The 54,161-nt window shown below is 61.7% G+C and carries 58 protein-coding genes, 2 tRNA genes and 1 pseudogene (1 of these 61 only partly in view); 20 read left to right on the top strand and 41 right to left on the bottom strand.

Annotation, left to right across the window (positions count from 1 at the left end; all coding sequences use genetic code 11):
• On the top strand, positions 1-166 hold the 3' portion of the coding sequence (locus tag ABZN20_RS12590; RefSeq protein ID WP_367025485.1) for a GlsB/YeaQ/YmgE family stress response membrane protein. 80 nt of this gene lie to the left of the window's left edge; the window shows 166 of its 246 coding nt (coding positions 81-246); its start codon lies off the left edge, out of view; its stop codon occupies positions 164-166.
• Positions 167-629: 463 nt separating this feature from the next.
• Here the strand turns inward: ABZN20_RS12590 and ABZN20_RS12585 are convergent, their stop codons facing one another.
• The 6 genes from ABZN20_RS12585 to ABZN20_RS12560 form a co-directional block, all read right to left on the bottom strand.
• Complete coding sequence (locus tag ABZN20_RS12585; RefSeq protein WP_218808408.1) at positions 630-1,046, bottom strand: phosphate-starvation-inducible PsiE family protein; 417 nt, start codon at positions 1,044-1,046, stop codon at positions 630-632.
• Between the two features lie 105 nt (positions 1,047-1,151).
• Complete coding sequence (locus ABZN20_RS12580; RefSeq protein ID WP_367025484.1) at positions 1,152-1,973, bottom strand: transglutaminase-like domain-containing protein; 822 nt, start codon at positions 1,971-1,973, stop codon at positions 1,152-1,154.
• 179 nt (positions 1,974-2,152) lie between these two features.
• Positions 2,153-3,346, bottom strand: a complete 1,194-nt coding sequence (locus ABZN20_RS12575; RefSeq protein ID WP_367025483.1) for an ISAzo13 family transposase — start codon at positions 3,344-3,346, stop codon at positions 2,153-2,155.
• 23 nt (positions 3,347-3,369) lie between these two features.
• The gene (locus ABZN20_RS12570) at positions 3,370-3,657 is read right to left on the bottom strand and encodes a HigA family addiction module antitoxin (RefSeq protein WP_367025482.1); all 288 of its coding nucleotides are present in this window, start codon (positions 3,655-3,657) and stop codon (positions 3,370-3,372) included.
• Between the two features lie 528 nt (positions 3,658-4,185).
• Positions 4,186-4,398 (bottom strand): hypothetical protein, encoded by a 213-nt coding sequence (locus ABZN20_RS12565; protein WP_367025481.1) that lies wholly within the window; start codon positions 4,396-4,398, stop codon positions 4,186-4,188.
• Positions 4,395-4,829, bottom strand: coding sequence for a terminase small subunit (locus tag ABZN20_RS12560; protein WP_367025480.1), 435 nt, complete (start codon positions 4,827-4,829; stop codon positions 4,395-4,397). Before ABZN20_RS12560 ends, ABZN20_RS12565 begins: the two co-directional genes overlap by 4 nt.
• 72 nt (positions 4,830-4,901) lie before the next feature.
• Between ABZN20_RS12560 and ABZN20_RS12555 the strand changes: the two genes are divergently transcribed.
• Positions 4,902-5,576, top strand: coding sequence for a hypothetical protein (locus ABZN20_RS12555; RefSeq protein ID WP_367025479.1), 675 nt, complete (start codon positions 4,902-4,904; stop codon positions 5,574-5,576).
• An 80-nt stretch (positions 5,577-5,656) separates the two neighbouring features.
• Here ABZN20_RS12555 and ABZN20_RS12550 read toward each other — a convergent pair whose 3' ends face one another.
• The 18 genes and pseudogenes from ABZN20_RS12550 to rpsU form a co-directional block, all read right to left on the bottom strand.
• Positions 5,657-5,968 carry a hypothetical protein gene (locus ABZN20_RS12550; RefSeq protein WP_367025478.1) on the bottom strand — a complete coding sequence of 104 codons (312 nt, stop codon included), beginning with the start codon at positions 5,966-5,968 and terminating at the stop codon, positions 5,657-5,659.
• Between the two features lie 33 nt (positions 5,969-6,001).
• Positions 6,002-6,400 (bottom strand): hypothetical protein, encoded by a 399-nt coding sequence (locus tag ABZN20_RS12545; RefSeq protein ID WP_367025477.1) that lies wholly within the window; start codon positions 6,398-6,400, stop codon positions 6,002-6,004.
• Between the two features lie 476 nt (positions 6,401-6,876).
• Positions 6,877-8,367 carry a DUF3987 domain-containing protein gene (locus tag ABZN20_RS12540; protein ID WP_367025476.1) on the bottom strand — a complete coding sequence of 497 codons (1,491 nt, stop codon included), beginning with the start codon at positions 8,365-8,367 and terminating at the stop codon, positions 6,877-6,879.
• Complete coding sequence (locus tag ABZN20_RS12535; protein ID WP_367025475.1) at positions 8,348-8,797, bottom strand: DNA primase; 450 nt, start codon at positions 8,795-8,797, stop codon at positions 8,348-8,350. The genes ABZN20_RS12540 and ABZN20_RS12535 overlap by 20 nt, the downstream gene beginning before the upstream one ends.
• On the bottom strand, positions 8,781-9,011 hold the full coding sequence (locus ABZN20_RS12530) for a hypothetical protein (RefSeq protein ID WP_367025474.1): 231 nt from the start codon (positions 9,009-9,011) through the stop codon (positions 8,781-8,783). The genes ABZN20_RS12535 and ABZN20_RS12530 overlap by 17 nt, the downstream gene beginning before the upstream one ends.
• On the bottom strand, positions 9,004-9,132 hold the full coding sequence (locus tag ABZN20_RS12525) for a hypothetical protein (protein ID WP_367025473.1): 129 nt from the start codon (positions 9,130-9,132) through the stop codon (positions 9,004-9,006). The genes ABZN20_RS12530 and ABZN20_RS12525 overlap by 8 nt, the downstream gene beginning before the upstream one ends.
• Before the next feature lie 98 nt (positions 9,133-9,230).
• Positions 9,231-9,986 carry an IS21-like element helper ATPase IstB gene (gene istB, locus ABZN20_RS12520; RefSeq protein WP_367025276.1) on the bottom strand — a complete coding sequence of 252 codons (756 nt, stop codon included), beginning with the start codon at positions 9,984-9,986 and terminating at the stop codon, positions 9,231-9,233.
• A 26-nt stretch (positions 9,987-10,012) separates the two neighbouring features.
• Positions 10,013-11,551: an IS21 family transposase gene (gene istA, locus ABZN20_RS12515; RefSeq protein WP_367025277.1), complete on the bottom strand. Its 1,539-nt coding sequence runs from the start codon at positions 11,549-11,551 to the stop codon at positions 10,013-10,015.
• 327 nt (positions 11,552-11,878) lie between these two features.
• Positions 11,879-12,091 carry a hypothetical protein gene (locus tag ABZN20_RS12510; RefSeq protein ID WP_198323060.1) on the bottom strand — a complete coding sequence of 71 codons (213 nt, stop codon included), beginning with the start codon at positions 12,089-12,091 and terminating at the stop codon, positions 11,879-11,881.
• On the bottom strand, positions 12,091-12,363 hold the full coding sequence (locus ABZN20_RS12505; protein WP_198323059.1) for a hypothetical protein: 273 nt from the start codon (positions 12,361-12,363) through the stop codon (positions 12,091-12,093). Before ABZN20_RS12505 ends, ABZN20_RS12510 begins: the two co-directional genes overlap by 1 nt.
• A gap of 455 nt (positions 12,364-12,818) precedes the next feature.
• On the bottom strand, positions 12,819-13,076 hold the full coding sequence (locus ABZN20_RS12500; RefSeq protein ID WP_367025472.1) for a helix-turn-helix transcriptional regulator: 258 nt from the start codon (positions 13,074-13,076) through the stop codon (positions 12,819-12,821).
• Positions 13,077-13,181: 105 nt separating this feature from the next.
• On the bottom strand, positions 13,182-13,634 hold the full coding sequence (locus ABZN20_RS12495; RefSeq protein ID WP_367025471.1) for a hypothetical protein: 453 nt from the start codon (positions 13,632-13,634) through the stop codon (positions 13,182-13,184).
• Between the two features lie 102 nt (positions 13,635-13,736).
• A complete protein-coding gene (locus ABZN20_RS12490; protein ID WP_367025470.1) occupies positions 13,737-14,942 on the bottom strand; it encodes a tyrosine-type recombinase/integrase in 1,206 nt (401 codons plus the stop codon).
• 180 nt (positions 14,943-15,122) lie between these two features.
• A tRNA-Ile gene (locus tag ABZN20_RS12485) sits at positions 15,123-15,199 on the bottom strand.
• A gap of 14 nt (positions 15,200-15,213) precedes the next feature.
• Positions 15,214-17,016: an RNA polymerase sigma factor RpoD gene (rpoD, locus tag ABZN20_RS12480; RefSeq protein WP_367025469.1), complete on the bottom strand. Its 1,803-nt coding sequence runs from the start codon at positions 17,014-17,016 to the stop codon at positions 15,214-15,216.
• A 67-nt stretch (positions 17,017-17,083) separates the two neighbouring features.
• Positions 17,084-18,838 (bottom strand): DNA primase, encoded by a 1,755-nt coding sequence (gene dnaG, locus ABZN20_RS12475; protein WP_367025468.1) that lies wholly within the window; start codon positions 18,836-18,838, stop codon positions 17,084-17,086.
• 36 nt (positions 18,839-18,874) lie between these two features.
• Positions 18,875-19,332: pseudogene (locus ABZN20_RS12470) on the bottom strand (GatB/YqeY domain-containing protein).
• A 22-nt stretch (positions 19,333-19,354) separates the two neighbouring features.
• Positions 19,355-19,588: a 30S ribosomal protein S21 gene (rpsU, locus tag ABZN20_RS12465; protein WP_010962181.1), complete on the bottom strand. Its 234-nt coding sequence runs from the start codon at positions 19,586-19,588 to the stop codon at positions 19,355-19,357.
• Between the two features lie 109 nt (positions 19,589-19,697).
• Here rpsU and tsaD point away from each other — a divergent pair, with 109 nt between their 5' ends.
• Positions 19,698-20,711, top strand: a complete 1,014-nt coding sequence (tsaD, locus tag ABZN20_RS12460; RefSeq protein ID WP_218808413.1) for a tRNA (adenosine(37)-N6)-threonylcarbamoyltransferase complex transferase subunit TsaD — start codon at positions 19,698-19,700, stop codon at positions 20,709-20,711.
• Here tsaD and plsY read toward each other — a convergent pair.
• Positions 20,698-21,294, bottom strand: a complete 597-nt coding sequence (plsY, locus tag ABZN20_RS12455) for a glycerol-3-phosphate 1-O-acyltransferase PlsY (protein WP_367025467.1) — start codon at positions 21,292-21,294, stop codon at positions 20,698-20,700. The genes tsaD and plsY overlap by 14 nt on opposite strands.
• Before the next feature lie 78 nt (positions 21,295-21,372).
• Between plsY and folB the strand changes: the two genes are divergently transcribed.
• The gene (folB, locus tag ABZN20_RS12450; protein ID WP_367025466.1) at positions 21,373-21,738 is read left to right on the top strand and encodes a dihydroneopterin aldolase; all 366 of its coding nucleotides are present in this window, start codon (positions 21,373-21,375) and stop codon (positions 21,736-21,738) included.
• Positions 21,731-22,225, top strand: coding sequence for a 2-amino-4-hydroxy-6-hydroxymethyldihydropteridine diphosphokinase (folK, locus tag ABZN20_RS12445; RefSeq protein ID WP_367025465.1), 495 nt, complete (start codon positions 21,731-21,733; stop codon positions 22,223-22,225). Before folB ends, folK begins: the two co-directional genes overlap by 8 nt.
• Here the strand turns inward: folK and ABZN20_RS12440 are convergent.
• Positions 22,222-22,977 (bottom strand): pteridine reductase, encoded by a 756-nt coding sequence (locus ABZN20_RS12440; protein ID WP_367027561.1) that lies wholly within the window; start codon positions 22,975-22,977, stop codon positions 22,222-22,224. The genes folK and ABZN20_RS12440 overlap by 4 nt on opposite strands.
• An 81-nt stretch (positions 22,978-23,058) precedes the next feature.
• On the opposite strand from ABZN20_RS12440, the gene ABZN20_RS12435 reads away from it, so the two are divergent.
• Together ABZN20_RS12435 and ABZN20_RS12430 are read left to right on the top strand one after the other, a co-directional pair.
• Positions 23,059-23,586 carry a phosphatase PAP2 family protein gene (locus ABZN20_RS12435; protein WP_218808417.1) on the top strand — a complete coding sequence of 176 codons (528 nt, stop codon included), beginning with the start codon at positions 23,059-23,061 and terminating at the stop codon, positions 23,584-23,586.
• Positions 23,583-24,647, top strand: a complete 1,065-nt coding sequence (locus ABZN20_RS12430) for an MJ1255/VC2487 family glycosyltransferase (protein ID WP_367025464.1) — start codon at positions 23,583-23,585, stop codon at positions 24,645-24,647. The genes ABZN20_RS12435 and ABZN20_RS12430 overlap by 4 nt, the downstream gene beginning before the upstream one ends.
• Here ABZN20_RS12430 and cysQ read toward each other — a convergent pair.
• Positions 24,644-25,462, bottom strand: coding sequence for a 3'(2'),5'-bisphosphate nucleotidase CysQ (gene cysQ, locus ABZN20_RS12425; RefSeq protein ID WP_218808419.1), 819 nt, complete (start codon positions 25,460-25,462; stop codon positions 24,644-24,646). The genes ABZN20_RS12430 and cysQ overlap by 4 nt on opposite strands.
• 65 nt (positions 25,463-25,527) lie before the next feature.
• Between cysQ and yrfG the strand changes: the two genes are divergently transcribed.
• Positions 25,528-26,205 carry a GMP/IMP nucleotidase gene (gene yrfG, locus ABZN20_RS12420; protein ID WP_367025463.1) on the top strand — a complete coding sequence of 226 codons (678 nt, stop codon included), beginning with the start codon at positions 25,528-25,530 and terminating at the stop codon, positions 26,203-26,205.
• 321 nt (positions 26,206-26,526) lie between these two features.
• Here the strand turns inward: yrfG and ABZN20_RS12415 are convergent, their stop codons facing one another.
• Both ABZN20_RS12415 and hslO read right to left on the bottom strand, forming a co-directional pair.
• Positions 26,527-27,381 carry a hypothetical protein gene (locus ABZN20_RS12415; protein WP_367025462.1) on the bottom strand — a complete coding sequence of 285 codons (855 nt, stop codon included), beginning with the start codon at positions 27,379-27,381 and terminating at the stop codon, positions 26,527-26,529.
• A 75-nt stretch (positions 27,382-27,456) separates the two neighbouring features.
• A complete protein-coding gene (gene hslO, locus ABZN20_RS12410; RefSeq protein ID WP_367025461.1) occupies positions 27,457-28,326 on the bottom strand; it encodes an Hsp33 family molecular chaperone HslO in 870 nt (289 codons plus the stop codon).
• A gap of 77 nt (positions 28,327-28,403) precedes the next feature.
• On the opposite strand from hslO, the gene msrA reads away from it, so the two are divergent.
• The 4 genes from msrA to ABZN20_RS12390 all read left to right on the top strand — a co-directional run bounded on the left by msrA (position 28,404) and on the right by ABZN20_RS12390 (position 32,157).
• On the top strand, positions 28,404-29,072 hold the full coding sequence (gene msrA / locus ABZN20_RS12405) for a peptide-methionine (S)-S-oxide reductase MsrA (RefSeq protein WP_367025460.1): 669 nt from the start codon (positions 28,404-28,406) through the stop codon (positions 29,070-29,072).
• A 34-nt stretch (positions 29,073-29,106) separates the two neighbouring features.
• Positions 29,107-29,901, top strand: coding sequence for a M48 family metallopeptidase (locus tag ABZN20_RS12400; protein ID WP_367025459.1), 795 nt, complete (start codon positions 29,107-29,109; stop codon positions 29,899-29,901).
• 355 nt (positions 29,902-30,256) lie between these two features.
• Complete coding sequence (locus ABZN20_RS12395) at positions 30,257-31,606, top strand: ATP-binding protein (RefSeq protein ID WP_218808424.1); 1,350 nt, start codon at positions 30,257-30,259, stop codon at positions 31,604-31,606.
• Positions 31,603-32,157 carry a response regulator transcription factor gene (locus tag ABZN20_RS12390; protein ID WP_218808425.1) on the top strand — a complete coding sequence of 185 codons (555 nt, stop codon included), beginning with the start codon at positions 31,603-31,605 and terminating at the stop codon, positions 32,155-32,157. The genes ABZN20_RS12395 and ABZN20_RS12390 overlap by 4 nt, the downstream gene beginning before the upstream one ends.
• On the opposite strand, the gene gmk is transcribed toward ABZN20_RS12390, so the two are convergent.
• Positions 32,158-32,772: a guanylate kinase gene (gene gmk / locus ABZN20_RS12385; protein ID WP_218808426.1), complete on the bottom strand. Its 615-nt coding sequence runs from the start codon at positions 32,770-32,772 to the stop codon at positions 32,158-32,160.
• Positions 32,773-33,150: 378 nt separating this feature from the next.
• Between gmk and ABZN20_RS12380 the strand changes: the two genes are divergently transcribed.
• On the top strand, positions 33,151-35,673 hold the full coding sequence (locus ABZN20_RS12380; protein ID WP_367025458.1) for a PKD domain-containing protein: 2,523 nt from the start codon (positions 33,151-33,153) through the stop codon (positions 35,671-35,673).
• A 139-nt stretch (positions 35,674-35,812) separates the two neighbouring features.
• Here ABZN20_RS12380 and ABZN20_RS12375 read toward each other — a convergent pair whose 3' ends face one another.
• Positions 35,813-36,094 (bottom strand): hypothetical protein, encoded by a 282-nt coding sequence (locus tag ABZN20_RS12375; RefSeq protein WP_218808428.1) that lies wholly within the window; start codon positions 36,092-36,094, stop codon positions 35,813-35,815.
• Between ABZN20_RS12375 and ABZN20_RS12370 the strand changes: the two genes are divergently transcribed.
• The 3 genes from ABZN20_RS12370 to pgl all read left to right on the top strand — a co-directional run bounded on the left by ABZN20_RS12370 (position 36,084) and on the right by pgl (position 39,080).
• Positions 36,084-36,608 (top strand): septal ring lytic transglycosylase RlpA family protein, encoded by a 525-nt coding sequence (locus ABZN20_RS12370; protein WP_218808429.1) that lies wholly within the window; start codon positions 36,084-36,086, stop codon positions 36,606-36,608. The two genes, ABZN20_RS12375 and ABZN20_RS12370, sit on opposite strands and share 11 nt — an antisense overlap.
• Positions 36,609-36,876: 268 nt before the next feature.
• Positions 36,877-38,361 (top strand): glucose-6-phosphate dehydrogenase, encoded by a 1,485-nt coding sequence (gene zwf, locus ABZN20_RS12365; protein ID WP_367025457.1) that lies wholly within the window; start codon positions 36,877-36,879, stop codon positions 38,359-38,361.
• Positions 38,362-38,372: 11 nt separating this feature from the next.
• The gene (gene pgl, locus ABZN20_RS12360) at positions 38,373-39,080 is read left to right on the top strand and encodes a 6-phosphogluconolactonase (RefSeq protein ID WP_367025456.1); all 708 of its coding nucleotides are present in this window, start codon (positions 38,373-38,375) and stop codon (positions 39,078-39,080) included.
• Between the two features lie 3 nt (positions 39,081-39,083).
• Here pgl and ABZN20_RS12355 read toward each other — a convergent pair whose 3' ends face one another.
• From ABZN20_RS12355 to ABZN20_RS12340, 4 genes are all read right to left on the bottom strand, one after another.
• Positions 39,084-39,686, bottom strand: a complete 603-nt coding sequence (locus ABZN20_RS12355; protein ID WP_218808432.1) for an IMPACT family protein — start codon at positions 39,684-39,686, stop codon at positions 39,084-39,086.
• A gap of 23 nt (positions 39,687-39,709) precedes the next feature.
• Positions 39,710-40,681, bottom strand: a complete 972-nt coding sequence (locus ABZN20_RS12350) for a 2-hydroxyacid dehydrogenase (RefSeq protein ID WP_367025455.1) — start codon at positions 40,679-40,681, stop codon at positions 39,710-39,712.
• Between the two features lie 12 nt (positions 40,682-40,693).
• The gene (locus tag ABZN20_RS12345; RefSeq protein WP_367025454.1) at positions 40,694-41,572 is read right to left on the bottom strand and encodes a DMT family transporter; all 879 of its coding nucleotides are present in this window, start codon (positions 41,570-41,572) and stop codon (positions 40,694-40,696) included.
• 242 nt (positions 41,573-41,814) lie between these two features.
• A complete protein-coding gene (locus ABZN20_RS12340) occupies positions 41,815-42,525 on the bottom strand; it encodes a urate hydroxylase PuuD (RefSeq protein ID WP_367025453.1) in 711 nt (236 codons plus the stop codon).
• A 719-nt stretch (positions 42,526-43,244) separates the two neighbouring features.
• Here ABZN20_RS12340 and ABZN20_RS12335 point away from each other — a divergent pair.
• Positions 43,245-44,051, top strand: coding sequence for a GlcG/HbpS family heme-binding protein (locus ABZN20_RS12335; RefSeq protein WP_255556646.1), 807 nt, complete (start codon positions 43,245-43,247; stop codon positions 44,049-44,051).
• A 117-nt stretch (positions 44,052-44,168) separates the two neighbouring features.
• Here ABZN20_RS12335 and ABZN20_RS12330 read toward each other — a convergent pair whose 3' ends face one another.
• Both ABZN20_RS12330 and ABZN20_RS12325 read right to left on the bottom strand, forming a co-directional pair.
• Complete coding sequence (locus ABZN20_RS12330) at positions 44,169-45,209, bottom strand: AraC family transcriptional regulator (protein WP_367025452.1); 1,041 nt, start codon at positions 45,207-45,209, stop codon at positions 44,169-44,171.
• Positions 45,210-45,430: 221 nt separating this feature from the next.
• On the bottom strand, positions 45,431-45,868 hold the full coding sequence (locus ABZN20_RS12325) for a winged helix-turn-helix domain-containing protein (protein ID WP_367025451.1): 438 nt from the start codon (positions 45,866-45,868) through the stop codon (positions 45,431-45,433).
• 642 nt (positions 45,869-46,510) lie between these two features.
• On the opposite strand from ABZN20_RS12325, the gene ABZN20_RS12320 reads away from it, so the two are divergent.
• Entirely contained in the window at positions 46,511-47,308 is a 798-nt protein-coding gene (locus tag ABZN20_RS12320) for a hypothetical protein (protein WP_367025450.1), read from the top strand.
• Positions 47,309-47,349: 41 nt separating this feature from the next.
• Here ABZN20_RS12320 and ABZN20_RS12315 read toward each other — a convergent pair whose 3' ends face one another.
• Entirely contained in the window at positions 47,350-48,459 is a 1,110-nt protein-coding gene (locus ABZN20_RS12315) for an IS5 family transposase (RefSeq protein WP_367025449.1), read from the bottom strand.
• Here ABZN20_RS12315 and ABZN20_RS12310 point away from each other — a divergent pair.
• Entirely contained in the window at positions 48,458-49,027 is a 570-nt protein-coding gene (locus ABZN20_RS12310; protein WP_367025448.1) for a GGDEF domain-containing protein, read from the top strand. The two genes, ABZN20_RS12315 and ABZN20_RS12310, sit on opposite strands and share 2 nt — an antisense overlap.
• Positions 49,028-50,561: 1,534 nt before the next feature.
• Positions 50,562-51,182, top strand: coding sequence for a calcium-binding protein (locus ABZN20_RS12305; protein WP_367025447.1), 621 nt, complete (start codon positions 50,562-50,564; stop codon positions 51,180-51,182).
• A gap of 329 nt (positions 51,183-51,511) precedes the next feature.
• On the opposite strand, the gene ABZN20_RS12300 is transcribed toward ABZN20_RS12305, so the two are convergent.
• From ABZN20_RS12300 to ABZN20_RS12290, 3 genes are all read right to left on the bottom strand, one after another.
• A tRNA-Pro gene (locus tag ABZN20_RS12300) sits at positions 51,512-51,588 on the bottom strand.
• A 21-nt stretch (positions 51,589-51,609) separates the two neighbouring features.
• Positions 51,610-52,632 carry a polyprenyl synthetase family protein gene (locus ABZN20_RS12295; RefSeq protein ID WP_218808462.1) on the bottom strand — a complete coding sequence of 341 codons (1,023 nt, stop codon included), beginning with the start codon at positions 52,630-52,632 and terminating at the stop codon, positions 51,610-51,612.
• Positions 52,633-52,755: 123 nt separating this feature from the next.
• Positions 52,756-53,928, bottom strand: a complete 1,173-nt coding sequence (locus ABZN20_RS12290; protein ID WP_367025446.1) for a PLP-dependent aminotransferase family protein — start codon at positions 53,926-53,928, stop codon at positions 52,756-52,758.
• Between the last annotated feature and the right edge of the window lie 233 nt (positions 53,929-54,161).

Genomic DNA, 54,161 nt, shown 5'->3' with positions numbered 1-54,161 from the left:
TGTTATCGGATACATTATTATAGGCGTGTTTGGCTCAGTGCTTGGCGGAGTTTTATTCGATGTACTAGGTCTGTCTACTGGCAGTGGCATTTTCGGCAAATTGATCGTCGCCACGGTTGGCGCCATCACATTCTTACTTCTGCTACACGTAATCAAGAAGCCTTAGCCCGCAGCGGGGTGCCGCAGGAAGAGGCGCACCGTTCAAGTTCAAGTAGCCAACACGCCTTGATGGGGCGATGTACGAAGCGCATCAATCAAGACCTGCTCCTCACGGTGATCGAATCATGCCGAACGTGCTGATAGTTAAGAAAATAATGTCACTGTTTACTTGCCCTCACCCGACCCTCTCCCAAAGGGCGAGGGCTCCTTGTATGGCATTATTTTCCTAACGCTGAGTATAAGCCGTCGGTTCTGAAGGCAATATCGCGAGCATTCCGGTTTATCGCCGGAGGATGAAGTCAACGGGTCGTGCGAACCTTGATCACGGCCTGAATAAGTGCTGGCGTAGGCCCGTTTTGCTTATTTCATCGGACACAGGGTACGATCCCCAGTGGCTCACCACGTGAGCCAGGCTTACGTTAATTGCTAATCAAGAATTATGTTGCCTCAGAGCTGTCTTTGATGGGTTTTCAATTAAATGCTGCGGGATCGCCGGATTTTCTGAGTACAAAATAAGTTATGGATAAACCGAGTAGGATTGCTGCTATGCCGAAAAGAAGTTCCGGATCCGCATGTTTCAGATCCAGAGTGATGAGCTTATTGCCAAGTGCAATAATGGCGACTTCGATAACGAACGCGGGGTTAATGGAGCCGCGCACGAGATAGCTTTTTATCGATTTCAACAATTCTAATCCGACTACGATGACGAGAAAGAGCGCGAAGGAGTCGAAGAGCGTGTTGAGTTCGATCAGCATATTAGGAGCGTTGTAGAATCCTTTTAATAGGGTCCAACTCAAATCAGCGGTGCCGAGGATGACGGATAAGAGCAGCAGGAAAACCAGGATATAGACGACATACCGTTCAATTTTCTCGATGATGTTCAACATAGGTCTGATTTCCGGATTTATGAATACGGCGATGCGCGGAAAGTTCTAAGATTTTTCCGCTCACCCGCTGGGTCGGAACGCAACAGGTCTATGGTGCGTGCCCCTTCATAGAGCCTCGACACTCACTTCTTCTGCCCAAACCCTAAAACCCTTCAAAGTATTGGGGCCGAATGTATTGCTAATCGCTACATCGGCAGCATCTCGACCACGCGCTATCAATACGCGGCCAATTCGGGGTACATTGTTCCGCGGGTCAAAGGTATACCAGCCACCGTCAAGGTACGCTTCGAACCAAGCCGCGAAATCCGGCGAGCTGTAGGGTTGGGGTGTACCGATGTCAGTCAAGTAGCCTGTACAGTACCGTGCTGGGATATTCATACAGCGACAGAGTGCAGTGGCAAGATGCGCGAAGTCACGGCATACACCGATCCGCTCGTTGAATGTCTCCCAGGCTGTCCGCGTAGGCCGGGCATGTTCGTAACCGAACACGACATGTTGATGGACAAAATCGCAAATCGCTTGGACGCGACCCCAGCCGGTAGACGATGTGCCGAAAAGGTCCCAAGCCGTTTGGGATAGTCGATCAGTTTCACAATAACGGCTTCCCAAAAGAAACACGAGGGTATCATCTGGCAAATCTTGCACTAGGTGTTGCTCGGCCCAAGGGGCGACGATATCGCTCCGGCCTGAGTCGTTCAAGAGTGCGTCGGCTGAGATACGGAGCTGGCCCTTCGGTGCGACGATTCGGCTACACCAGTTGCCGAAGAGGTCGCGATAGCCAGTGATTGGAATCGACGGGAAGGTGATAATGCGGTCAGGAACGACAATATCAAAGGCGCGTGTGAAGTGGATGTGTACCGTCAAGATCATAGGTGTCGGTTGAGGACAGTCATAGACTAATTCATAGCCGACACGGAGTTGCATCATTGGCCTATTTCACGCTGGTTCTGCGGCATTGCAAGCGACAAGGTTACTGATAGTTAAGAAAATAATTTCACTGTTTACTTGCCCTCACCCAATCCTCTCCCAAAGGGAGAGGGCTCGTTATATGACATTACTTTCTTAACGCTTAGGCATTGGAACAAAATAAATCTGCCATATGAATGCTACGGCAGGATCGTATAATTCCATTCGCCATGGAAGGCATGGCGCTGTATTTTGAGGCCGTCCATTTCCGCGTCGGTGACCTTGATCCCTTTGGGATATTCGCTATCGTCCAGTTCGCAATAGACCCGCAAGCCTTTGCGATTGGTCGTCGAGGCAATCAAATTCACCACGACCTCGTGACTGATGAGCGGACGACCGCGCCAATTCATCGTGATAAAGGAAAATAGGCGATGCTCAATCTGGTTCCATTTGCTGGTTCCCGGCGGGAAGTGACACACCGTGATGGCCAGTCCTAACTCGGTGGCTAATGCCTGAAGCTCCCGCTTCCATAAGCGCACACGCGAGCCATTGCTCCCACCGCCATCGGCCGTAATCAACAAGTGCCGTGCCTTCGGATAACACGGTGCGCCCATGGAGTGCCACCAGCGGCGAATACTTTCCACCGCGAATTGCGCGGTGTCGTGATCCGTCCCGACATTGACCCAGCCGATATTCAACGTCGGATCGTAAATGCCATACGGTGCCACCTTCCCCAGTTCGGGGTCTTGAAAATCATACACCCGAACGGCTTCCGGCTGCCCTTCGGGGCGCCATTCCAGGCCCTGTTGCTTGAAATTCCCGACCAGTTCCTTCTTCTTGGTGTCCACCGAGATGACCGGATCGCCCCGCCCTTGGAACTGCTTCACCTGGGTGTAGATATGCTCGAACTGGGCATTGCGATCCGGATGCGAACCGCCCTCCAAGGTTTTTCGATTACCTTGCAGGCTATAGCCCAGCGCGCGGAGCAGTTCGCCCACCATCCGATGGCTGGTTCGGTGCCCCATCTCAGTGAGGGCTTCGGCCAATTGCCGCGTGCTCTTACACGTCCAACGCAACGGGGATTCCGGATCCCCGCGCGTCACCGGATCAATCAATCGCTCCAAATCGGCCTTCAGGGTGGAGTCCTGGTCAACCGTCCGTTTCCGGCCTGCCCCCTTCCGGCGAATACGGCCCTGAGGCAAGGCATTCTGTTGTTCCAACTCTTGGCAGCCTTGACGAATCGCCTCTCGACATAAACCGGTTTCCCGTGACACGGCCGAGATTCCGCCTCGGCCAATCGCCAGCGCCTCCGCCCCGGCAACCAAGCGCCGCAGACGCTCGTCCAGGTACCGATCGAGTTTCTCAAAGCGCTTCTTGATTGCGGCATGTTCCATACCGCAACTTTAAAACAAACCCCTCAGTATTTGGAAGAGTTATTTTGTTCCAACGCCTTAGTAAGTGTCGTACCCCCGGGCTTTCTGTTCGGCCCGGCGAGTTCGTAAAGCTTTTGCAGGTTGAGCCAGAATTCGGCGCTGGTGCCGAAGTAGTGCCAGAGGCGAAGGGCGGTGTCTCCGGTAATGGCGCGCTGGCCGTTGAAGATCGAGGTGATCCGGTTGGTGGGCACTTGGATTTGCCGGGCGAGTTCGGCGGAGCTCATGTCCAGCGCTTCGAGTTGTTCGGCGAGGTGGATGGCGGTGCGTGCCATGATGCTCCTCGGGGAAGCCTGGGATTGCCGAGAGAAGCCGCCTGCCGCTTCCTTGAACCCGCGCATCGGCGACAATGGCGCCCCTGAAACGAAAAACCCCGAGTTCGTCACCGGCTGAAAGCCGGGAGGGGAATAGCTCAGGAACTACCTGGTCATCATAGCGGAGACGGCGCACGCCATCGCGGAGGAAATGCGTACGGCATTCAAAAAAACAAGGCTGGATCTGATTCTGTTCCGTTTGCGTTGGCTCACGTCGCTGTGCCCGGTTGATGGACCACCGGGCGGGTTGCGACACGAAGCCTGAAAATCACACTTGTTTTTCAAGGCGCTAAGAAAAAGATGGTGGGCCCTGTAGCCACTGAACAACTACCCACAGCCCTTGAAATATGGGGCAAACGCTCGCCGAATTTTCTCGCATACCATCAGAACTACCATCATTCCCACGGCGCTTAGGTGAAATTCCGCGATCCTTGATGATACAAAAAAGCCCGCTCGATGGCGGGCCTTTCTGGTGGCGGTAGACGCCGATCACTCCGCCGACTCGATCATCCGCATGACCTCCTCCGGGTCCAGCCCCAGCAGCCTTGCCCCATGCTCCCAGTCCGCCAGCCGATACCGTGCCAGGGTCTTCAAGGCTGTGGTCCTGAATCTGGCGGCCGTCTGCTCCATCTCGGCCGCCTTGACCAGCAGTTCGAGCGACGCCCTCGGCTCCAGTGCCGCCAGCCGATCCGCCCGCGTCATGACTCGGCCTCGATCACGGGCTTGCCGTCCTTCGCCGGTACGAAATTGATGATCAGGTTCGGCGGCGGTCCCAAGGGTGCGCCATTCTGGCCGCTCAGCGCCACGCGCTCCAGGAAGTCACCCTGAGCCTTGCCCAGCAGCTCGGACGCCTTTAGGCGGTCCTTGGGCTCGATGCGGGTGTCACGCATGATGCTGGTCCACATCTGCTGCCGCTCTCTCGACGTGGCAATCAGCTTGGCGTCAGCCTCCTCGGATAGCGCCCGGACCCGCGCCGAAACCTCAGCATTCCTCAACAATCGCTCGCCGATCCGATCAGCCGCCTTCACGCTGTAACCGGCCTTACGGGCCGCCGCCGCCGCATTTCCGCCTGCCGCAAACGCCTGGCAGAACAGCTCTTGCCGCCGGTTCAATTTCAGATCACTGGCCATCATTAACCTCTAGGTTTGTTATACCAAAATGGTATCATATGAATGTTTTTTATAACCTTTGCAAAGGAAAATATCATGATTGAACAGGTTTCCGCACTCAAGCGAAAGATCGAAGCCGGCCAGGCAGAAGTCGAGCGTCTCCAGGCCATCCATGCCGACTTGAGCGAACAGGCCGCAGCCAGATCGGCCGAACGCGGGGCGCTCGAATCCGAGCTGGCCCAGGTCAACGAACAGCTTCAGGCAATCGAGCTGGACCGGCTTGTCAGCCGCAAAGTGGACGAGAAAGCCGCGGGCAAGGCGTCCGCCCTGGCCGAAGAACTGAAAGGCCGTATCGCCGCCGTGGACATGGCCCCGGCTAAAAATTCGGCCGCGGTGGCGGGTTTGATCGACCAGGAGAAGGCCGCTCTGAAGGAACTCGGGAAAGAGCTGGCAGCCGCCACGAAGGCGCACTATCTCGAACTCGCCCGCGCCGAAGCCGATGTCTACGCGGGTCTGCTCCGGCAGGTCGAAGAAAGCGCTGCTCGACTGGGCGCCCTGTGCCGCCTGTCGGGCGAGGCGTTCGTTTTCCGGGACACGGACTCGATGCTTGCCCCGCGCTTGGTGCTGGACGGCAAGATGTTCCCTCAGGGCGTTCTGGCCTGCGCGGATCGGGCGCATGAGCACGGCAGCGGGGTCCATGCGTTCGTCCAGTTCCGCGACATGGAGAAAGCCGCCGAAGCGGTCTTCACGGCCCAGATCGACGCGGCGTGATGCCGGCGCTACGATAGCCGCGCGTACGGGATCGGCCCCGGCAGGCTTCGGCCTCCGGGGCTTTTTTGTGACCGGTTATATCAGCGCGGGACGCGGATCACGACAGGCTCGCCCGGCCGGGGCTCGATGCTCAACTTGGCGCGGTGCAGGGCCTTCTCGTGCTCGGTCATCGGCCGGCCGCAAAGGGCTCGAACCTCGACGGCCAGCTCGTGAACGCCGCGCAATATTTCCTGTGCCGACATGGCCGGCTGTGGGAGCGCTGGCGGGGCTTTCGGCGCCGGGCTGGGGGCAAGGCTGGTGATGCCCTGCTTCGCTGCCAGGAAGGCCGTGACGGCCGGACTCGCGCCAACAGAAACGACGCTGGATGAATGGGTCGGGTGTAGTGATTTCATGGTGTGCTCCTTGTGGTGGGCGGGGTGGAAGGATCATGCCGCCTTGGGCGGCGGATCGTCGTCATAGTCGTCCGGATCGGGCACGGCACGGATACTGCGCCGGCGGGCCGCTACGTCGCGCTCTTGGGCGATCCGGTCACGCTCCCGTCCGAGCCAGCAGCGGAACAGGTGCATCAATTCCTGGTCGGTGTAGCCCTCGATGCCGCCGCCGCCCGAGTCGTCGACCACGGCCACAAAGCCGTCGATCACAAGTGACCGGTCACGCAAACGGCTCAGCTCCAAATGGGTGAGACCGTTGCCCGTCGCCTTCAGCTCCAGCCGCCAGCATTTCGGGCACTGAACATGCCACGGGCGGGCGGGCTTGAAATAGATTTCGCAGTCCCGGCAGAGTTTACAGGCCGGGTTGTTGGGGTCTTCAAATTCTCGGGTCATGGTGTATCCTGTCGGTCCGCGAACCGGTTTGGGAGCTGGTTGGCGAGTGGGATTGAAATTGCGAAGGGCCGGTCTTCTCATGGGGACCGGCCTTTTTTATGCCTGGCGTTCGCCCGGTCACCTCCCGCTTGGTCAGTCCCGGCCAGCGCTCCAGCCCATGCCGGCGGTCTGGATCGTCCGTGCCTGGCTGGTATCCGTCGCAGCGCCGGAGCCGTTCAGGGTCTGGCCTGTACTTCCTCGACGTGTTCGGCAGCTCTCCACGCCAGGCCGCGAGGCATCGCCCGGCCCGGTAGTTGAGGCAGACAAAACAGGTCCGGCGGTCGTCGGCGAAATCGTTGATCCGATCGCCCCGGTGGGCGAAAGGGGCGAAAGGGCGAAAAGCCCCGGATTTGCTGAATTCTTGCGGGCGAATTTGGGGCGAATTTCGCCCCATTTCGGGCGAAAATTCGCCCGCAAGCAGGTCATCAAGCAGTCCGTCAAGCGTCGGCGACCACCTCCCAGGTGTTCGGCAGCGTGCGTTCTCCGCTTGCCGTGAACTCGATCGCATGCCGAACCAGGCCAGCCGATTGCAGAGATGAAAGCGCTGTGTCGCGCTTGCTGCGGCTCCGCATCGTCTTCGGCCCGATTCGCAACATGGCGGTTTCTGTCGCCCGTCCGTGCGCCTGTTTCTTCATCCAGTCCAACAGTACGCGGGCGTCGGATCGCGCCGCCACTTCCTGCCGCGCCCCGAATATTCCGCGCCAGGTCTCGAGCGAATAGGACACCAACGCCGCCGCGCCCTTTATCGTTGGCAAGTCGATCTCCGCCATGCCGCCGAAACAGGCCAGGACTCCGCCGACTCGTAATAGTTGCTCGGTGGCGCGAAGGGCGAACGGCTTCACGGTCTCCAGCTTGCCGCCCTGAATCTTGGAGGACTCCTCCATGATCTCGAAAAACTTGCGGGCGAAGGCGTGCGCCTCGGGGCTCGTTACAAGCACGCGAAGACTTCCGCAATCCTCGCCTACGGGATCGCTCAAGATCGCAGAACAGCGCGCCCAGAAAGCGCCTACGGCTGGGATTTTCTCGGGCTCGAACGGCCTCGCTTTGCGGGGAGCCGAAGGCGCTGGCCATGCGACCAGGAAGCGCGGCCAAAAGCCGATGCCCGAGAGCAATGGGTCGTTCATGGCCTCGGTCGCCGCGTCGGGCTGGATCAGCCAATGCAGCGAAAGGCGGCGGTCATAGAGCTGGATTCGCCCCGCCAGTGATCGCGACACGGACAATTCGCCTGAGTCCCACATGCCATTGAAGCATGCCGCCGTTTTGGCTCGGTTGTCGATTGACATGCCGTAGCCTGACAGCATCGTCGCGGCTTCCGAAGTGAACACGCCCTGCGACGGCCGCCCTTCCACGTAGCCACGACGAATGCCCTCGACGGTGCCATCGGCGGAGATAACGTAAGGCTCCCGCGGCCGCTCCGGCTTGGCGTCGCCCTTCTTTCGGGTCGCCATCGCAGAGTCGAAGCGGTCCAGCTCATCCCGATACCGGCGGGCCGCCTCGCGTTGGAACTCGCGTACCGGAGCCAGCGCCGCGCCCTCCGCAGTGCTCTTGCCGTCGCCCGATTCGCCCACGGTCAAAAGGTACAAAGACAGGGGCTTGATGCCGGCCAATGTTTCGACGTCCGCGCATTGCTGGCAGACCAGCGCCGCCACGGAAAGCAGGCTCTGCCCGGCCATAGCCGGGTCCAATTGCCCGCCCTCCGCGATGGATCGGCAGGCATCGGCCAGCGGTCCAAGGGCGTCGATTGGGTACTCGGGGGGCGAGAATGGGGCGATTTCGCCCAAAATTCGCCCCTTTTCGCCCCGGATTCGCCCCGCGTTTTCTGAGGAATCATGCGGGTTTTCGCCCAATTCGCCCCTTTCGCCCCTCGGCGAATTATGCACAAATTCCTCGGCCCGGTCTTCGAGGCGCCTAGCGGTGGCTCGCGACATGACGCACCTCCCGCGTTATTTCGTGGATCGTCTCGACGGCCTGGCGTGCTCGCTGGCAGTCGGCCGCGGTCGTGCCCCTGCCTTCCAGCACGTCGCCCGCCACGATGGCGCAGATGGTCGCTTCGCGGGCCGCCAACTCGATCAGATCGCGGGCGCGGGCCTCGGGTATGCCCTGGCGCGGGGCGAATCCTTCCGGAGGAGGGTCACGGGGCGGGAATAGGTCTTTGACCTCCAGCCCTACCGCCGCCAGAACATCACCAATGGCGCATCCCCCGAAATCATGGATCAGGATGCGTCCGTCATCGGCCAGCTTTATCGAGAGCGAAGGCGTCCGATCCTCGTGGGCCGGGCATCGGGCGATCCATCGCCCAGAGCCGGTGCGGCGGACGCCATCCAGACGGTGGAGCAGAGCGTCAATGGGTTCGGTCATATCGGACCTCCCTGCCGCCGTGGGGAACCTCGCGTGCGATTGCCACGACGACACCACGAATATCGGTCTGTCCACGGAACCGCTCGATGCGGCCGGGCACCAGTACGTAGTCACCCGGGCTCGGCCGCATGCCTGGGTCGATGAGCAAGTGATCGTCGTCCCGGAAGTCGTCGACGGCCGCGGCGAGAGTCACGAAGAATCTTCGGTCAGCCATGACCTACCCCCTCGCCGAATTCGGCGGCCAGCGCATCAAGTCGAAGCTCGGTGTCGGTCGCGCCGATGTCTCCGAAAAGCAGCCAACGCGGCTTTTTCTCGTTCGCCTGGACGGCACGCACGTAGATCGCCCCGGACCTTGCGCATTCCGGCGAACGTGACCGTTGATTCCGGTGATCGTGACCGCCGGGGATCTCATGCCGCGCTGGAGGTTGGTTTTTTACTTGGACCGGTCACGTTGGGTCAAGCCGGCGGTGGTTTTGCGCATCGACTCGCCGGTCAGGGGTAGCCGGTGGGCGTTGTGCAGGAGGCGGTCGAGGATGGCATCGGCGAGGGTGGGCTCGCCGAGGTAGTCGTGCCAGTGCTCGACCGGCAGCTGGCTGGCGATGAGGGTGGAGCGCAGGCCGTGGCGGTCTTCGATCAACTCCATGAGGTCGTTGCGCTGAGAGGCGGTGAGCGGCTGGATGCCCCAGTCGTCGAGGATGAGCAGGTCGGTGCGGGCGAGCTGGTTCATGAGCCGGGAATAGGAGCCGTCGCCGCGGGCGACGGCGAGCTGTTCGAGCAGCCGAGGCAGGCGCAGGTAACGGACGGCTAGTCCCTGGCGGCAGGCCTGATTGCCGAGGGCGCAGGCGAGATAGGTCTTGCCGGTGCCGGTGGGGCCGGTGAGGCAGAGATTGTGATGGGCGCGCAGCCAAGAGCCTTCGGCGAGCGCGGCCATTGGGGGACGATGCAGGCCGCGGGGGTGGCGATAGTCGATATCCTCGATGCAGGCGGCAAGGCGCAGCTTGGCGTCCTTGAGCAAACGGCTGAGGCGGCGGTTGTCGCGGTAGAGCAGCTCCCGGTCGACGAGCAGCGCGAAGCGCTCGTCGAAGGAGAGATCGTGGGTGGCGGGCTGTTCGAGCTGTTGTTCGAAGGCCTCGCGCATGCCGGTGAGGCGCAGGGTGTGGAGCTTGTCCAGGGTTTGCTGGGTGAGCATGGTTTTGTCTCCTGTTGTAACGGGTTTCAGTTGTAGTAGTCGGGACCGCGCACGTTGCCGTGGGCCGGCAGCGCCGCGGCGGTCTCGTCATGGGCCTCATGCGGCTGGCGGTCGAGCCCCTTGTCGAGGATGGAGCTGACGGAGCGATAGGACGGTGATTGGATGGCCAAGGCCCGCGCACAGGCCGCCTCCAGCCGCGCTCGGCTGTAGCGCCGAGCGAGATTGAGCAGGCCCAGGCAGGCGCGGTAGCCGTGCTCGGGATGGGGCCGGTTGTTGAGCTGGTGTTCGACCACGTGCAGCGTCGCTACGCCGATGTCTTTGGCCCAGTTCATGAAGCGCCCCGGTGACCACTGGCGGTGCTCGCGGTGGGACTTGGGCATGTGCTCGGGGAGGGTGGAGAAGCGGCCGGCGCCCTGGCGCGGGTGCGCGGCGACGCGGTGTCCCCGGTGCAGCACCTCGATGCTGGTGGCGGTGGCGCGCAGCTCCAGCACCTGGCCGACCAGCGCATGGGGCACGCTGTAGAGGCGACCGCCGAACTCGACGTGGTAGTCGATGCCGGGCTTGACCTGTTTCCACTCGGCGTACTCGTAAGGCACCAGCGGCAGGGGTTTGAGGGCCGGCCGGTCGAGGGACTCGAACAGGTCGCGGCGGCTGTCGGGCTGGCGCTGGAAGGGGCGGCCGTTGAGTGACTCCAGCAGCTCGTGTATGGCCTGGTTGAGGGCCGCCAGGGAGTGGAAGGTGCGATGGCGCAGCCGGGCCAGAATCCACCGTTCCACGACTTGCACGGCCACCTCCACCTTGGCCTTGTCCTTCGGCTGGTAAGGGCGCGCCGGCAGGATGGCGGCGCCGTAGTGGCGGGCCAGCTCGGCGTAGGTGGCGTTGGGCTCGGGGGCGTAGCGGCAGGGCTGGCTCACCGCCGCGCGCAGGTTGTCCGGCACCCACAGCGCGGGGGTGCCGCCGAAGTAGCGCAGGGCGCGCTGATGGGAGGCGATCCAGTCCGGCAGCGCCTGGGTCCAGGTGGCCTCGGCGTAGGTGTAGCTGGAGGCGCCGAGCACGGCGACGAACACCTGCGCCTGGCGCAGCTCGCCGGTGGCGGGGTCGATCACCGGAACGGTGGGGCCGCAGTAGTCGAGAAAGAGCTTCTCGCCGGCGTGGTGAACCTGGCGCATGCTGCGCCGCTGCTGGCCCTGCCAGAGCCGGTAACGGTGGCAGAACTGGCTGTAACGGTAAGCGGCCTCGCCGTGGGTCGCCACGTACTCGGCCCACAGCAGCTGCAGGGTCACCCCCTTGCGCTTGAGCTCGTGGTGAAGGCGCGGCAGGTCCGGCTCCACGAAGCGCGCCGGGGCCGTGGGGGCGGGGAACAGCAACCGCTCCAGGGCCGCCTCGTCCATCGCCCCGGGCAGCGGCCAAGCAACGCCCTTCGCCTGGGCGAGGCTCACGTACTTGCTGACCACGCCCTTGGAGACGCCCAGCGCCCGGGCGATCTTCTCGTGGCTGAGCTTCGCCTCGTGCTTGAGGCGCAGAATCTCGGTGATGTGTCGCATGGAACTCCTCTTTGCCGGCATGTCGCCCCCTTCGAAAGTAAAAGGGCGGCTCTATGCCTGTTGGGGTTGAGAAATTCCAGCGCGGCTGAGGTGATTCCGGGAACGTGACCGCGATTTCCGGCATCGTGACCACCGATTCCGGCCGGAAGGCCAAAATCGGTCACGATCAAACGGAATCGCCGGTCACGTTCACCCGGCATGGGCGGTCACGATCAAACGGAATCGGCGGTCACGTTGGGCCGGAATACGCAGACCTGCCAATGCGGAAGTTCCCATCGCCGAACCGGGCCCTCAGCAGGGCTCGGATTGCTTGTGTCGAGTGCGCGGTACCGTTGAAGAATTCGCGGCTCATGCTGCACCCCCTTCGACGACCAGGTTGCGCAGCTCTGCGGAAACGTCCGCCAGCGTATCGGCGATGACGCGAAGGCGCTCGGGATCGCGGGCGCCGGGCTGCTCGGGGTGGCGGTCGGCGATCTCGAGAAGCTCGACGGCCGCGAGGGTCCAGGCCGTGACCCGATTGATTACCTGGTTGGTGGTTTCGTGAAAGGTATCGGCGCTCATTACCGGCCCTCCGTGGCGGCGGTTTCCGTGCTCAGATTCCAAAGCCCTCGGGTCGGAGATTTCGCTTTCTCCAGCGCCGCATGGGCGGATTTGACGTTGCGCTCGACGGCCTTCAAGTCGCGGACGCTCGGGTAATACTCGGTCAGTTGCCGGCAGAGAATGGCGAGGTTTTCCAGACGGTCGGCGAGTTGGAAAACCTCGCTGTCGAGCTGGTCGGCATCGCAGCGGGCGAGGGTTTTCGGGCGGATTTCGCCAAGGGTGGGGTGGTTCATGATGTGCTTCCTTCGGTTCGGATTACGAACCGCCCGCCAGCCGCCAAGCTGGTGGACGGTACCGGACAGGTTGGCGGACCGGGGAAGCACCGGCAGAGCCTTGCGGCTCTCCCATCCGGCCCGCCCATAGAGGGAGACGCCAGACGCAAAAAAGCCGCATTGCGAGTGCTGTGCGGCTGATTGCCGCTTCCGCTCAGGCCGCCAAGCCTGGCCCCATGTGCGCATGGGGAACGGAAAACAGCTTACAGCGGATTGTGCCGGCGCATTATCAGACTTCTTGATGGAAGCCTTGCTGAAAACGGGGGAAGTGCTTATGCTTCTCCCTGAGTCGATTTGCCAGGTCGCTCGATCCCCCCAAAGCCCGGTTGCCGCCAGCGCCGGGCTTTTTCGTCGGCGCCACTTTCGTTTCGGCGCCCGCTGTCTTCCCGGCTTCTCAGGATACTCGTGGGCGTGCTTCATGTGGCCTCCCTGCCTTGAGATTCCATCCAGTTCCGGACGTCCTCGACGCGGAAGGCGCTCACGCCAGGCGAGAGCTTGACCGGCTTTGGAAATCGGCCGTCTCGGATCATGCGCCAGAGTGTCGGGGCGCTCACGGGAAGAATGCCCTTGGTCGCGGGCCTGGCCTTCTTGGTGCGGGTCGCCGGCCGGGCGCGGGTGCCGACAAGATCGGCCTGGCGGACAAAGCCGGTTTGAGGTAGCAGTGCGTCTTTCATCGCTTAGGCTCCTAGTGCCTGTTGAGGTGCGATGAAAGGATGACTTGGCGGGCTATAACCTCGCTACGATGCGCGACGCGAAACGTATACGCGACGCGTCGCGCACTACCCTGAGTTACGAACCCAGTCGTAGATCGTTTGAAACGCCCGATCCGGTGACAGCACTCGGGGCAACTCGCCTGCTTCGGTCAGTCGTTCGACTTCCTCATGAATTTTCTTCGCGGCCTGCCGCCCGCTCTTCCAAGGCTTGCCAGCCTCATATCTGGTGCCCACGAATCTTTTCACGGGTTCGGTCGGCGTGTTGCGGCTGCGCTTGGCCATGGCTGAAATGTGGGCGCTTGGATTCAGCGCCGCATAAAGCTGCCCGGCATAAGCGCTAAATGCCTCCAGGGCTTCTGGCGACACGTTACCGGCCTCAAATTCACGGCTGATAACTTCAGCGGCAAGGCTCATCCTCCGGACGTGGGCCATTCCACGGTGGTACACGTCGCACTTCAGGCCGGCATGCAGCGGAAGATATTTGAGCTGGCGCAGATGGTCTTCTGGCTGGTCGTCCATTCGCCCTCCTTCAAAGGCAGCCCTTCAAGGGATGAACCACGCCAGCGGGTGAAGGTGTCCCGCTTGTCGCCTGGCCGGGCTAGGCGTGGTGAACTCAGTGTATCAGGCGCGGGCTTGCCGGATCGGCACAACAGCAGCCCCGGTGCGCAGCCCTTCAAGGTATCGGCTCCAGGTCTCCATCATCGCCTTGCGCTCATCAAGGAAGGTGGTCCGGTTGTAGGCGCGGCCCAGTGGATCACGAACGATGTGCCCGAGTTGCTGTTCCACGATGTCCACGCGGAAGCTCAGCTTCTCCACCAACAGCGTCCGTGCCGTCGCCCGCCAGCCGTGACCAACAAGCTCATCCTTGGTGATCCCGAGTGCGCGGTACGCCCCCAGCACGGCGCCCTCGCTCATGGGTCGGACGCCGGACGGTGACCGCGCCGAAGGCATGACGTAGACGCCTCGGCCCGTCAGCGGTCGCAGCTCCTCGATGATCTCCAGCGCCAGGCCAGACAGCGGCACGATGTGCGGCGTTTTGGTCTTGCTCAGGACGAACCGCCACTCGCCGGCCTCGATGTCCAGGTCTTCCCATTTCATGGTACGCAACTCGCCCGGCCGGACGAATACCATCGGGCCCAGGCGCAAGGCTGCGCGGACTTCCGGTGTTCCGCTGTAGCCGTGCAGGATGCGCAGCACCTTGCCGATCTCGTGCGGGTCCAGGATGGCCGGGTGATGCACCTTGGAGACGGGCGCCAGGGCTCCGCGTAGGGATTGCGTCGGATCCGATTCGGCGCGTCCACTGGCGACCGCGTACCGCATCACTTGCCCGATGATGCCCTTGATTCGGTGGGCGCTCTCAGCCTTGCCGGCATCCTCCAGGCGCCGCAGCACGGCCAGGATGATAGGCGCGGTCAGCCCAGAAACCGGCTTGCTCCCCAGGTAGGGGAAGATGTGGTTATCCAGCCGCTCAAGCACCCGCTTGGCGTGGGTCTGCGCCCATGACGGCGAAAACTTCGCATGCCACTCGCGGGCGATGGCCTCGAATGTCTCCCGCTCGGCGGCCTTGGTCGCCTTGCGCTCGGCGCTCGGGTCGATGCCCTGAGCCAGCAGCCGGCGGGCGTCGTCGCGGCGGCCTCGAGCGTCGGCAAGGCTGGTGTCGGGGTACTGCCCGAAAGATAGGGTCTTCTGCTTCCCCTCGAAGCGGTAGTTCATCCGCCAAAGCTTTCCGCCTTGTGGGGTGACGAACAGGTACAAGCCCTTTTCGTCGGCCAGCTTGTAGGGCGTGTCCTTCGGCTTGGCCTTGCGGGCCTCAATGTCTTGCAGCATGGGCGATTGCTCCGGATTGATGGCATCGAACCCGCTGGTATGGACGATGCCAACAAAGATACCAGCGAGAATGATGGTACTGGATGTTATCCGGTGATATGCCGTGAGACAACAAAAAACCCGCAAAGCCTTGTAGCTTGCGGGTTATGAGGTGTCCTGAGACGGGGTGAAACTCTTAAATGGTGGGCCCTGTAGGACTTGAACCTACGACCTGGCGATTATGAGTCGCTCGCTCTAACCGACTGAGCTAAGGGCCCGAACTCGATGTCCGTTACTCGATGTCCAGAAAGCTGCGCAATTGCTCGGACCGCGAAGGGTGGCGCAGTTTGCGCAGGGCTTTGGCTTCGATTTGGCGGATGCGTTCACGCGTAACGTCAAACTGCTTTCCGACCTCTTCCAGCGTGTGGTCGGTGTTCATGTCGATGCCGAAACGCATCCTGAGCACCTTCGCTTCCCGTGCGGTCAGACCGGCGAGCACCTGCTGGGTGGTTTCGCGCAGGCTGGCCACGGTCGCATGCTCGACCGGCGACAGGACGCGGGAGTCCTCGATGAAGTCCCCAAGATGCGAATCGTCGTCGTCGCCGATGGGGGTCTCCATGGAAATGGGCTCCTTGGCGATCTTCATCACCTTGCGAACCTTGTCTTCCGGCATGTCCATACGCGAGGCAAGCTCGTCCGGCGTCGGCTCACGGCCCATTTCCTGCAGCATTTGCCGCGAAATGCGGTTGAGCTTGTTGATCGTTTCGATCATGTGCACGGGGATGCGGATCGTGCGCGCCTGGTCGGCGATGGACCGCGTGATCGCTTGGCGGATCCACCAGGTTGCATAAGTCGAAAACTTGTAGCCCCGCCGATACTCGAACTTGTCCACCGCTTTCATCAGGCCGATGTTGCCTTCCTGGATCAGGTCCAAGAACTGCAGTCCGCGGTTGGTGTATTTCTTGGCAATGGAGATGACGAGGCGAAGGTTCGCTTCGATCATTTCGCGTTTGGCCAGCCGCGCCTGATTCTCCCCCACGGAGACTCTGCGGTGAATGTCTTTGATGATTGCGATGTCGAGCCGGTTGTCCTTCTCAATTTGAGCAAGTTTGGCCTGGATCCGGCGAATTTCGTCCGCATGGGCTTTGATCGCTGCCGCATAGGGCTTTGTCGGGTCACACACCCGGTCCAGCCATTCGGTATCGGTTTCGCTGCCGCTGTACGTCGCGATGAACTCCGTCTTGGGCATCTTCCCCTTGGTGACGCAGATGTCCATGAGCGCACGCTCCTGTTCGCGGATCTTCGCGACCGTGTCGCGCAGCGTATCGGTCAACTCCTTGAAGAACTGCGGCGTCTTCTTGAATTCCATGAAGGCCCCGGCCAGAGCATCGAAAGACTTCTGCGTCTTTTCGTGGCCGTAGCCGTACTTGTGGTGGGCGTTGACGGCGGCCTTGTGCAGTTTGCGGAAAGCTGCCAGCTTTTCCCTCACCAGTTCGGGATCGGGGCCGCTGTCGCCTTCATCGATGATTTCCGCTTCGGCGTCGTCTTCGACCGCAACGGCGTCCGCCGCGGCAGGATCGAAGAAATCGGAGATCAGGTCGGATAGCCTGAGTTCTCCGTTATCGACGGTTTCAAAGGCCTTGAGGAAGTGTTCCATGGCCGCTGGAAACCGCACCAGTTCGTTGGCGGCGACGTTGATCCCTTCCTCGATGCGCTTGGCGATGTTCAACTCGCCTTCGCGGGTCAGCAGCTCCACGGTTCCCATTTCGCGCATGTACATACGCACGGGATCGGTGGTACGCCCGAGTTCGGTATCGACGGACGAGGCGAGCGCCGCTGCGACTTCCGCGGCTTCATCCTCGTCGGATTCGGCCACGACCGCCGTGTCCTGAATCAAGTCTTCGTTGTCAGGAGCGTCCTCGTGGACCTCGATTCCCATGTCGTTGATCATGCAGATGATATCTTCCATCTGCTCGGGATCGACGATATCGCTGGGGAGATGATCGTTGACCTCGGAAAAGGTGAGGTAGCCCTGCATCTTGCCCTTAGCAATAAGTTCCTTAAGCTGGTGCTGCTGCTGCTGTTCTGGCGTCATTAACGAACTCGCGCTGGAGGGGTGGAGTGGTATTGAAGAACTTTTCATTTTAGAAGATGGGGCGGTATTAGTCGAGTTTCAAGATTTTCCTCCCTGTCAATTTTCGCAGTTCATCCCGTTCGCTATCAGTGAGTTGGGAGTGCTTCGACTTGTCGATCAGCTGGTTCAGCCGCTCGTCGCGAAGCAGCGCGCGCACTCTATCGAGCGCATCGACGAATTCCCTTTCCATCCCCTCCTCCGGCGTCAGCAGCCCCCGTCTCAAGAGGTTTCGGGCCAGGTCGCCTTCCGGCGTTTCCCGCAGATATTCGAACAGCATGCCCGGCGTCGGCGTGACTCGCAGGTCGGTGTATTCCAGGATGCGCGCAATGAGCGGGCCGGCGCGGGGGTTTTCCGTGAGCCGGGCACGGACTTCCGGTGAGATCAGCCCCGCGAGCTGAGGGCGGTGCAGCAGGAGGGTGACCAGATCGCGCCATGCGGAAGGCGCGCGCGCCTGCCCGGATGAGCTGCGCGCCCGGCTTTCGGGGCGTTTCGATAGGGGCGTTGTGTTCACCAGTCCGGTGAGTTCGCTCAGTCGCTGCTCCATCAACTCTTTGAATACTCCGACCGGAAGACGGTCCAGAAGTTCACGGGCCTGTTTCTGCAACGCTGCGCGTCCCTCGACGCTGCGTAGATCCAGGTCCGTTTGCAGGGTTCGGAACAGGTAATCCGAGAAGGGGGAGGCTTGGCCGATGCGGCGCTCGAATGCCTCGCGTCCTTCCTTACGGATCAAAGAATCCGGGTCTTCGCCTGCCGGCAGGTGCATGAAGCGTATTTCGCGTCCTTCCCGCAGGAGCGGAAGGCTGGCTTCGAGGGCGCGCCAGGCTGCCTTGTAGCCGGCCGCGTCGCCGTCGAAACAGAAAACGATTTCCCTCGTGAAGCGGAACAGCAAGTGGACATGTTCGGTGGACGTGGAAGTGCCGAGCGTTGCGACGGCTTCGTTGATTCCGTGCTGAGCCAGGGCGATGACGTCCAGGTAACCTTCGACCACAAGGATGCGCCGGGGTCTGGCATCGGATTCCAGCAGTTCGTGCAGGCCATAAAGCTCCTTGCCTTTTTTGAATACCTCCGTCTCCGGCGAGTTCAGGTATTTCGGAGTCTCATCGCCCAGGGTGCGGCCTCCGAAGCCGATGACGCGGCCGCGCCGGTCCCGGATGGGGAACATGATGCGCTGGCGGAAGCGGTCGTAGGAGGAGCGGTCTTTTTCGATCATCAGACCGCTCTGGATCAAAGGCGTTCTGGGCCAGTCCGCCGGCAGGCTGTTCCAGCCCGGTGGGGCGTATCCGAGCCCGTAGCGGCGAGCGATCTCGCCGGTCAGGCCGCGTTTGAGCAGGTAGGCCTTGGCCTGCTCCGCGCCGGGATGATCGCGGAGCTGCTGGATATAGAAGGCTGCCGCCCGTTCCAGGATGTCGTAGAGCGGCTGGAGCGATGTTGCCGGATTCGCCCTCCCGGGGGGCTGCGTGGCTTTCGGCAGATCGATTCCCGCCAGAGCGGCCAGTGTTTCCAGGGCTTCCGGGAAGCTCTGGTGTTCGTAATCCATCAGAAAGCTGATGGCATTACCATGAGCGCCGCAGCCGAAGCAATGGTAGAACTGCTTTTCCCGGCTGACGGAAAAGCTGGGAGTCTTTTCGGAGTGGAAGGGGCATCGGGCCATGAAGCTGGAGCCCGACTTCTTCAAGGGAACGCGCGCGTCGATGAGATCGACGATATCGATGCGCGCTATGAGGTCGTCAATGAATTCGCGAGGTAGTCGGCCGGCCATTTGGGGGGGGAAGAGGGTTCCCACCGGCTTGTCCTTGCCCGATCGGCGGGAAGCGCGAATTCAGCTCAACAGTGATTTGCCCCGTGCGCTGGCTGCGGACATGTCTGTCCGCCCCTGCAGCTTCGGTTTGGCCAGGGCCATGACCTTTCCCATGTCGCCGATGCCCTTCGCTCCGGATTCCTCGATGGCCGCCTGCAGTATGGCCGTGACCTCGGCTTCGCTCAGGGCCTGGGGGAGGTATTCCTGGATGATCGCAAGTTCCGCCTGCTCGATGCCTGCCAGATCGTTCGCCCGGCGGCTTCGTACTGGGCGATGGATTCGCGCCGCTGCTTCGCCATCTTGTCGAGCACCATGACGATCTGCGCATCGTCGAGCATGATGCGCTCGTCGACCTCCTTTTGCTTGACGGCGGCGAGGATCAGGCGGACCGTAGCCAAGCGTGCTTTCTCGCCCGCCTTGAGCGCCGCTTTCATGTCGCCTTGGAGGCGCTCTTTCAGGTTCGCGTCTTGCTCAGCCATGCGCGCACTCCGGTCAACCCGTTTACTGCTGGGGACGGCCCTTGCGCAGGTTCTGCAGGGCGAAGCGTTCGCGCGAGAGCTTCTTCAAATGCCGTTTGATGGCCGCTGCCGCCTTGCGTTTGCGTTCCTCGGTGGGCTTTTCGTAATATTCGCGGCGGCGCACTTCCGACAGGACGCCGGCCTTTTCGCAGGCGCGCTTGAAGCGGCGGATGGCAATTTCAAAAGGTTCGTTCTCGCGGATCTTGATTGACGGCATGTAGCATCCCAACAGTTCAAATGGATTCTTGGAAAAATGGCCGGAGTCCGGCCGCCTCGTGAATAAATGGTGCATTATACCCGGACCATCGGGTAACGCAAAAACGGCCGTGTTGGTCTTAGGCATCGAAACTTCCTGCGACGAAACCGCCGTCGCGCTGTATGACTCGAACAAGGGGCTGCTGGGGCACCGGCTTTACAGCCAGGTCGACGTGCATGCGGAATACGGTGGGGTGGTGCCGGAAATCGCATCGCGCGATCATTTGCGCAAGCTCCTGCCGCTGGTCCGCGAACTGCTGGCCGCCGGGGGCTTCCAGCGTACCGCGATCGGCGGGATCGCCTACACGGCCGGACCGGGCCTGATCGGGGCGCTCCTCGTCGGTGCCGCCGTGGCCCGCAGCCTCGCCTGGGCCTGGGACGTCCCCGCTGTCGCGGTCCATCACATGGAGGGCCATCTGCTCGCACCGCTACTGGAGCCGGAACCTCCCGAATTCCCCTTCGTCGCCCTCCTCGTTTCCGGCGGACATACCCTATTGGTGGAGGTGGGCGGGATCGGGGCCTACCGGGTGCTGGGCGAGTCGCTGGACGATGCGGCCGGCGAGGCTTTCGACAAAACCGCTAAGCTGCTTGGACTGGGCTATCCTGGCGGACCGGCTTTGGCCCGGCTGGCCGAAGAGGGACATGCCGGGCGGTTCCATTTTCCTCGCCCTATGACGGACAGGCCGGGCCTCGATTTCAGTTTCAGCGGTCTCAAGACCCATGCGTTGAACGCACTTGCCGCCCTGGAGGGGACGCAGCAGGATAAGGCGGACATCGCCTGTGCGTTCCAGGCGGCCGTCGTCGATACGCTGGTGCTGAAATGCCGCAGGGCGCTGCGGGAAACGGGGTTGGGGCGCCTGGTCGTCGCGGGGGGCGTGAGTGCCAACCAGGTCATGCGAAAGAGCCTCCAGGCGATGGCCGAAAGCGAGCGCTGCCGGGTTTACTTTCCGCGGCCGGAATTCTGTACCGACAACGGGGCGATGATCGCCTTCGCCGGTTGCCGGCGTCTTCTGGCGGGGCAATTCGAACCGTCCGCGATCGAAGCCAGGGCGCGCTGGGCGATGGAGACGCTCACTGCCGTTTAGCACCGAGCCGGGTTTCTTCGCCCTTGAGCAGGCGTTCGATATTGCCCTTGTGGCGATAGACGAGCAATGTCGACATGAACATCGTCGCGACCACCAGTTCGGCGGAGCCCAGCCAGAACCAGACGTAAACCGGGGCGAGGACCGCCGCCGCCAGCGCGGACAGGGATGAGAACCGGAACAGTGCGGCCACGCCGATCCAGGTGAGTAGCGCCATGGCACCCACCGGCCAGGCGAACCCCAGCAGCACGCCCAGGGCGGTTGCCACGCCTTTCCCTCCCTTGAACTGGAAAAACACCGGGTAGAGGTGGCCGACGAAAGCCGCGAAACCGACCGCAGCCAGCAACGGCGGCGAAACCGTCATGCTTTTGGCGATGAGCAAGGGAATCAGCCCCTTGGAAGTGTCCCCGAGCAAAGTCAGGATCGCGGCGTGCTTGCCTCCCAGGCGCAGCACGTTGGTGGCGCCGGGATTCTTCGAGCCTTCCTGGCGTGGATCGGGCAATCCAAGGGCGCGGCTGACGATGATGGCGCTCGACACCGAGCCGAGCAGATAGGCAAAGGGGATCAGCAGCCATTCGATCAGCATGAGCGCTCCGCAGTTGTCATGAATTTGAATTCTATGTTACGAATGGCCGTCTTAAACGCGCGACCGACAGAGGCCGGAATGGACATTATATTTCTGCGGGGCCTGCAGATCGAGACGATCATAGGCATCTACGACTGGGAACGGGAGATCCGGCAGACCGTCGTGTTCGATCTCGAAATGGCGACCGACATCCGCAGGGCGGCTGAGACCGATGACATCTCCCATGCCCTCGACTACAAGGCGGTGTCGAAACGCCTCATCGAATTCGTCGAGAGCAGCCGGTTCTTCCTGGTGGAAACCCTGGCCGAGAAGGTCGCGGCCATTCTGCTGAACGAATTCCCGATTCCCTGGGTGCGCGTCACCCTGAACAAGCGTGGCGCCATCCGCGGCGCCAGCGATGTCGGAGTCCTGATCGAGCGCGGGGCAAAGCCGGCCGATGCCTGAGGTTTTCGTCAGCGTCGGCAGCAATGTCGAACGGGATCGGCATATTCCATCCGCGCTTGCGGCGTTGCGGGGCAGCTTCGGACCGCTGCGCGTTTCCAGCGTCTACGAAACGGCCGCCGTGGGGTTCGAAGGCGATCCCTTCTACAATCTGGTGGTCGGCTTCGAAACCGATCTGCCGCTCGCCGAGGTCGCAAACGAACTGGCCCGGATCGAAGCGGATCATGGACGTACGCGGGAATCCAAGAAGTTCAGTGCCAGGACCCTGGACCTCGACCTCCTGCTGTACGGCGATGCGGTCGTCAGCGAAGGCAAGCTGAAGCTTCCACGCAAGGAGCTGATCGAATATGCCTTCATGCTCGAACCGCTGGCGGAAATCGCGCCGGACCTGACGCACCCTGTTTTGGGGCTGAGTTTTCGAGAGCTATGGGAGCGCTACGAGAAAAATGGGCTGCAGCAGTTACGTATCATCCCGCCCTGGCGGTCCTAGCCGAACAGGCTGCGTCCGCCATCCACGGCGAGCACCTGCCCCGTGACGTAGGGCGCCTGGTCCGCGAGATAGGCGACCGCGCGGGCGATGTCCAGCGGTTCGCCGGGCCTTCCCAGCGGGATCCGGTTCAGGATCTCGGCCTGTATCGCCGCATCGGCACCCTGCTCGGGCCACAGAATCGCCCCAGGCGCCACTGCATTCACCCGTATCGCCGGCGCTAGTTCCTTGGCCAGGGCTTTTGTCATGGCGACCAGTCCGGCCTTGGCGATGCTGTATGCCGCATGGTTTCTGAGCGGCCTGTCCGCATGAATGTCCGCCAGGTTCACCACGCAGCCCTGGGCGGCCGAAAGGTAGGGTATGGCGTGCTGGACCAGGAAAAACGGTGCGCGGAGATTGCTGCCCAGCAACTCGTCCCACTGCTGCCCCGTCACCGATCCCATCGGCGTCGGATAGAACACCGAGGCGTTGTTGACCAGCGCATCGAGCCGGCCCCAGCGTCCCGCTGCCGTTTCCACCAGTGGGCCCAGGGCTTCGAATTCCAGCAGATCGGCCCCGATGGCCGTGGCAGAGTCGTTTCGGCGGCGATTGAGGCCTTCGCAAAACATCAAGGCATCCGCTTCCGAGCGGTGGTAATGCACGATGACACGGTAACCCTGGTCGTGCAGGTGCGCGGCAATGGCCGCGCCCACTCTTCGGGCCGCTCCCGTGATCAGCGCCACCTTCCCCGCCGCCGGCTCGGCTGACGTCTTCATCGAATCGTCACCGTAGCGACCGCTTTCTGTCATGCTCGTTCTCTACCATGGGCGAAGCGTTCGTTTCCCCGGAGCGTTGCCATGAAACTGATCCACGCGATTCACCGTTGCGACGTATTCATGTTCATCTGGTTCATGAACCGCAAGCACCTCGAACTCTGCGCGCGGTGCAGCCGTTGGATTTCGCGCACCGGAGACGGTTTTCTCTATGCTTTGCTCGGTCTGTACTGGTTCGCCAGCGGCGGCGACTTGAATCTGGCCTTGCTGAAATCCGCCCTGCTGGCGTTCGCGATCGAGCGGCCGCTGTATTTCATCGTCAAGAACGGCTTGCGCCGCGACCGGCCCGCCGCGGCGATCCGGGACTACCGCAGCTTCATCATTCCGTCCGACCGGTTCAGCTTCCCTTCCGGCCACACCTCCGGCGCGTTCCTGATGGCGACGGTCGTCGCCAACGCTCATCCCGCCTGGCTGCCGGCATTATACGGCTGGGCCGCCGCGGTGGGGTTGTCGCGCATCTTCCTGGGCGTTCACTTCCCTACCGACGTCCTCGTGGGGCTGGCCATGGGCACGACCGTCGCTTTCCTCAGTTTGGGAGTCTTTCTGACGTGAGAATCTTTTACGGCGTCCAGGCCACGGGCAACGGACACATCACGCGGGCGCGGGTCCTGGCGCCCGCGCTCGAGGCGGCCGGGTTCGAGGTGACCTACCTGTTCACCGGCCGTCCCTGGGATCATTTGTTCGAAATGGAGGTTTTCGGCGACTACCTGTGGCGCAAGGGGCTGACGTTTTCGACCAAGGCCGGCCGGGTATCCTATCTGAAGACATCGGTTCACAATGATGTCGTCCGCTTCGTCCGCGACGTCAGGGCGCTGGATCTCTCCCATTACGACCTGATCATCACCGATTTCGAGCCGGTTACGGCCTGGGCGGCCAGGATGCAGAAGCGCGAAGTCATCGGCATCGGCCATCAGTACGCATTCGGCTATCCCATCCCCAAGACCGGGGACGACATTCTCGCGCGCACCGTGCTCAAGTATTTCGCCCCGGCCAGCGTCGGGCTGGGTCTGCACTGGCACCATTTCGACCAGCCGATCCTGCCGCCGATCATCGAAACGCCGCCGGAGCCGGAGGCGGTGCTCGAGCACAAGGTTCTAGTCTATCTCCCTTTCGAGGACATCCGCGAGATCGTGGCGCTACTGGAGCCCCTGCGCGAATACGAATTCCACGTCTACAGCCCGGCGGTCAGTCGGGACCGGCCCGAGCACATCCACATCAAGCAGTTGTCCCGCACCGGCTTCCAGCACGACCTGCGCGATTGCAGCTCCGTGATCTGCAACGCCGGCTTCGAGCTCGCGAGCGAGGCTTTGCAGATGGGCAAGAAGCTGCTGGTGAAGCCGCTGAGAGCGCAAATGGAGCAGCTTTCCAACGCCCTGGGGCTGGAACAGACGCAGCTCGGCGCGGTGATGCCGGAACTGGACCGGGCATCGGTGACGCATTGGCTCAAGAACGGCCACGCCGTCCGGGTCGTCTACCCCAACGTGGCGTCCCACATCGTCGGCTGGCTGAAAAGCGGGGACCGGCACATCGACCACGCCTGGGTCCGCAGCGTGTGGGACGAGGTCCGCTACGATTACGGGGCCGCCCCTGAGCGCCGGGCGAACGCCGCCTAGCCTTCGATTCCTTGCGCGTAGTCGAGCCACGGACGGCTCTTGTCGCCGAAGACCAGGAAGTAAGGGTTCAACAGGCCGTCCCGCGCATTGTATACGAGTGGGGCGCCCCTGATGTCGGTCACCGCGCCGCCGGCCTCGGTGACGATGCAATGCGCCGCCGCCGTGTCCCACTCGGAAGTCGGGCCGATCCGCGGATACAGATCGGCGGTTCCCTCCGCCACCAGACAGAGCTTGAGCGAACTACCCATCGGCCGCAATTCGCATTCTCCCAGCCGGGTCAGGTAAGTCTCCATTTCGGCGTTCACGTGCGACCGGCTGCCGACGACAACGGGGAGCTGCGGTGCCCTGGGCCGGGCCCGGATGCGCTGGGGCGTTTCCTCGCCGTGCTGGCGAAAGGCGCCGCAACTTTCGGCGGCGAAATACGTCAGTTCCAGGGCGGGGGCATGAACGACACCCAGGACAGGGGCGTGTTCATGGACCAGGGCGATGTTCACCGTGAACTCTCCGTTTCTTTTCACGAATTCCTTGGTGCCGTCCAGCGGGTCGACCAGCCAGAGCGAGGACCAGTTTTTCCTGTCTTCGAACGCGGAAGCCGCGGACTCTTCCGAGAGCACCGGAAATTTGGGTCTGAGACGGCCCAGCCCGGCTACAATCAACTCGTGCGATGCCAGATCCGCCGCCGTCAATGGCGATTGGTCGGATTTTTGCACGACGCTGAACTCCGAGCCGTAGATCGCGAGGATGGCCCGGCCCGCCTCCTTGGCCAGCGCGACCACGGATTCGAGCAGGCGGGAAGGCTCCTTCATCATGGGCATGGACTGATTTCCTTGGCTACTCACGGGGCTGGGCTTTCGACATATCTAGCGGGACATGGTAACCGATGATTCCCTGGAAGCGCATGCGCAGCGTGTTTCTCGACATGGACGGCACGTTGCTGGATCTCAATTTCGATAACCACTTCTGGCTCGAATTTGTGCCCCTGCGCTACGCCGAGCGCAACGGCCTGAGCCTGGCGGAAGCCAAAGCGGAGCTGATGCCGCGGTTCCGGGCAATGGAAGGCCGGCTGGAGTGGTATTGCCTGGATTATTGGAGCCAGACGCTGGGACTGGACATCCCGGCGATGAAAGCCGAAATCGCCGGATTGATCGCAGTGCTGCCCCATGTGACCGAGTTTCTCGATGCCGTACGGTCGGCTGGCCTACGGCTGGTCCTGGTGACCAATGCCCATCCCAAGAGCCTGGGACTCAAGCTCGAGAAAACCGCCCTCCACGTGTTCTTCGACGCCATCATCAGCTCGCATTCCATCGGTCTGCCGAAAGAAGACCCGCTGTTCTGGCGGCGCCTGCACGAGGTCGAGCCCTACGATCCCGAAGCGACCCTGCTGGTCGACGACAGCCTGCCGGTACTGCGTTCGGCCCGGCAAACGGGGCCCAAGCACCTCGTGGCCGTGCGCAAGGCGGACAGCAAACGGGCGGCGGCAGACATCGCCGAGTTTCCGGCCATAGACGATTTCCGGGCGATCGCGCCGGTGGGAACGGCTGCCGGAAACCCGCCGTGAGCGGAAGGATGCATTCCGGCGTCAAAACATGACTTGGAAGCCGGCGTTCAGACACCGACTATTACGCAACTGGATGCAGTTCAGGCACACGGGTATGTCGCCTTCGACGCCTAAGCTGTGCCCGTGATACTGGTAGCTGGCGCCGACAAGCTTGTTGAGGACGTCGCCGCATTTTGTTTTGCGGCGTTTTCCTCTTCGGGGGATGGACGCGCCGCGGCGGCCGTAAGCACAGCGGTAAGACAGCAGTTGATCGTGAAGACGCGTTTCGTTCTTCTTTGAGCATCGCGAAGCTGAGCGAGGGCGGTATTCGGGCGGGGCGGGCTATTTCTGACTGTCGCCTCCTCCCGTCATCATGGCTCCGCATGCCATTTCCATTTCGTGCTTTTGTGCGGTCGAACCGTCCTTTCCGAGCTCCTGGGGCTGGAGCGGGTTTTCGGCGGCGTTGGCTCCCATGGCGGTGCGCTTGTGCCCTTTCCAGGCCATCGGCCCCTTCGGCCCCAGCACCATGAGCGCGGACAGGAGGCCGATCGTGACCAGGCTGAAGGAGCCGAGTTGCGCCAGGGTCCGCGGTCCGCGCAACTGGCATTTGCCCGCCGCGACGCCCTCCTTGTAGAAGAGGTAGGTGAACCAGATCAGGATCAGCAGATTGGCCGTGGTGAAGACGGGCATGAAGATCAGGACATGGTCGGGAATCATCATGACGACCACCATGGCGCCGATGAAGAAGCCGTTGGTCGCACCCACCACCCCGTCGATCATGGTGCCGACCTGCATGCCGATGGTCATCCCGATCACCATCCCCATCATATGGGAGGCATGGGCGTACATGTAGCTGCGGAGATAACCCAGGGTGGCGATCAGAGGCACGACGCCGAGATCGAGGTACATCATCCACCATCCGTAGCGGTCGAGAAACAGGGGGGCGTCGGCGAAATAGTTCCAGTAGACCAGTCCCTGCAGGGCCAGGATGGCGACGATGACCGTGACGACGTTCAGGCCGAGCCCCAAGAGCGGACCCAGCGAAAGCCCCGCGGGTGTCATTCCGGCGGCTGGAGCGGAAGCGCCCGGAACGGTCATGCCGGCGACCATCGTCTCGTCGGAATCGCCGCAGCACGAATCCTCGGCCGGCGGAGCAAGGGGTTGGCGCTCTCCCGTCCCTGCCGCGGACGGCTTCATGGGGAGGAACGGGGCGATTGCGTGATATGCCTCTCGCTTGGGCGATTTCGCCCGGCCGGCCAGAGGCGGTGCCGGTCAATGCCTGGTAGACGAAGGTGTGCTCTTGATTTCTTCCGAGAACAGCGCGCCGATATCGACGGGGTCGAACAGGTAGCGCTTGTTGCAGAAGTCGCAATCGACTTCCACGCGGCCCTTTTCCGCAAGTACGCCCTCCACATCCGCTTTGCCGAGGGCCAGCAGCATGTCTTCGATGCGTTGCCGGGAACAGGTGCAGCGGAATACCACGGGCTCGGCTTCGAACAAGCGTACCTTTTCTTCGTGATAAAGCCGGTAGAGCACGTCTTCGAACGGCAGGTGAAGCATTTCGTGCTCCGTGATCGTGTCGGCCAGGGTGACCAGCCGCGTCCAGTCGTCCTCGGCGTGCGCCTGGGCCGGAAGGACCTGCAGGAACAGTCCGGCGGCCCGCTGTCCGTCCGCGAACAGCCAAAGCCGGGTCGCCAATTGTTCGGAATTGGCGAAATAGCTTTCCAGCGCCGAGGAGAGGCTCTGGCCTTCCAGCGCCACGACCCCCTGATAGGGTTCCGCCCCTTCGTTCTGGATGGTGAGAACCAGCCTGCCCTGGCCGAAAATTTCGCTCAATGCCCCTTCCGGCACCGGATCGCGCCAGTGGGCAAGGCCGCGTATCGTCTGCCGATGGGTCGCCTGGACCACCAGCGTGTGCAAGGGGCCCCGGCTCTGGATCTGGATGATCAATGCCCCTTTGAACTTGATGGTTCCGGACAGCAGCGTCACGGCGGCGAGCGCCTGGCCCAACTGACGGCTCACGTTCGGAGGATAGGTATGCCGCTGAAGCACGGCCTGCCAGCTCGCATCGAGGCGGACCAGTTCGCCGCGGATGCCCATGTCTTCGAACATGAAGCGCTGAAAGCTGTCGGAATTTTTCATGATGCCCGCATTTTTCCGATTGAAAGGCCGGCATTATAGGGTTTTCATTTCCGTCTCATTCAACGCAGGAGTCCGTCATGGGGTTCAAGTCAGCCAAGTCAGCACTGCCCGATCCTCGCGATGCCCTGCCGGGCCGCTCGACGCCGATGCGGGTGACCGAGACGCACTTCGTCCATGGCCGTCGGATCAAGCCGCCTTTTCCGTCGGGCTCGGCTTACGCGTTTTTCGGCATGGGATGTTTCTGGGGAGCGGAGCGGCGGTTCTGGACCTTGCCCGGGGTCTACTCGACGGCGGTCGGGTACGCCGGAGGATTCACCCCCAATCCCATCTACGAGGAGGTGTGTACCGGCAGGACGGGACATGCCGAGGTCGTCCTCGTCGTATTCGAGCCCGATGCGATCGGATTCGACACCCTGTTGCAGGTGTTCTGGACCTCTCACGATCCGACGCAGGGCATGCGCCAGGGCAATGATCTGGGGACGCAATACCGCTCCGTGATTTTCGCCTCCACGCCGGAACAGCTCCAGTTGGCCCTGGCTTCACGCGAAGCCTACCAGCGGGCGCTTGAACGAGCCGGCCGCGGCGCCATTACTACGGAAATTCGAATGGCGCCTGAATTTTATTATGCCGAAAGCTATCACCAGCAATATCTGGCGAGGAATCCGGACGGTTACTGCGGGCTGCGCGGCACGGGGATCGAGTGCCCGCCTTTTCGGATTGAAGAACGACAAGCCGATCCGATATGATCCCAACCTCTTGTTTCGCCTCGATCCTTAAGCCATGAAGAAAGCAGCCGTACTGCTCCTCGGCATAGCCGCGAGCGCCTGCGCCACGTCTCCCTTGGGGCGCAGCCAGCTCATGCTGTTGCCGGACAGCCAGATGGCGATGCTGGGCGGTCAGTCGTTCGCCGCCGTGAAGCGTGAGATGCCGGTCGAGCCGGACCGGCAGGCCAACGATTATGTGCGCTGTGTCGCCGACGCGGTGACGCGCGAAGTCGGCGGAAGCTGGGAGGTTGCGCTGTTCAGGCAGGACAGCCCCAATGCGTTCGCTCTGCCCGGCGGCAAGATCGGCGTCCATACCGGAATGCTCCGCGTCGCCCGGAACCAGGACCAACTGGCGACGGTGCTGGCCCATGAGGTCGCCCACGTGCTTTCCCGCCATGCCAATGAGAGGCTGTCCCAGCAAGTGGCCGTCCAGCAGGGACTGAATGCCATGCAGGCTGTGGCCGACCCCACATCCGCGTCCGGCAAGACGCTCATGGGGCTGCTCGGACTCGGTGTGCAGTACGGCATCCTGATGCCCTACAGCCGCACCCAGGAAAGCGAGGCGGACCTGCTCGGGCTGGATATCATGGCGCGCGCCGGTTTCGATCCGCGCCAGAGCATCGAACTGTGGAACAACATGGAAAGCTCAGGGGGCGGCCAACCGGTCGAGTTTCTGTCCACCCATCCTTCGCATGCCACCCGCATGCAGGATCTGGCAAAGCGGATGCCCCAGGCGCTCGATTTGCAGCGCCAAGCGGACGCGAAAGGGCGTCGGCCGCAGTGCGACGGCATTCGGAAAGGGGGCGGCTGACGAGCCGGGCGGGATAGGGAAGTAAACAAAACGCAGGGGGATCAGCCCTGCGTCGAAAGAGGAGGAGTCGCTCGCACTACCGTGCGGCGCGTCAACTCGAGGGAGGTAGTCTCGATGACGGCTTTAGTTTATCAAGCCACACCTGTGACGTGAATGTGACAAATTGTCGCGTGGCAGGATGTCGCACATTTTGTCAAGCCCCACCTTTGGAAGGTGGTCTGAAAGCTCACTTCGCGCCGGCCGTCCGTCCCATCTTCACGCGCAACGTCGGCTGCCGGTTCGGGCCGCTGTGGCAAATTGCCGCAGATGTCCTCCTCGTCTTCCCCAACAGTAAGATAGGCCTATGAGCGATTCCATGAACATCCCTATCCCTTCGGATTCGGACAACACCAACCGCAAGAATCTTCAATGGTTGTTCGTTCTCCGCAATCTGATGATCGGCGCTCAGGCTTTCATGATCCTGTTCAGTGTCTACGGTCTCGAGATCCCCTTGCGCCAGGCGCCGCTTTGGGGAATCGTGACGATCCAGTCGGTGTTCAACTGGTGGACCTGGCTCAAGCTGTCCGATATCGAGCCGACGACGCAGATCGATCTCTTCATCCAGCTCATGGTCGATGTCTTCGCCATCGCCCTGATCCTTTACTTCACCGGCGGAGCCAACAACCCCATCGCCTGGTTTTTCCTGCTGCCCCTCATCATCGCCGCGACGGTGCTGTCGCGCGCGTTCACTTGGCATCTCGTCATCCTGGCTTCCGGCTGCTACACGATTCTGATCGGTTACTACCAGCCGCTTCCGGCGCTCAATCCTGAAACATTGACGCCTCCCGTCCCGGCCCATGCGTTCATGATCGACCCTCAGCATGCCCACCTGCATGCGGTCATCGAGGAGCACCACGTCCAGCTCCATGCGTTCGGCATGTGGTTCGGGTTCGTCTTCAGCGCGGCCCTGGTGGCGTATTTCGTCGCTGAAATGGCGGAAAATCTGCGGGAGCGGGAGCGCAAGCTCGCGGAGGTCCGCGAACAGGGCCTGAGAAACGAGCGCGTCATCGCGCTGGGAACGCTCGCCGCGGGCGCAGCCCACGAAATGGGTACTCCATTGGGGACCATGGCCATCCTGATCAGCGAACTGGAGCAGGAGTTCGAAACCGAGCAGCGTGACGATCTTCAGGGGAAGATGCAGATACTCCGCGAGCAGGTCAAGCGCTGCAAGAACGCTCTCGCCGTGATGTCGGCCTCCGCGGGCGAAGGGCGGGCGGAGAGCGGCCACGTCATGCCGCTGCCGGACTACCTCGATGCCGTCATCGAAGACTGGAAGCAACAAAGCCTGCCGACGCCGCTCGGCTACTATCGCAACGGCACCCGGCCGATTCCCTCGATCATCGCCGAGCGCAGCCTGACGCATGCCCTGGTCAACATCATCAACAACGCTGCGGACGTGTCTCCGGAGGGCATACAAGTCGAGGCGCGCTGGACCGCGGAAAGGGTCACACTCGATGTCATCGACCATGGGCCGGGAGTGACGCCCGAACTCAGCCAGCAGCTCGGCAAGTCCCCGGTGACCACCAAGGATCACGGTCTGGGGGTCGGATTGTTCCTGGCCTTCTCCACCATCGAACGCCTGGGCGGCGTCATCAGCATGTCCGCTCGCATGCAGGGCGGCACCCGAACCCGCATTGTTCTACCCCTGATGCCATCATCGACATGAGCACACACGACGAGAAAAACGAGAGCCCCCATCTCCTGCTGGTGGATGACGATCCCACCTATTGCGAGGTGCTGCGGCAGGCTTTGGCCCGGCGGAATTACACCGTTCATGCCGCCAACGACGTGGAGACCGGCCTCGATCTGGCCGCGCGGATCGAGCCGGAATACGCAGTCATCGATCTACGGATCGGCCACGAGTCGGGGCTGACCCTGGTAAAGCGTTTGCACGAACTGGATTCCAACACCCGCATCGTCGTGCTGACGGGGTTTGCCAGTATCGCGACGGCGGTGGAAGCCATCAAGCTGGGGGCTACCCACTATCTGACGAAGCCGGCCGACACGGACGAAATCCTGGCAGCCCTTCACAAGGACGAGGGTGATACCTCAGTCGAAATCAAGGAAAAGCCGCTTTCGGTCAAGCGGCTCGAATGGGAGCATCTGCAGAAGATCCTGGTGGAGCACGATGGCAATATTTCGGCGGCGGCGCGCGCGCTCGGGATGCACCGCCGCACGCTCCAGCGCAAGCTGGAAAAGCGTCCCGTCAAAGACTGATCAGCCCAGCAGGCCGGCAATCAGGCGTTCCAGTCGCGGCGTCTGTCGCCGGACGGTGAGGCGCTGGGTCTGGACGATCGCGCGGAGCTGGTTCAGGGCGAGATTGAAGTCGTCGTTGACGATCAGGTAATCGTATTCCGCATAATGCGACATCTCGGAAATGGCCGCCTCCATGCGGCGGGCGATGACCGCTTCGGAGTCCTGCCGGCGGCTGCGCAAGCGCTGTTCCAGCGTCTCGCGGGAGGGCGGCAGGATGAAGATGGACACGCATGCGGGCATCAGCTCGCGGACCTGGCGGGCTCCTTGCCAGTCGATTTCGAGCACGGCATCCCGCCCGCCTGCCAGCATCTCCTCGACCGTCGCTTTCGCCGTACCGTAATAATTGTCGAAGACGCGGGCATATTCCAGAAATGCTCCGTCCGCGATCATTTGCTCGAACTCGGCCTTTTCCACGAAGCAGTAATCCTGGCCGGGCACTTCGCCCGGCCGCCGGGGCCGCGTCGTGTGCGACACCGACACCGCGAGGTCAGGAGCGCCATCGCAGAGCGCGCTGACCAGACTGGTTTTTCCTGCTCCGGAGGGTGCGGAGATGACGTAAAGGATTCCCTGTATCATTGATCGAGTCTGGGGGTGTTGGCCTGAAATTCGCAATAGGGGTACGCGTGAGGGTGCCGATCCGGTGCGGTCGTATTCTATCAGGGGGAGGGAACTTTCTTGGCGGGCCGGGGACCAACTGGAGTTGCCGCGATGGCGATACGCGTCGCGTGGAGATCTGCTTTTTGTTCGAACTGGCGCGGTTTCGTCTCAATGATATCCTGGCGGGCACGTTCGGGTTGATTGAGGACCATTATGGTGTACTTTAGACGCTATCGGTTGCGGACTTGTAAGCCTCGACGGCTGCAGGAGCTGGCGGAGCGCAGTAGCAAGTGAGGGGGAAGATGCAATCCCATACATCGAATAGCAGTGCATATGATTTGGGCAACGGGTGAGGACATGAAGCCATTCAACGATAAATTCCACTTGAAATCATTGGCCATAACGATTCTCGGCGCGCTTGGCGCCGTTTCTCCATCAGGTGTGATGGCGGCCGTTTACAGCGTCACCAATATCACGTCGCTTGCCGGGAATGTCGACGTCACGGACGTCAACGATGCCGGCCAAGTCGTCGGCTATTTCGATTCCGGGGACGACAAGCATTCTCCTCATGCTTTTATCTTCGCCGATGGCGGCATGATCGATCTTGGGGTGTTGGTCGGCGGCAGGAGCAGGTCCTGGAGCACCAACAACGCCGCCGCCGTCGTGGGGCAATCGGGTAACGATCAGAATCCTGTCGCGTTTTACTACAGTTATTACGGCAACAAAAAGATGGTCGATCTCGGCATGCCTCAAGGGGCAACAGCCGCCGTTGCTTCGGCCATCAACAATAACGGCCAAATCGTGGGATGGGCCAAAATCGAGGGCGACAGACACGCGTTTCTATACAGCAATGGTGCTTTTTCCGACCTCGGCACGCTCGGGGGAGATTCCAGCTTTGGCACAGGCGTCAACGACGCCGGCCAAGTCGTAGGGTATGCGGAGACCGCCACCAAGACTCCTCACGCATTCTTGTACGACAACGGCAACAAGATCGATCTGGGTACTCTGGGCGCCGACAAGAGCTACGCTACCGGCATCAACAACGGCGGCCAAGTGGTCGGATATTCAGACGTTTCCGCCGGGGTGACGCACGCATTTCTGTATAGCGGCGGCAGCATGGCGGATATCGGCACCTTGGGAGGGGGTACCAGTCAGGCTCTGGGGATCAACGATGCCGGCAAGATCGTCGGCATATCCACCACGACCGGCGGCCAGCAACGCGGCTTTCTCTACAGCGACGGCAAGATGTATGACCTGTACGACCTGATGCCGGCGGAGGCGAACATCGCATCGGGCACCGAGATTCAGGGCATCGCCATCAACAACGCCGGCCAGATCGCGCTAACCGCCAGGACCGGAGCGAACCGGCGGGCCTTGCTGCTCACGCCGAATCTTCCGGCGGTGGTCGTCGAGGGACCTGCCGGCAATGTTGCCGAGAACGTGAAGGTGACGCTGAGCGGTTCCCACAGTACCGCGCCCGCCTGTTCCCGGCAGGGGGCCCCCAAGCCTTGCCCGGTTTTCTCCTGGTCGCAGGTCGCAGGTCCCAGCGTCAGCCTGAAGGGAGCCGACACCGCTAACGCAAGTTTCACCACGCCAGTCTTGGGGCCCGGCCAAAAAAGCAGCGTGCTCACCTTCAAATTGAAGGTCAGCGACGGCTTGTTCAGTGACGAGGAACTTATCGATGTCACCGTGGTGGCCGACAACGCCGCCAATCAGCCGCCGATCGCCGATGCCGGCGAGGCACAGACGGTGAGGGAAGGGGCGAGCGTACATCTCGACGGTTCCGGGAGTTATGATCCGGAAGGAAGCGCGCTTACCTATGCATGGAGCAACGTTTCGACGGGCGAGCCGTGCAATACGGTAGCCTTGGACAACGACGCCAGCTCCTCGCCGAGTTTCACGGCGCCGCTGGTCGGCCAGACGCCGCAAACCTGCACGTTTTCTCTCACGGTGACCGACGACAAAGGGTTGGCTTCAGCCCCTTCGAGCGTCAATGTGACGGTGGACAGCACGAATCACCCTCCGGTGGCGGACGCCGGCACGAATCTTACGGTGCATACTGGAGATACCGTGAACCTGAACGGCAATGGCAGCAGCGACCCGGACGGCGATTCCTTGACTTATGCCTGGGCTCAAACCGGCGGACCCGCAGTAGCCCTGACCGGAGCCGACACGGCGGCGCCGAGTTTCGTCGCTCCGGCAGTGACGGCCGAGAACGATACTCTAGTATTCCAGTTGACCGTGAGCGATGGGTTCTTGACGGCGAGCGCGTCGATGAACGTGAAGGTCCTGAGCGCCGGTTCCTCTCCGACCCCAGCGCCAACGGCGTCTCCGACCCCGGCACCCACCCCGGCACCCACCTCGTCTCCAAACCCGACACCCGGGCCGACGTCCAGTCCGAGCCCCACGCCTACGCCTGCACCGACGCCATCCCCGACGCCGAATCCCGTCTGTGATCGCGCGGTGGTCGACCCCGCTCGGCTCTGGGCGCCGGATCACAAGATGCGGCGGATAATTCTCAAGGAGCTTGGGGAAAGTACCCAGTCTCTGGCGGGAGAAGCCGGATCTTCGGCGGCGAGCGACATGACGGTCAAGATTCTTTCGGTCATGCAGGATGAACCGGTCCGTCGGATCAACAGTTCCGACAGCAGTCCCGACGCCGTCATCGTGCATAAGGCGACCGGCGACAAGCTGAGACTGCGCGCCGAGCGGGCCGGCAAGAAGAAAAACGGAAATGGCCGGGTCTATACCATCGGCTTCAGTGCAACCGATGCACAGCAAAACGTCTGCGAAGGTACCGTCAAGGTATGCGTGCCTTTGAAGAAGAAGGATAGCTGTGTGGACGACGGTCCGCTTTATAACTCGCTGTTGAAGCGATAACGGTCGCTACGGAGCAATACGTGCGGGTGGGGCTGCGTACCCACCCGCATGTACTTGCCGGTCGACGATACTTCCCCGGTAGTAGTCGTCTTCCTCCGCTCAATCCTCAAGAATCCCCTTTTTGCTCAGCCTCTAACTGTCACCAGGCAACGCCGGTGATGTCATTCGGCGACGGTGCGGCTGTTCGCCTCACCGCGTGTAAAAACAGTCTATTCAGCGATATCGGTTTCCAGTCTTTGGGATCGCTGTCGTCCTGGGACGACGACGCCTTCCCGGCTTTTCCTCGAATACGAGGAGAATCAGTGCGATAGGAAGGAATAGTCTGGTCACGATTCTTGCTTGGGATATCGGGAGTCGGCACCGAAACGCCGATTCTGTTCTTGTCAATCCTGGGTTTCGAATCGATAGCGATGACCGTCAAGGGAAACTTCCGCGCTCTCCGGCACCCGCTCGCGCGGGCATTGCTGCGCAGTGTTCGTTCCGGCCTGGGGGTAGTGATCCTGCTCTCGGGTTGTGCAACCCATATCGATCACGGCAAATCCGTGGCGCGCTCCGAAGCTACGCGTCATTTCACTCCCCGCCATGGCGCCGCTTACAATCGGGCCTATCGTGTCAAGGGCCGGATCTATCACCCTCTGGCCAGCGCCAAGGGATATCGGGAGCGGGGTACGGCGTCATGGTACGGAGAGGAGTCCGGCCATCGCACGGCGATGGGGACCCGCTTCAATCCCCATGGCTTGAGCGCTGCGCATAGAACCCTCCCCTTGCCTACGCGGGTAAGGGTCACCAATCTCAGCAACCGCCGTTCGATCGTTCTCGTGGTAAACGATCGCGGACCTTTCGTCGACGGGCGTTTGATCGACCTCTCGCATGGCGCGGCGAAGGCGCTCCGGCTGAGCGGTCTGGGGCGCGTCGAAGTCGAGGCCCTGGACTGACCCCACCCGTTCCGCCTTCGCTTGAGCCGCACCGCGGTTTCGTGATTCCATAGTTCAAATCGGCCCCGGCGGGCGCTTGCCGATTTTTGATTCTCGATGCACGCGGCGACAGCATGCCCAGGGAATCGTGGCGGTGGGCCTGCGCAAGCGACCCGCAGAAGTTCGACCCCCAGGGGGAGCCCAAAGTCGGCAGACAACGGTTGGTCCATGCGATTGCATTCCTCCCGGGCTGTCTCCCATCCTCTGAGGTTCAAGGAAAGGAGGTTCCATGACCCTGCCGCAACCCCCTCAGGCGCTTCCGTGCCATTTCGTCATCTTCGGGGCCACGGGCGATCTGTCCGCGTTCAAGCTGCTTCCCGCGCTCTATCACTTGGAGGCTGGCGGACATTTGCCGGGCGGAATGTCGATCATCGCCCTGGGCCGGCGGCCCTGGAGCGACGCCGATTGGCTTCGTCACCTGGAGGACAGCATCCGGAGACGGACGGGCGAACAGTTCAACGCGCGCGTCTACCGGCGTTTCGCGGCGCGTTTCACCTATTTCGCGGGAGACCTGCACGATCCGGCCCTCTACCAGGCCTTGAGCGACAGGCTTTGCGCCGACCAGCGCTGCGCCGACACCGTGTTCTATCTGTCCATCAAGCCCGCCGACTTCGGCGCGGTCATCCAGCGGCTCGACCAGGCCGGATTGAACCGGCCGCGCGGCCTGCACCGGATCGTGGTGGAAAAGCCCTTCGGCGAGGACATCGACAGCGCCCGGCTGCTGAACCGGCTGCTGCACGACTCCTTCGACGAGGAGCAGATCTACCGGATCGATCACTATCTGGGCAAGGAAACGGTCCAGAATCTGCTGGTGTTCCGATTCGCCAATACGCTCATCGAGCCGCTCTGGAACCGCAATTACATCGACCATGTGCAGATTTCCGTGGCCGAGCAGGCGGGCGTTTCCACCCGGGCCGATTACTACGACAAAGCCGGCGCGCTCCGTGACATGCTGCAGAACCATTTGCTGCAGCTGCTCACGCTGGTGGCGATGGAGCCGCCGCCGGCACTGGAGGCCGATGCGCTGCGCGACGAGAAGGTCAAGGTGCTGCGGTCGATCCGCCCCATCGCCGAGCAGGCGATTCATGCCCATGCTTTCCGGGCGCAATACGGCCCCGGTTCGATCGACGGCACTCACGTTCCCGGCTATCAGGACGAGCCCGGCGTAGCGCCCCGTTCCGTTGCCGAAACCTTCGTCGCCGCCAAGTTCTATGTCGACAACTGGCGTTGGCGCGGCGTGCCCTTTTACCTGCGTACGGGCAAGCGCCTTGCGCGGCAGCTCTCACTCATCGCCATCCGCTTCCGCCATCCGCCCCAGCAACTGTTCCGGGAAACCCCGCTGGAATTCATCGAGCCCAACTGGGTCTTGCTTTCCCTGCAACCCTCGGAGAGCATGCATATTGAGCTGCACTCGAAGCAGCCCGGCCTCGGCATGGATACCCGGGTCATCCGCCTCGACGCCTCCTATCGGCGGGGCCGCGAGAAAACGCTGGAAGCTTACGAGACGCTGCTGCTGGACGTCATGGAAGGCGACCGCTCGCTGTTCCTGCGCTTCGACGAGGTGGAGTGGGCCTGGCGGGTGGTCGATCCCATCCTCCGGCATTGGACGCGGCAGCGCGATTTCATCCGCGCCTATCCGGCGGGCTCGTGGGGGCCACCGGAAGCCGACCGCCTGTTCGACAAACTCGAACAGACCTGGCGCAACCAGTTATGAGGGCAGGCCCGATGTACCCGAGACAGCAGAAGCGCTGGCACGTCTATCCCACGGCGGAGGACTTCGAGATCAGAGTGGTGCGGGGGATCCTGCGGATGGCCTGGGAGGCCATCGCGATCCGCAGGGCCTTCCATATCGTTCTGGCCGGCGGCAAGACTCCGGAGCCCATCTACCGGAGACTGGCGGCGGCGAGGGCGGAAGCCGAGTGGAGCAAATGGCATGTCTATTGGGGCGATGAATTCTGCCTCCCGGCGGACGATCCGGCAAGGAACTCCGCCGTCGCCCGAAGCGTCTGGCTCGACGAGGGTCTGATTCCCGGCGCCCAGATCCATCCCATTCCCGCGGAGCTGGGGCCCCAACGCGGCGCCGAGCTGTATGCGGAAGTGGTCGCGGGAGTCGAAGAGTTCGATCTCGTTCTGCTCGGTCTGGGTACGGACGGTCATACCGCCAGCCTGTTTCCGGGGCGCGATTGGGGTGCCGATCCGGACAGTCCCGACGTGCTGGCGGTGACGGATGCGCCGGGCGCCTGCGCCGAGCGCGTCAGTCTCAGCGCCGGCCGATTGAGCCGAAGCCGCGAGGTGATCTTTCTGGCGACCGGCTTCGGCAAATTCAGCGCGGTTCAGCGCTGGCGTTGCGGAGAACCGTTGCCGGCAGCGGCGATAACGCCGGCATGCGGCGTGGATATCTGCGTGACGCTGGAAGCCTTCGACTTTGCCTGAGCTTTATGCTTCGACCAGTGAAAACTGGCCGCGCGTGGCATCCCGCAGCTCCGCCCGGAATCGCTCGATGGCGCTTTCCAGCAGGTTCACCGTGACCTTCAGGCCCTGTTCGGTGTAAGTCTCCCTCCGCTCGTCCACGCCGAGCGACTCCAGGAGGCGGTAAAGCGCGCCCATGTGCTCGAACGGTACCTCCACCGTGATTTCGGTCCGCGGCAGTTCCTCCTGCCGTTCGGCGGTGCGCAATGCCTCCGCCACCGTTCCCCCGTAGGCCCGCACCAGTCCGCCCGCTCCCAGCTTGGTACCGCCGAAATAGCGGACCACCCCGACCACCACGTGATCGAGCCCCTGGCCTTCGATGGCCCGGAGGATGGGCTGGCCGGCGGTGCCGCCCGGTTCGCCGGCGTCGCTGAAGCGGTACTGGTCGTCGATTCGGTAGGCCCAGCACAGGTGGGACGCGTCGGGATGCCTGGCCGCCACGGTCCGGAGAAAGGCGAGCCCCTGTTCCGGCGTATCGGCCCGCGCACCGTAGGCCAGGAACAGCGAGCCTTTCACCTCGGTCTGGTGCTCGGCCGTCGTTTTCAGGGTAACGAAGCCCCTTCCGTTCATCTGTTCATCCTGAGGGTCGGCCATCAATAGCCGCGCTGGGGATCGACCCGGTACGGCATCGGCTCGCCGCGGGCCGCGGCATTGAGCATATTCGCAAGTTCGCCGATCCTCGCGGGCTCCTTTTCTTTCGACCAGCCGGCCCGGTGCGGACTCATCACCGCGTTGTCCAGTTCGTGGAAAGGGAATGCGGAGGGCGGATGCGGCAACCCCTGCTTACGTTCGGTCGCGGAAGGATAGCGGTACCAGACGTCGATGCCGGCCGCGTAGATCCGCCTGGCCTTCAATGTCCGATAAAGCGCCGCCTCTTCCACGATCCCCCCTCGCGCCACGTTGACCAGGACGGCGTTCGCCGGCAGCAGTTCCAGTTCACGCCATCCGATCAAGCCGTCGGTCTCGTGGGTATGCGGGAGACAGACGACGAGCGCCGCCGCGTGCGGCAGGAGCCCCGGGAGGTCGGCGATGGCGTATTCCTCGGCGGCCGGTCCTGGACTGCGCCGCACGCCGGCGACCCGCATGCCCAAGCCCCGGCAGGCCGCAGCGATGCGCCTGCCGATGCGGCCATAGCCGAGGATCAGGGCCAGGCCACCGTCCAGCATCACCGAACCGGGGGCGTTCGAAGACGGCTCTTCCGACCAGTACCCTTGGCGGAACCGCTGGTCGTAGGGCACGATCCGCTTGGCGGCGGCCAGTAGCAGGGCCACCGCCATTTCCGCCGTCGGCCCGATATTGTAGGGCAGGTTGTGCAGGGCTATCTGTGGAAATTCCCGCATGAGATCCAGGGTTGCCAGAGGCACGCCTACCCACGGTACGATCACCGCGCGCAGGCGGGGGCTGCCCTCCAGTTCCCCGGCCGTCGGTTCACCGCTTACCAGGATGTCGAAATCGGCCGTCGACCGGCATTCGCCCGTACTCAGGCGAATGCCGGGATCGAGGCGGCTTTGCAGGTCCGCCAGGTGCTCCGGTCCGGTTTCATGGTTCAAATGGACTTTCAGCATCGATCGCCCGTACTACGCCTCTTGCGCCACTCGCCGCTCGGTCCACTGGTGCAGAAGCAGCGCCGCCAGGATCAGGGCGGTGCCGGCGACGATCCTGAACGAGAGCGGTTCGTCGTTCAGGACGTGGCCCAGGTACAAGGCCAGCACCGGCGAGATCAGGCTGATCATCGCCACCCGCGTCGCGGACAGATGGCTCAGCACATAATAATAGAGCGCGAACCCGACCGTCGTGGCGATCGCGCCGAGATAGGCGATGGCGGCGATACTGCTGGCGGGCAGCAGTTCCGGCCACTCGCCGTCGACCGCCGCCCAGGTCACGAGATAGGCCGGCAGGGCGATCACCAGTCCTCCGGCGACCGTCGTCAGGGCCGGCAGCCGGGCGTCCAGCCGCTTGATGCCGACCGCGCTGAGACACTGCAGAAAGGCGGACAACAGCACGCCGGCAATGCCATAAACGCCCTGCGATCCCAGCTCCAGGGCCGAACCGAAGATGGCCGCAAGGCCGCCCAGTCCCAGCGCATAGCCGGACAGTTTTCCGGCGGTGAGGCTGCGCTCGCCCAGCAGGGCTGCCGCCATCAACGCCGTGAGCAGGGGCGACAGCCCGAACACGACCGAGATCCAGCCCGAAGGAATGAACTGGGAGGCCCAGTACACCGCCAGCATGGCGCCATAGACCTGGATCGACGCGAGCAGGTAGGTGCGGACCGCTTTCCGATGCCAGGGCATGCGGCGGCGCAGCACGAGCATGACCAGCAGCACGCACAGGGTGCCGATGGCCATGCGGCCGGTGACGCCGAACAGATAGCCCGGCCCTTCCCCGCTCCATTTGATGGCGAGCGGAGTCGTGGCCCAGAGCAGGATGACGCTCAGGTAAGCAAGGGAAACGCTCATTTCACACCTCCCGGACGGAAAAAGAAAAAGGCCGCAGATTCGTGGGAACCTGCGGCCTTTTTCGCGAAAACGCCTGTGATCAGACGACTCTCTATGGAACCCCGCAGGCAAGCGCCAGCCCTCGCATCGGCTTGCGCCAAAGATGCGTAAGGCTCACGAAGTCGAAGGGTTTCGGCGAAAGTTTCATGGGTCCGATTCTCGCCGTTGCTCGCCGGTCGAGTCAAGCGTCCTCGCCAATGGGCTCAGGTCAGGACTTCCAGGATGAGGAACAGGACTACCGTGAGTCCGAATCCGCAGCCGATAACGCCGGGTATGCTGGCCATCGGGCCGAGGATCCCGGCGGGCGGCAGCTTGAACTTGTTGCATTGCGGGCAGCGGACCAGTGCCTTGTAGACGGCGTTGTATTCCAACACCATGACCGCGAGGAAAACCGCCAGGAACGCGACCACGCCGAAGCCGCCGTGCGGATAATGGCCGGAGGCGCCCATGAAAAACAGCATCGGCACCGAGAACATCGCGTTGCTGCGCGAGGCCACGCCCGCCGCCGCGAGCGCATCGGCCGCGTCAGGTAGCGGCTCGCCGCCCGCCGCCACGCCTTCCGCGGAGGCGATGACGATCTTCTGGTTGGGCCAGATCACCAGCCACACGTTCAGGAACATCAAGGTGCCGAGCAGGGCGCCGACGTAGATGTCGATCGACATACCGCCGCCCCGGCCCCCCATGATGGCGACACCGGTCAGGAAGGTCACCATCGCCCCCCAGCGGAACCACCACAGCGCCCTTGGCGCAAGCTTGCGCAGCACGTCCGATTTGGCGCCGGCGTCCGCTTCCTTCATGTATTCGGTCTGGACGAAATTGAAATAATAGAGCAGCCCGATCCAGGTGATGCCGCCCAGAAAATGCCCCCAACGCAACAGCATTTCGATGCCGGCTTTGGTCGTGATGATTTCCATGTGTTCCTCCTCAAGGGTTGTTATTGGCGTTGTAGTATGTTGTGGTGGACGGTGGCTGCCGGGATAGCCGGATGAGCGGACTACAGGATTCGTCAAGACCTGTATCCCCGTCACGCTCAAGGTACTGCAGGCGCTGCAAGCTGTGAAGTATTTCTTGGAAGGCATGCCGGCCGGCGTGCGTCCCTTCTTGGTCGAATACCCCGAGGAAAGAAGCGTGAAAATCACGTTCCTTTGCGTGCCAGATGCCGGCATGAAAGCCGCCGTGACTGCCGGAGGTCATGAATGACTGGAATACGCCGGCTCCTGTATCGCCTCGCCACTGTTGCCGTTGCGGTAACGACCGTTACGGCTCAGGCCGATCCGCGTCCCGGCTTCGACTGCGCCAAAGCCAAAGGGTGATCGAAGAAGCCATATGTTCCGACGAGAATCTCGCTGCCCGCGACCGGAGCCTCGCCATGCAATTCGCGCGGCTGGTGCGATGCGAAGTGGCTGTTCGATGACCAAGGATTCGTCGTACTGTTGGGGCACGGGCCGCGTTCGCCCGCCGGCATCGGGGAGTGCGGAATCTTCTCCGTCGGATTGCGCTATTGTCCAAGAAAATCCGGCGCTTTATCCTTAGGCTTCGACAGCCGGATGTCGAAGCCGGCGCCGGTCGAAGGGTATGAACCCTGACCGGCAATCAGTCCAACCAACAAATACAAGGCAACCACGGAGATTCCATGTTCAACGTCAAACAAATCTGCGGGGCCGTGACCGGCCTGCTTCTTTCCTCGAGTGCCGTCTGGGCAGCGAGTTGCGCCGACCTGGAAAAGCAGGGGCTGACCTACGACAACATGAAATCCACGATCAGCAGCGTGGTTTCGCTGGATAACGGCGGCTTGGGTTTCCCGATGTGGCTGACTCTGGTGGACGGCAGCGGCACCATCTGCAACGTCACCAATTCTCTGAGCGCATCGCAGGACGTGACGGCAGACATCTGGCTGGGCAGCCGTAACATTTCCGCCCAGAAAGCCAATGCGGCCAATGCCTTCAGCACCGGCGAGCTCGCTCTGTCGACCGCCAACCTCTACACCGCGACCCAGCCCAGCGGCAGCCTCTACGGCTTGCAGGCCAGCAATCCGATCGATGCGGCCTCGTCCTACGGCGGTAACTCCGCCAAATTCGGCGCCAAGAACGATCCGCTGAAGGGCAAGCGCATCGGCGGCATCAACGTGTTCGGCGGCGGGCTCGCGCTCTACAATTCAGCCAAGCAGAAGGTCGGCGCGATCGGCGTTTCGGGGGACACCTCCTGTACCGACCATGTCGTCGCCTGGAAGGTGCGCGAATTGCTGGCGGGTGGCGCCTTCGCCGTCAAGAACGTCCCGGCCGGTGTTTCCCCCGGCAATAACGACGCGATGATCCAGGACATCGTCAAGGACAACGGCATCGGCAACCAGGCCAGCTTGAGCGGATTCGGGCACCCGACCTGCATCAACAATCCCGGGCCGGGTGTGAATGCCGGTTCGATCTACGGTCCGGCTCAATAAGTCAACGGCGAAAGCCGGTTTTGCCGCGCAAAAAACGCCGACGTTCGTCGGCGTTTTCGTTTCCCCTTGTTTTCCGGAAAGCGTTTGAGTTCGAAGCGGGAGAAAGCCTCGCGGCGGTCAGTCGTGCCCGGTTTCCAAACCGCCAAGCGGCGCCAGCCGATCGAGCGGACGAAAAGAATCGGCGGCCATGTGTTCTCCTGCCTTGAAGGTGCCCGGCGTTTCGCCGAACCGGCGCCGGAACAGCCGGTTGAAATAAGACAAGTCATTGAAGCCTGATGCGAAAGCGATCTCGCCGATGCGAAGGTGCCGATGCTTCGGGTCGCACAGCAGCCGGCGCGCCCGCTCCAGCCGCAGGCGGTTGACCATTTCAGTGAAGCTCTCTCCGGTTTCTGCAATCAGATCATGCAGATACCGTTCGGAAATGTTCAAGGCCCGCGCCGCCGCGGTTACCGACAGCTGGGGGTGATGATGATGGTCTTGCAGGTATTGTTTCAATGCCGCCAACCGGGCCGCGCGCAAGCCGTAAAGCCTTGCCTCGTGTTCGGCCTCTCGGGTCGGCCCCAACAGCAGGGCGAGCAGGTCCAGGACGTGGTTGCCGGCAAGCCGGGTGAGCCGGGAATCCTCGGCAACCGGCGGCGTATTGCTCAGCAGCATCAGATACTGCGACAGCAATCGCAGCAGCGCCTGATCCGCGTGGAGTGCGCCGATGCACCGCTCCGCATTGGGCGCCTTATGCAGCATTTCCTCCCGGGGGATCACCAGATTCAGACTCTCGCAGTATCGGCCGGCCGGTGGAATGAGCGAGGCTTCGAAGGGTTTGCCGTACGAATAGCCGGTAGCGCTGAAGCCGTCCAGCAGCGTTCTTTCTTTTTGGCGCAAGGTCTCGCTGCGTCCGCTCAGGTTGATGTGGAAGCAGAACCCGTCGAAGCCGTCCCATTCGATCCATCGGCGGGACCGGGTAAAAGTCGCCGCGCTGAACGATACCTTATAGGCATCGATATTCCCCAAGGAAAGCCATTCGACCCGCCCGAAAAAAGGGCGCCGATCGACATGGGCGACATCGACGGCTCCCGGCCCACCGGAGGCCGTTTCCCGCCAGAGATCGAAGCGGTCGCGCTCCGGCAGTTGGTCGCTGGAAAAGACGAGTAGGCTGCCCATGTCGACTCCTGGTTTCACCTGCGTCACACCCCAAAAGCGGACTGTGCTGTCCGGATCAGCCGATTGTCTATCAAAAAAGATGCCAGTGCAGCATGGTTTTTTGTGTTGGATGTACCGGTGAAGACTCGCTGTCGTCGGTGATGCTTCGTTTCCGCCGGGCCGACCCGGCCAGAGCCCTTTGTCAAGAGCCTGACGCCCGGTGTTATGAAGCGGTTACCGTGTTAGCCGTCCGGCCTGCTGCAATGCCGTGAGCAACCGCAGAAAGGTTTCGCTGGCGTCGTGGCTGCCGCCTCACCCATCGCCCGGCGCCGTTTCCAGGCAAGGACGCAACGGGGTGTGGCGGGGCACGCGGGTACGGTGGAATCCTCGCGTTGAACGGCGGCGAGGAACCGGTATCCCCGGCGTGGGGCCGTTTCGATGTAGCGCGGTGTCCTCGGGTTATCGCCCAATGCCTTGCGCAGCTCGCTGATGCAGCCTTCCAGCACGGACCCGCTCACATGGCGGTGTCCCCACACCGCGTTCAGCAGTTCGGCTTTGGTGAGCAGCCGGTACGGATTCATCAATAGAAACTTCAATACCGCCAAGGTCTTGGGCCGCAACTGCAACACCTGTCCGTCCCGCGACAGGCGGGCGTTGGCAGTGTCCACCCGAAACGGCATGAAAATCCATGTTTGTGTCGAATCCACAGAGGCTCCCATCTCGATTGAATCCAAGGTGCCCCGCCATGCCGATAGGGATGTTCGGCGCGGGACCGCCGCCGGCTGATTCCGGATGCAGCCTATTGTGAATCACTATTAGGGTTATGAACATAGATCGGTGAAGCTGGAGCCAGTTCCGGCCATCAAGCTTTGAACGCTCCGCTCTGAAATACACAGGGGGCTTGCGGCTCTTCCCACGGATATTTCGAAGTTCGCCGAATTCCACCGACCTGTTTGTCGCCACGGCGGGGCGCTGGTTCGTGTCCAGTCCCGCCGTGGACTGGAGCCTGCTGTTTCCGGCGACGCAGCTTGGCGGTGAACCTGGGACTCATGGCTTGAAGCCTTGACCTTCCTGGGAGCGTATCCCGAAGGCACCGGTGCGTAATTGCTGAACGCGATGTCTAGAAATGATAATGAGTTGCATCTGGCGGTCGGCTGCCACCCTTCCGGCCGTCGGTCGCCATCGCTTCTGGCCGCTGGTCCGCAGCTGGGTCGTTCAAAGGCCCGCGCAGAATCCGGTCTGCCGCCTGCGCGCCGCTCTGCTAGGCGTCTCTGCGAAAAAGCAGCACACTAGACTTCCTCCTGACCACAGGCGGATCCGTCGTGATCGATATCTTTACCCTGTTGACCATTATCGCCCTGGTCTGCTATGGCAAGGCCGGCGTCATCTTTCTCATTGCTTCGCAATATCCGCCCCGGCTCATGCGCGCCATGCGTTGCTGGGCTCTGGGTGTGCTGATGATGGGCACGGATTTCGGTTTACTCGTGCTGTCGGATCTCGGGCTCATCCCCGAATCGCCGGCTCTGGGGAGCGCCGTGACGCTCGGTGTAGGCGGTGCCTTGCTGGTGTTCGTGGCGGTGCAGGAAATCCAGGAGCGGTCCTACAGCAAGACCGCCTTGACGGTATCGGTTCTGTTGACTGCGGCAATGAACGCCTATGTCCTCTACCTGGGCAGCGCCGAGCTCCGCATCGTCATCAACAGTGCCCTCTCGTCCATGGTGACGTTCCTGATCGCGTTCGCTCTTTTGCGTTCCGCACCGCAGTCGGGCCGGTCGATTTACCGGGTCACAGGCACTCTGACCGTGGTCGTCGGCTTGGTCTGGGGAATACGCAGCGCGAACCCGCTGTTCCTGCATCACCCGATTCTGAGTCCGCTGAGCGACAACTGGCTGCAGCAGGTCACGTTTACCGTGCTCCTGGTAGGCACAGGGATCATGTCTTTGTGCTTCGGCCTCATCTTCGCGGAAGAACTCAACGCAGAACTGCATCAACTGGCATCCTTCGACGCGCTGACCCGCATCTATAGGGAACCTCTAAAAATCCGAATTCCATGCTCTCCGATTCGTTCGTACCGGAAAAATTCAGGTTTTCGCGCCCAGGACGGCAAAATTCGGGGTTGATCCGGTCCGCAACGGCCTGTTGCGGGGGTATTTCCCCCGTTTCAGGCCACAGCGGGCAGACCGATCCCGTCCGGGCTTGCCGCCCGGCGGGCCTGCCTTCTGACTTCGTTCGCCGTCAACTGCACCAGACGCTTCATGTTGTAAGCCAGGTTCAGCAGGCCCACCTTCACCCGTGCTCGCTCCAGGCCGATGGTCCGGACGATGTGTCCGTCCATGGCGGCCTGGGCGCCGAAGATGTGTTCCACCCGCGCCCGTACCTTGGATTTGTTGCGGTTCGACGCGGTTTGTTCTTCCGTCAGCGGGGCGGCGCGGGTGCCTTTTTCGTGGATTTGGCTGACCATCCCCGCTTCGGCCAGACGCTCTTCGTGTTTTTCCGAGCGGTAGGCGCTGTCGGCATACACCGGGCGCTTATGGCCTTCGGCATCGGTGGTTTCCGTATCCAGCAGGTCTTCGAAAACCTGGCTGTCGTGGACGTGGGCGGGCGTGACGCTGTAGTCCTGGATCAGCTTGGTGGCCGCGTCGGCGTTGATGTGGTTTTTGTAGCCGTAATGGGTCTCGTGGTTCTTCTTGGTCCAGCGGGCCTCCGTGTCCTTTTGCCGCCGCATGGGGGCGTTCTCGTCATCGTCCCAGCCCTCGGGAATCTCTCCCGCCTTGATCCGGGCGTTCTCTTCCCGGCTGTTGCGCTGGCGCGGCGCTTCGATGAAGGTCGCGTCGATCATCTGCCCGGTTTTGGCCACATAGCCGCGCCGCGCCAGTTGCTCGTTAAAACGGCCAAACAGCACCTCGACCAGACCCAAGGCTTTCAGCCGTTCGCGGAACAGCCACACGGTCTTGGCATCCGGCACCCGGTGTTCCATCCGCAGCCCCAGGAAACGCATGAAGCTCAGCCGATCGCGGATCTGATATTCCAGTCCGTCGTCGGAGAGGTTGTAGAGATGTTGCAGGATCAGTACCTTGAACATCAGCACCCCGTCAAAGGGTTTGGCCCCGGCGTTACTCTTGCGCTCCTTCTCGTGAACCCGGTTGAGATCGGCCCGAAAATCCTCAAAGTCGATTTCCGCCTTGAGCTTGACCAAAGGATCGCCCAAGGCGGTGAGTTGGGCGGCACGCTCGTCGAGATCAAACAGGCCGGGCTGGCGGTGGAAGTTCATGCGGCAATCTCAGTGGCAGGGCTATCCCGGTATTTTCTCAAAGGGACGGTGCAAGGGGGAATTTTTAGAGGTGCCCTATAATCGGCGTGTTTTTGAAGACTTGGCCGGTGAGGAACTTGCCCGAGCACGCATCAAGCGCGAACCCGTTTCCCTGCTCATGATCGACATCGATCACTTCAAGCAGGTGAACGACCGATTCGGCCATGTGGCGGGCGACGTAGCCTTGCACAGGATCGCCGAAATCATGGCGGGCTGTCTGCGGCGCATGGATCTGTTTTGCCGTTATGGGGGCGAAGAATTTTGCGCGCTGCTTCCTGCAACACCCCGAGAGGAAGCGACCGCCATCGCCGAGCGTCTGCGGGTCGCGGCAATGGAAACCCGGCTCCGTTATGGCGAAACCGAAATACCCCTCACAGTGAGCGTAGGTGTCGCTTGTATCGATCAGCCGCCGTTCGACTTGACCGCCATCAAGCAGCACGCCGATCGGGCCCTTTACACCGCCAAGCATACAGGGCGTAACCGCGTTGCCGTTGCCGGATATAGCGGCTCGCCCGTTCGTGATCCATGAATCTGCCAGCCATTCTCCAACTGTCGCCCTGAGCGAACCACGGGGCAATATGACGCTTTGCGTATTTCTCCGTATTGCTAAAGGGAGATTGCGGTATCAAGGTCACTTGACCGGAACATGGCGAGTTAAGGAGCTGAGTGTAACCGTTCATTCCCCCCATTTTTTGCTGGGATCGCGGCCATCTTGGCCACTTTTTCAGCGGGCGGGACACCCGCACTCCCAGGGGACTGAACGGTTACGGATGGCATGCGGTTCGTGAGTGTTCAGCAAGTATGGCCTCAAAAAGTCGGGAGCGCTGCTTTCAGTGCCCAGTGTCGATCACGCGGACCAAAGCCGTTTCCGCCCGGCGGCACCGCGGTTCGCCGGGTTGGTCTGCGTAACGGCGTACTCATCCTTCGGCGCGCCTGATTCGGTCTACTTCAACCCAAAAAGGGCGAAACCGACAACGAGCGCAGCCGCGAACGTCGCACCGATGAGAAATGGAAAGAGCAAGTTCCGCTTGTTTCGCCGGATATACCGTCTTATCCTGCGTGTCAGCGATGGGTGTTCTGCCATCTGCCGGATCATACAAAGTGGATCATTGTAAAAACCATAGTCCATGTCCGGCAAAAGCCCGGATATTATCGAGAAATGGTGTGTTTCCAGTTTCGAATCAATGCATCTGGCAAGTCTAGAGCAAAGGCCTCCAGGAAATAGAAAAGGCAGGATTTTTCGTCGTCTTACCGGTGGGCCGGCTTCTTCGGCTGTCGCAGGAAACCGGGTCGGCGTTCTACCGGGATTTGGCTCGGCGGGGGGCGAGAAAAGCCAAGGCCGACTGCGGACTGGTGGAATGTCAGGCGGAGTGGAACCGGTAATGCCAGATCTGCTGACTTTCGGTGCCTTGACACCGGCCGGCCTGAATTGGTCGAGCCGAGACCAGCGAAGTCATCAGTGGGCCTGTTCAGGGCGCGAAACAATTCTAATATTCAAACGCAAAAGGGCATTAGTTTTGTAAGCGGGGGTATCGGCCAGGACCAGCGGGACGAGTTGCGGGGCATTAAAGGTCAGTTCAACTTGCATTTATTGTTCGCAGTACAACAGAAAGGAGAATATCTAAGCGACGTGCAAGTTGAAATAACATCAGCCCATGGAACATCAATGCTTGGTGCAATGTCGGCAGGACCGCACTTCTACGCCAAACTCCCGAGTGGGCGCTACAAAGTGATGGCAGAACGTGACGCGTATACACTAAGCCAATCTGTATCGGTTGGCGGAGGTGAAAGAAAGTCCGTAGTATTCAGGTTTCCACTCAAGCGAGGCGACTGACCTCTGTCTTCGAAATTCGCGATGTGAAGCGAGTTGATCCTTTTACTTTTCGCCGTGCGGGACCGCATGAGGCTCAACATAAGAAGCGACTATTCCAGCTACAGCCAACAAGGGAGAGGTCGGTGAAAATATCGCCGACCTAAATCCCCCGGCACCCTGGCGATGATCTCGAAGTAACGCTTTTCCTGAACTAAAAATGTCCACCCGCTATCTCTCTTGAGGCATCTGCATGGCAAAAATCAAACTTCTCTCAGCTTTCCTCAGGGTCAGTCTTGCCTTTACAGGTTTGGCCAACATCGCTCCCGGCTGGGCCGAAGGCGAGTGCGACGGATTAACATCTACACCGGGCGTGGTTCAAAGGCACAGAGTAATCGAAGGCACGCCGAGGGACGACGTCATTATTGGCACCCCTGGCGACGACCACATCCAGGGGTCGGGCGGCAATGACACCATCTGTGGCGAGGGTGGCAACGATACCATCTCAGGCGGCAATGGAGACGATACCATTTTCGGCGGCAGCGGAGACGACCACCTCGCGGGTAAGAATGGAAAGGACCACACAGAAGGCGGCCCTGGCGACGACCAGATTAGCGGCGGAAACGGCAAAGACAGCCTTTTTGGGGGTGCAGGTGACGACAACCTCGCAGGCGGCAACGGGAAAGACCTCATGCATGGCGGAGAAGGCAATGACGACCTCAGCGGAGGCAACGGAAACGACGAGCTATGGGGGGATGAAGGAGAGGACCGACTTAAAGGTGGTAACGGCCGTGACGAACTTCATTACGACCAAAGTGATTTCGACAACACGGTCTGCCGCCGTCCTGATGTCTGCTTCACAACGGCGGATTGAAACTCCAGAGATTCCAGGGCGGACCAAAACAGGTTCGGGCTAACGGTCATGGCGACCAGCCGCCCTGGATGATGATAGGGGGCGGGGAGGCGAAAGCCTTCCCGCCCCCTATCCCAGAGGGAGAAGGGAGTAAAGGTGCTGCGACTTTCACGTTAACTCGATCGATGGGCTTCGTAAACTCGGCGCATCTGCTCAATGCTGCTGCGGCATTCGGATATCAGGAAACGATACGCTATGCCCATCTGTCGCCGGTGAATGGGGCGGCGAAGGCGCTTGAGGGAAAGCGGTCACGATTTGGTCGCGTCGTGACCTCGGATAACTTGGAGAATTGGTCGGGGTGAGAGGATTCGAACCTCCGGCCACTGCCTCCCGAAAGCAGTGCTCTACCAGGCTGAGCTACACCCCGAAATCTGGCTGAACAGATTTTTCAATAACCGCGATCAACAGCGAACCGTGCAAGAGCGATCAAAGCATCCTTATAATCACTCTCGGGAAGATGGGTAACCTGCTCGACAGCTTTGTTCGCAGCATCCCTGGCACGCCGCTCAGTATACGAGATTGCGTCGGTCGACTCAATCACCGCGTACACTTTTTTGAACTGTTCCCGCTCGCCCTGCTCTATCGCTTGCCGCAAGATGTCCGCATCCGCGCCTGAGGATTGGGACAGCGCGTAGATCAATGGCAAGGTCGGCTTGCCTTCGGCGAGGTCATCCCCGAGATTCTTGCCCCATTCTTCGGGGTCGGCCATGTAGTCCAACACGTCGTCCTTGAGCTGGAAGGCCATGCCGAGATACGTCCCATAATTTTTCAGGGACTCTTCGATTTCGGGAGATGACCCGGTAAGCACCGCGCCAAGCTGGGCGGCCGCGCTGAACAATATCGCCGTCTTGCGGGAGATGACATCCAGGTATCGTCCCTCATCGGTCGCTGGATTATTGCAATTGAGCAGTTGCAATACCTCGCCCTCGGCGATGGCCGTGGTGGTGCGCGACAGAATGTCCATCACTCGCATGTTCTGAACCCGCACCATCAGTTCGAACGAGCGCGAGTACAGATAATCCCCTACCAATACGCTCGCGGAATTGCCCCACAGGGCATTGGCCGAGTCCTGTCCTCTGCGCAACGCGGATTCGTCGACGACGTCATCGTGCAGCAGCGTTGCGGTGTGGATGAACTCGATGACTGCCGCCAGGGTGATATGGTGGTCACCCGGATAACTCAATGCCTTGGCCGAGAGTAAATGAAGCATCGGGCGCAGGCGCTTGCCCCCGCTGCCGACGATGTACTGCCCGATCTGATTGATGAGTACTACATCGGAATGCAGTTCGCGCAGGATCAAGCGATCGACCGCCGCCGCCTCGTCGTCGACGAGACGCCGGATACCGGCAAAAACCTCGCGGGAATTGCGAAGATCGGCGGACCCTGGATCGGAGACAGCTTGACTATTCATTGAGTTGTTATAGCGCGCCCGCCAACAAAAAAACCCATCCATGTTAGATACTTGTACGACATGTGTCAAGGTGCGCCGATGCGGCTTTCTGGCGCCGAGGTTGCATGGGTAATCGCATGCATATCAGTCGATGGCGGTGGCGGCGCATTCACCCAGAACTTTCGACAACAGGGCGATGCCCCGCTCGATCTTGTCCGGCGTCGCATGGCTGAAATTCAGCCGCAAGGCCGGATAGCGCTGCTCCGCAACCGGGAAAAACAGCTCTCCCGGCATGAATGCCACGTCATGGTTCAGCGCCACCTTGAGCGCGGCCAGGGTGTCTATGTTCTCGACCAGTCGCAGCCAGAAGAACAGACCGCCGGCCGGTGCAGACCATTCCGCCAGGCCGTTGAAATGTCGGTCCAGGGCAGCTTGCATCGTATCCCGGCGGTCGGCATAGACGCCGTTCATGTGCGCCATGTGCTTCCCGAAGTCGCTGGAGGCGAGGAAGCGCGTCAGCCAAGCCTGGCCGGTTCGGCCGGTGTGAAGATCGCTCGATTGCTTGAGGCGGACGAGCCAAGGGAACAAGGCGGGGGACGACGCGAGGTAGCCGACGCGCAATCCCGGAGCCGTAATCTTGGAAAAGCTGCCCAGATATATCCAGGGCGCCCGCTCGAGATATGCACAGACCGGCGTTCTGTCGCATGACGTATAGACCAGATCCCGATAGGGGTCGTCTTCCACCAGCGGAGTGCCGGTCTCATCCAGTACCGCCGCGACGGCGCGGCGCGCCCCATCGGTGTAACAGCATCCCGAGGGGTTTTGGAAGCTGGGGATGAGATACACGAAAGCGGGCCGGTGGCGGACGATGGCCGTTTTCAGCGCATCCGGATCGATGCCTTCGGCCTGCAAGGGCAGGCCGTGAAACTCCGCGCCATAGACCCGGAAGCATTGGAGCGCGGCCAGGTACGTCGGTGATTCCAGCAGCACCGGCGTTCCTTCGTCGATGAACAGTTTGCCGACCAGGTCGATACCCTGCTGGGAGCCTGTCGTTACCAGCACCTGTTCGACTTGGCACCGAAGCCCGAGGCCCGAAAGCCCCCGGGCAATCAGCTCCCGCAACGCCGGCTCCCCTTCGCTGGGACCGTATTGGCGGGAATCTGCGGCGCAGGCGCCGAAATCCAGCTCCGGCATCAGCTCTTCCGCCGGCAGGCCGCCGGCGAAAGAGATGACCCCGGGCCGCTGAGTGATCTGCAGGATGTCCCGGATGAGGGAGCTGGTAAGGCGTTCGGTTCGGCGGGAAAGTCGATGCGTCATGAGAATCCGGCGTGGTTGATCGAGCCAATTCGGCTGCGTGGTTCCGAAAAAATCCGAGCAAAGTTCGCCGCGGCCCCGGTCATGAGAAGAAGCCAAAGGCTGACAGCGTTTGCAAGTTCTTGACTATACAACATCAGGGCCACGCGTCCTTGCGTTGCGGGAACAAACGGAATTGCGGCGCCTTCCCCCTCGAACCGCAAAGCCGAGGGACATATGGCGGGAAAATTTGCAAC

Source organism: Methylococcus sp. ANG (genome assembly GCF_040730495.1).
Taxonomy (GTDB): Bacteria; Pseudomonadota; Gammaproteobacteria; order Methylococcales; family Methylococcaceae; genus Methylococcus.
This window is presented reverse-complemented; position numbering and strand designations above follow the sequence as displayed.

What these genes read in the sequence shown, in the direction of transcription:
- ABZN20_RS12585 (WP_218808408.1), bottom strand. Translation starts at nt 1,046, where the DNA reads ATGTTGAACATCATCGAGAAAATTGAACGGTATGTCGTCTATATCCTG.
- ABZN20_RS12580 (WP_367025484.1), bottom strand. Translation starts at nt 1,973, where the DNA reads ATGATGCAACTCCGTGTCGGCTATGAATTAGTCTATGACTGTCCTCAA.
- ABZN20_RS12575 (WP_367025483.1), bottom strand. Translation starts at nt 3,346, where the DNA reads ATGGAACATGCCGCAATCAAGAAGCGCTTTGAGAAACTCGATCGGTAC.
- ABZN20_RS12570 (WP_367025482.1), bottom strand. Translation starts at nt 3,657, where the DNA reads ATGGCACGCACCGCCATCCACCTCGCCGAACAACTCGAAGCGCTGGAC.
- ABZN20_RS12565 (WP_367025481.1), bottom strand. Translation starts at nt 4,398, where the DNA reads ATGACGCGGGCGGATCGGCTGGCGGCACTGGAGCCGAGGGCGTCGCTC.
- ABZN20_RS12560 (WP_367025480.1), bottom strand. Translation starts at nt 4,829, where the DNA reads ATGATGGCCAGTGATCTGAAATTGAACCGGCGGCAAGAGCTGTTCTGC.
- ABZN20_RS12555 (WP_367025479.1), top strand. Translation starts at nt 4,902, where the DNA reads ATGATTGAACAGGTTTCCGCACTCAAGCGAAAGATCGAAGCCGGCCAG.
- ABZN20_RS12550 (WP_367025478.1), bottom strand. Translation starts at nt 5,968, where the DNA reads ATGAAATCACTACACCCGACCCATTCATCCAGCGTCGTTTCTGTTGGC.
- ABZN20_RS12545 (WP_367025477.1), bottom strand. Translation starts at nt 6,400, where the DNA reads ATGACCCGAGAATTTGAAGACCCCAACAACCCGGCCTGTAAACTCTGC.
- ABZN20_RS12540 (WP_367025476.1), bottom strand. Translation starts at nt 8,367, where the DNA reads ATGTCGCGAGCCACCGCTAGGCGCCTCGAAGACCGGGCCGAGGAATTT.
- ABZN20_RS12535 (WP_367025475.1), bottom strand. Translation starts at nt 8,797, where the DNA reads ATGACCGAACCCATTGACGCTCTGCTCCACCGTCTGGATGGCGTCCGC.
- ABZN20_RS12530 (WP_367025474.1), bottom strand. Translation starts at nt 9,011, where the DNA reads ATGGCTGACCGAAGATTCTTCGTGACTCTCGCCGCGGCCGTCGACGAC.
- istB (WP_367025276.1), bottom strand. Translation starts at nt 9,986, where the DNA reads ATGCTCACCCAGCAAACCCTGGACAAGCTCCACACCCTGCGCCTCACC.
- istA (WP_367025277.1), bottom strand. Translation starts at nt 11,551, where the DNA reads ATGCCGGCAAAGAGGAGTTCCATGCGACACATCACCGAGATTCTGCGC.
- ABZN20_RS12510 (WP_198323060.1), bottom strand. Translation starts at nt 12,091, where the DNA reads ATGAGCGCCGATACCTTTCACGAAACCACCAACCAGGTAATCAATCGG.
- ABZN20_RS12505 (WP_198323059.1), bottom strand. Translation starts at nt 12,363, where the DNA reads ATGAACCACCCCACCCTTGGCGAAATCCGCCCGAAAACCCTCGCCCGC.
- ABZN20_RS12500 (WP_367025472.1), bottom strand. Translation starts at nt 13,076, where the DNA reads ATGAAAGACGCACTGCTACCTCAAACCGGCTTTGTCCGCCAGGCCGAT.
- ABZN20_RS12495 (WP_367025471.1), bottom strand. Translation starts at nt 13,634, where the DNA reads ATGGACGACCAGCCAGAAGACCATCTGCGCCAGCTCAAATATCTTCCG.
- ABZN20_RS12490 (WP_367025470.1), bottom strand. Translation starts at nt 14,942, where the DNA reads ATGCTGCAAGACATTGAGGCCCGCAAGGCCAAGCCGAAGGACACGCCC.
- rpoD (WP_367025469.1), bottom strand. Translation starts at nt 17,016, where the DNA reads ATGACGCCAGAACAGCAGCAGCAGCACCAGCTTAAGGAACTTATTGCT.
- rpsU (WP_010962181.1), bottom strand. Translation starts at nt 19,588, where the DNA reads ATGCCGTCAATCAAGATCCGCGAGAACGAACCTTTTGAAATTGCCATC.
- plsY (WP_367025467.1), bottom strand. Translation starts at nt 21,294, where the DNA reads ATGCTGATCGAATGGCTGCTGATCCCCTTTGCCTATCTGCTCGGCTCG.
- folB (WP_367025466.1), top strand. Translation starts at nt 21,373, where the DNA reads ATGGACATTATATTTCTGCGGGGCCTGCAGATCGAGACGATCATAGGC.
- folK (WP_367025465.1), top strand. Translation starts at nt 21,731, where the DNA reads ATGCCTGAGGTTTTCGTCAGCGTCGGCAGCAATGTCGAACGGGATCGG.
- ABZN20_RS12440 (WP_367027561.1), bottom strand. Translation starts at nt 22,977, where the DNA reads ATGAAGACGTCAGCCGAGCCGGCGGCGGGGAAGGTGGCGCTGATCACG.
- ABZN20_RS12435 (WP_218808417.1), top strand. Translation starts at nt 23,059, where the DNA reads ATGAAACTGATCCACGCGATTCACCGTTGCGACGTATTCATGTTCATC.
- cysQ (WP_218808419.1), bottom strand. Translation starts at nt 25,462, where the DNA reads ATGCCCATGATGAAGGAGCCTTCCCGCCTGCTCGAATCCGTGGTCGCG.
- yrfG (WP_367025463.1), top strand. Translation starts at nt 25,528, where the DNA reads ATGATTCCCTGGAAGCGCATGCGCAGCGTGTTTCTCGACATGGACGGC.
- ABZN20_RS12415 (WP_367025462.1), bottom strand. Translation starts at nt 27,381, where the DNA reads ATGAAGCCGTCCGCGGCAGGGACGGGAGAGCGCCAACCCCTTGCTCCG.
- hslO (WP_367025461.1), bottom strand. Translation starts at nt 28,326, where the DNA reads ATGAAAAATTCCGACAGCTTTCAGCGCTTCATGTTCGAAGACATGGGC.
- msrA (WP_367025460.1), top strand. Translation starts at nt 28,404, where the DNA reads ATGGGGTTCAAGTCAGCCAAGTCAGCACTGCCCGATCCTCGCGATGCC.
- ABZN20_RS12400 (WP_367025459.1), top strand. Translation starts at nt 29,107, where the DNA reads ATGAAGAAAGCAGCCGTACTGCTCCTCGGCATAGCCGCGAGCGCCTGC.
- ABZN20_RS12395 (WP_218808424.1), top strand. Translation starts at nt 30,257, where the DNA reads ATGAACATCCCTATCCCTTCGGATTCGGACAACACCAACCGCAAGAAT.
- ABZN20_RS12390 (WP_218808425.1), top strand. Translation starts at nt 31,603, where the DNA reads ATGAGCACACACGACGAGAAAAACGAGAGCCCCCATCTCCTGCTGGTG.
- gmk (WP_218808426.1), bottom strand. Translation starts at nt 32,772, where the DNA reads ATGATACAGGGAATCCTTTACGTCATCTCCGCACCCTCCGGAGCAGGA.
- ABZN20_RS12380 (WP_367025458.1), top strand. Translation starts at nt 33,151, where the DNA reads ATGAAGCCATTCAACGATAAATTCCACTTGAAATCATTGGCCATAACG.
- ABZN20_RS12370 (WP_218808429.1), top strand. Translation starts at nt 36,084, where the DNA reads ATGACCGTCAAGGGAAACTTCCGCGCTCTCCGGCACCCGCTCGCGCGG.
- zwf (WP_367025457.1), top strand. Translation starts at nt 36,877, where the DNA reads ATGACCCTGCCGCAACCCCCTCAGGCGCTTCCGTGCCATTTCGTCATC.
- pgl (WP_367025456.1), top strand. Translation starts at nt 38,373, where the DNA reads ATGTACCCGAGACAGCAGAAGCGCTGGCACGTCTATCCCACGGCGGAG.
- ABZN20_RS12355 (WP_218808432.1), bottom strand. Translation starts at nt 39,686, where the DNA reads ATGAACGGAAGGGGCTTCGTTACCCTGAAAACGACGGCCGAGCACCAG.
- ABZN20_RS12350 (WP_367025455.1), bottom strand. Translation starts at nt 40,681, where the DNA reads ATGCTGAAAGTCCATTTGAACCATGAAACCGGACCGGAGCACCTGGCG.
- ABZN20_RS12345 (WP_367025454.1), bottom strand. Translation starts at nt 41,572, where the DNA reads ATGAGCGTTTCCCTTGCTTACCTGAGCGTCATCCTGCTCTGGGCCACG.
- ABZN20_RS12340 (WP_367025453.1), bottom strand. Translation starts at nt 42,525, where the DNA reads ATGGAAATCATCACGACCAAAGCCGGCATCGAAATGCTGTTGCGTTGG.
- ABZN20_RS12335 (WP_255556646.1), top strand. Translation starts at nt 43,245, where the DNA reads ATGTTCAACGTCAAACAAATCTGCGGGGCCGTGACCGGCCTGCTTCTT.
- ABZN20_RS12330 (WP_367025452.1), bottom strand. Translation starts at nt 45,209, where the DNA reads ATGGGCAGCCTACTCGTCTTTTCCAGCGACCAACTGCCGGAGCGCGAC.
- ABZN20_RS12325 (WP_367025451.1), bottom strand. Translation starts at nt 45,868, where the DNA reads ATGCCGTTTCGGGTGGACACTGCCAACGCCCGCCTGTCGCGGGACGGA.
- ABZN20_RS12310 (WP_367025448.1), top strand. Translation starts at nt 48,458, where the DNA reads ATGCGGCAATCTCAGTGGCAGGGCTATCCCGGTATTTTCTCAAAGGGA.
- ABZN20_RS12315 (WP_367025449.1), bottom strand. Translation starts at nt 48,459, where the DNA reads ATGAACTTCCACCGCCAGCCCGGCCTGTTTGATCTCGACGAGCGTGCC.
- ABZN20_RS12305 (WP_367025447.1), top strand. Translation starts at nt 50,562, where the DNA reads ATGGCAAAAATCAAACTTCTCTCAGCTTTCCTCAGGGTCAGTCTTGCC.
- ABZN20_RS12295 (WP_218808462.1), bottom strand. Translation starts at nt 52,632, where the DNA reads ATGAATAGTCAAGCTGTCTCCGATCCAGGGTCCGCCGATCTTCGCAAT.
- ABZN20_RS12290 (WP_367025446.1), bottom strand. Translation starts at nt 53,928, where the DNA reads ATGACGCATCGACTTTCCCGCCGAACCGAACGCCTTACCAGCTCCCTC.